Origin of the sequence: Alkalibacterium pelagium, assembly GCF_900109325.1 — a bacterium.
Lineage (GTDB): Bacteria > Bacillota > Bacilli > Lactobacillales > Carnobacteriaceae_A > Alkalibacterium > Alkalibacterium pelagium.
Window position 1 is genome coordinate 1 of the sequence record NZ_FNZU01000011.1, and the last position, 57671, is coordinate 57671.

Genomic DNA, 57671 nt, shown 5'->3' on the forward strand with positions numbered 1-57671 from the left:
AATACTTTAAACATCAAGCCAAAGCACACCTGGAAAGCGATTATGGAAAACGGATCTATGCACAGCGAAAAATTGACGTAGAAACTGTTTTCGGTCGGATGAAAGGTGTCTTTGGCATGCGACGGGTTCATGTCAGAGGGAATCAAGCCGTTCATAATGACATCGGCTTGATGCTTATGAGCATGAATTTAACGAAACTGATCCTCGAACTCCGAAGAAAAGGCGGACATCCTTCTACATCTTCAGAAAAAGGAAAAAAGAACAATGAAGGCCATCTAAAACCGACGGTTTTCATTGTTCTTTTTTTGTTAAGAACTGGTTTTTTCCCAGCCCCTTTTTGTACTGCAGTATTAAGTTTAAGCCGCAAGGGCTCCAACAATTAACGTTTTGAGAATTCTATGATTGGAAACGAAGAATACTCAATACCTATAAATCCTTTTATATCAATAATTACTAAACATAAAAATACTTACTCGATGATAAAAATCCATTGGTTTGGATAAAGTTAACACCAATTAACACCATAAAATAGACTAGTCATTCTTTAAAATATTACTCTTATGATAATATCGAAATATAAGTATCAAGTCTGTCTTCAATAATTTCAAATTGAGAAGATACTATATCTTCTTTTCGGATTAAATATCTAAAAGGAAACATAGATACATGATTGTTAATTTGTTCAATAGTTAATGAATCACCAACGTAATTTTGTATAACTACAAGTACCAAGAGATTTAGTTGAAACTCATTACTAATCTCTAATAAGTTCTCCTTAAAAACATAATGATTCTTACTACTTTCTTCTGATAATATCTCCCAACTCTTCAAACCATTTAAAACAGCATTGACTCCCTTATAAACTGACTCTGCACTTCCATATGAATTTCTCATTTCAGATAAAATTATGCTAGATTTAAAAGTATCAGACATTTTTAAGTACTTCCCAACAAAGGTGGTCGTTTCACTAAAGAATGGAAATGCTAAAGAAGTCATCAAATATTGATAGATAATCTTATCATTTTTATCTGATACATTATATTTGGCTAATACTTCTTTTTGAAAAGTAGATGGTTCTTTTTTACCACCTGACCATACTCTAGTTAAATTATTTATTATCTTTCGGCGACCTTCCTTACCTTTAAACTCTTTGGCTAAAACATCATCTAATATTTCAAATGTATCAGATATCGAATACTTAACTAAAAGCTTAGCTGTTAAATCTAAATGATCAAATCTCAATGGGCGAAATAAACCGACTGTTTTCCTCATTCTATTCATTCCTTATGTTGTTACTTTAACAAATGGTACATATACTTCTTCAATGCTTATCCCACCGTGCCCGACAATTTTATCATTTTTAGTGATAAATGCATAATTTTCTTTCGCAATTAAAGGATAATAATTCTGTGGTAAAAACTGGCTATCCCAATTCTCACTTACTTCAAAATAATCTTCTCTAGTTCTATTTCGTATACTTTTATCATCATATACTCTGACTCTTTCCCCTTTTGAATTTGCTAAGACACCTTGGTTAATCCTTCCAACACCTTGGGATTCGATATTTCCATGATCTGAAGTTATATATACTTCAAAATCATTCTCAATCAAATCTTTTAAAAATGATACTAAGAAGTCTTTATTCAACCAATAATTTAATTCAGAATGAACTGACCATAAGCCTTGTTGAGCAGCATGCATAAATTTGTCTATACTATCTATCACACAACCAACAATTTTTTTATTTCTTAGTATATGTTGTAAATCCATTTCCAAATAATTATCACTTCCTAGAGCCCTTTGATAAAAAATATCAGACTTGTCAAACCCTTTACCTATCCAGAAATCCTTCCATTGTTTTTCTTCATAATTTGTTGTATTAATAGTATCTCTAAAATTCAACGGTGGCTTTCCAGAAAAAATAGATTGTCTTGATACTGAAGTTATCGAAGGAATCCATGCTAGAGTTGGAGATACTTCTGTTTTAAATTGATTATTTGTAAGATAGGCGTTTATTATATTCCACTGAGTAAAACTCATTCCATCCATTACAATTAATGCCTTTTTCTGATTATAGTCACTATGATTCATAAAATCAGGAATTTGATGAACCATTTTTGGTTTCGGATATGGTGGTAAGGAAACTGTTTGATCAAAATTTTGAATTAACCACTTCTGAAATTTTGAATTAACATTATTAATACTTGAAATTTGCTTTTCATTTAAGGTATTATCCTCACTTCTCCATTGACCGATGATCATAGCTACTAACCCAAATGTTGAAATATCATTAGCTACAGGTAAAACGTATTTTTCACTATTCTCCTGTGATTGTCTTTTTGATAACACATTCTTAGTTTCCTCATAATTTAAAGTTTTATTTTGAAATGAATCAATGTGAACTAACTCAGGTATCCCGATACTATACTCTTTCATTGCTGAGTAATCCAAAAATGTTATTAAATCATTTAAATTAATTTGTACCTGAAAAGATTTAGCGTATACATCGTAAGGTATTTCAGAATAATTATCAGTTCGAATAATCAATGTATTAGTTCTCTTATATTTATATTTAGTTTCATAGGCATATCGAAAAATAATTGGATCAAGAAAATCAACATAGTCAATATTGTTCCGACTAAACATATCTATTACACTCGAATCATCTAAAATTTTATCTGGATCCTCCACAAGATATATTCCTTCTGTTCTAGGAAACATGTTTTTTATCTTCTCTTCCCAATCCACCATGAAACCTCCTAAATATCTAATCTCATTAATGCGTGAGTGTGGAACATTAATAATTTATCATCTTCTTGAATAATTTTTTCTGGTAAATATTCTGCTACATCTACAATTTTTTGATAATCTTTTTCGCTCCAAGCCTTTTTAAAACCTGCTCGAATAGCTTCAGAACGAAAGAGTTTTAATTTTTTCTTGGTCCCACTAACTTCTTCTACGTAATGATTAAATTCTCTTAACAAACTCTTTTCTCTTAATTTTTCTAAATCGGCTTGTTTATTTGGATCAGGAACATACCATCTATTTTTAGCCTTACTCTTCAGCTTATCATCTTGATTTTCTAAACCACGCATATCATGATAATTTTTTCGTAAATAGGTAGTAATTTGATCTGGCACAACATCTTCACTATCATATAACAAGAAATTTTCTGCCAAAAGGTTATCTAGTTCAGGTAGCTCCTCATGTTTTGCAATATATTGAATTTCTTTCATAAATTGAGGATGAATATCCTGTCTACTTTGTGGTTTTTTCATTAACTGTTGACGTAACCATTCAATTGCACTGCTCTCATCTGAAACAAATAATGACTGTTGCGAAAATTCTTTCGCTAAGATTCTTTTCTTATCATATTCAGCTACTTGAGACTCTAAAAAGACCATTCCATCTCTCATAACATATTTTTGAGCGACTTTTTCTTGAAAATCAGCTGAAGAAATTGGAACTGCCATACCCGATTGAACGTGATATGCAATCATTCTATCAAATAATATTCTAGGCGTTCTCTCAGTAATAATAGTTGCTTCTCCACGTTCCCCATCAAATACAGGTAGCTTTAAAAGATGTTGATCTATAAATAGCCAAGCCGAAATTTCACTTCCATTGGCTTCTTTAATTTTCGATATATTGGTTTCTAAAGGTTTATATGCTGAGATAACTAAATCTTGTTTAACAGCTGTTGTAGTCGTAACTGCTTTAAAACTCCCCTGTTGCTTATCCAAAGCTGAAACATTAGCTATAATAAATCCTGATTTCTGCATAGCATCTTGTATTGCATTCCAAACACTTGCTTTAGAATTACTAAATTCAACAGTAATCCATTTATTAGGTTTTAATATTCTATAATACTCTGAAAATGTAGCTGTTAATAGTCTTAAATATTCATCCACCGCTTTATTTTGTTTTTTACTAATTATCGTTTCTTTATCTGTATTAGTTTGTAATTTTATCCATGTTTCCCACATAAAACTAAGTTCTGAATACATTAAATTAGCTCCAAAGGGAGGATCTGTAAAGATATAATCAATACTATTATCATTTAGATTAATTTTTGTTGAGGACTGTGTTGAAATCATTGTATTTCTATTTTTTATAATAAAAGCTTTTTCAAATTTCTTTAGTTTATTTCTATAAGCATCAATTACATTAGACTCACTTACAAGAGATCCTATGTACATAGTCCCACTCATTGGATTATATGGAAATGATACTCCAGGTCTAAACCTATTCAATTTTGATATATTAATTAATTGACTAGTAAATAATAATAATAAAAAATCTTTATTATTGGAATTATTTATTTTTTCTCTCAAATCTGATAGTATGATTTGAGATTTTTTAAAATATAATTGATTCACATTAGTTATTCCTAGCCTTCTAACTCTGGGTATCTCGTCTCCATTAGGGATTTCATTTGTAGGTAACCAATTTATAATTTCTTCTGAATCAATTTTTTTGAATAGTTCAATATCCTGGTTTGTCGCTCTTTCCAGTATTTTTTCCCCATTATAATTTGTATAATTCACCAAGACTATTACCCTCTTAGCTTCATTAACAATTTTATCAAGAGTTGGCTCATATTTCTTTTCAAATGCACGATCTAATTTATTCTTAGTTAGTCTTGCTTTACAATTAGGACACGCAAATTCTTTCTGTACTTTTCCATCATCATCACTAGCTGCATCAAAAAACACGATTTCTTCACTACAACTTGAGCATACAAACACATCACTCCATACCCAATAATTTACTTTAAACTCCCCTTCTTCTCTGTGAGTTATAAAGAAATTTTTGTATTTTTCTTCCAAACTATTTAATATAGTATTGGCTTCTTTCAAAAAAGATTCAATATCAATAGGTTTATTCAAACAACTAGAAATAAATGTCGCTTGTGTCGATAAGTCTTGCAATAATACATTTCTTTCGCCCATATTTCCTACAACTGCTCCAGAACTATCGACCACTCGCTTATCTTTTAAATCATATCCGAGTTCTCTCACTTTAGATTCTATATTTAAATAACTAGACGCAACCCCAGTCATACCCGATCCAGAAAATCCATCAAATATAAAATCTTCTGGCATAGTATAATGCAGCAAATATCTCATTATTGCTTTTGGAGGAACTTTTGTATGATACGTATGAACGTTATAAATGGGTTCGTTTTTCCCTTCACTAACATCTGCAGTGTATGGTTTTAACTCAGTATAGGCTTCATCAATTTGTTTATTAGAAACAAATTCATTCATCCATGGATTTGGACAAGCTGTATAATACGGCGGATCGGATAATTCAATAATATCTTCATCTTCACCAATAGGAAATCCTTCAATATCTTTTAAGTCAGGTAATTTTTTACGCAACTCATTTCTAAAATACTCTCTTCTCTCATCATCATCCTTAAATGTCATTCCTAAACATTCAACAGGTTTATTCTCTTTTTCAAATAATGAACCTTGATCCATAAAATCATCATCCTTTATACATTATTCTTACTTTATCTTTATCTTTGCCATCAATAGCTGTCTCTATTAATTCACGAATTCTACCTTCTACTTCATCGACACTCATAGGACTACCGTTCCCAAGCATTTTTATAATATCTTCTTTAGCTATCTCTACTTTTTCAAACCCATCAAAAAGGTTCTTTATCATATCTATAAATTTCTGATCCAATGGTAATGGAAGTTCTTTGTTAGATATTAACAATTCAACGGATTTTTGCTCATCATTGGTTAAAAGAGATAATCCTTCTTGGATAGAATCCTGTTTTAAATTGTCTACTAAAATATTTAGCCAGTTATCATAAATATCAGTTAACTCATCCATTGCATTCTCAATGATATCTCTTGAATCACGTCTATCTGCACTTAATAAAAAATTACAATGTGGGCAAGTCGGACTCGTTTCTAAATCCGTTTTCTTTAATTGATAACATGTTTTTGTTTTTTCCAGATTTTCTTGCCAAATATTTAACTGCTCTCCTGGTAGTAAAGATATACTTGATTGTAGGCGTCGAAGCATATTTAACTGTGGGGAGCGTAATATTTCTTGTTTTTTATTATCTTCAGTCGCTGTTAGTCTTGATTGTTCATGAATTGTATAGTATTGCGTAATATACTCTTCCTTTAATTGACGTAATTCAGAAAGATTAGACATATATGATTGTCCATCAGAAATATTTGAACGTAATTTAGATACAGTATCATCAATAGTTTTAGACCAATCTGAATTTTGTCCATAACTATATTTTGCTTGATCAAGATAATTTACCAATCGGCTCACTTCATCTACGCTTTTTTTCAATGTAGTTAATGCTTCAATAAGCTCTTTATTTTGTTTTTGTTTTTCAATCTCAGAAATAGACACATTCAAATTTTTCATTTTAGGAATACTATTGTAGCGTAGTAGTTGTTCACAGAATAATTTAAACGACTCTAACTGATCTGCATATTCACTTCTTGTATTATTATCTAAAACATCTAAAGCCCCAACAAGATATCCTATTGATAGTTGGCGTTTCACTTTTAGTACTTCTTCAATAAAAATATTCAACTTAGAATTCATTCGGCGGATTGATCGTTCTAATATTTCTTCATTATTATTTGGAGCTGATTCACCAAATAAATTTAAAATTTCATTGATTTCTATTAAAGGCAGTCCTGATGGCTTTTTAATATATGAGAATTTAGTTAACTTCTCCATAGATAATACTGCAAATTCTGAAAAATTCATTGCTGTATATGTTGTTCCATCAATATTGACTTCAATTTTCCCTGTACTTAACAATGCACCTAGTAAAACAACAACTAATTCAGGTTCCAAATCAAAGGATTTTGATAAGCGACGATCCTCAACTCCACGGACAGCATTGATATTAAACAATTCATCATTGTTTAACACCTTACTATTCCCTTTAATTTCCAATGTTTCAACTATCCATCGTGCATAACCTGAATTCATAACAGAATCACTCGTTATCGTCTTTTGATTACTTAAAAGAACTAATCCTTCTAAAATTGATTCACCTTGAATACTGTTTCTACCATTTATTCTTTGTAATGCATCAGAAGCAACTACTGTAAGATTGTTACTTGAAATAAACCCTGGTTTATAATTTCTAAATCTAGGATATTCTGGATATTTTTCAGAAAAATGTTCTGCAAGAAATTCTTGTGCAGAAAAATTAACTAAAGACCTGACATTATCCTCTTGAGGTAAAAACATTCCAAAATCACTTAAGTATCCTGTTTTTCCTTTATAAGTTATTTTAAAAGCATCCACAAAGTGATCTGTTAACCATCTATTCAATTTTTTAAAGTAACTATCAATTTTGTCTTTATACAGTCTTTTTTGAGCTGAATTTGTTTCGTTATATAATTCATTGGCCGCAGCATAATTCAATAGAATTACTTTGAAATTTTTATCTTCTGAACTGAGTTCAAAAAAAACTTCATCTGGTTTCATTTCGTCCTTATAATACACTTTTTCAAAGGGTCTTAGCATATAGACATAAAAATCTCGTTCAGGTTGAGCTGTAGATCTTTCATTAGGCGATCCAAAGAAAAGATATCCTCTTCTCATTACTCTGCTTTGTTCCCATGGTATTTCATGCTGCCAAATACGATAGCCTGAAACGTAAGTGTTATCATCCAATGCAACAGCATTTTGTAGAATTTTATAATAATAACTATCTAAAGTAGCATTTTCTATGATTTCTGTTCGCTCACTAATTAAACTCTCAATATCAATATCTTTCTTTAAATCGAGATAGTATTGTCCATTCTCTTGGTTTACTGAAATATACTGATAACTTACAGTTTCCATAATCATTTTTATTGCAACAGATACACTTGTTTCTAAAAATGCCGATGGATCATCATCCTCTAATAAAAAATCTAATTGTCCTGGAATTACAAGAAATAGATCATCTTTCAAAGTTGATGCTGTTAATCCCACAGGACTGTATATATCATCCATTGTTAGTCTATTCAACGCCAACCCATTAATGACCTGAAGTGAAACATCTTTATACATCTGCCCTTTACGATCACTAGGAAATGATGAATTGACTTTATCTTTTAAAATGGCTGTTTTTTCTAAAACTTCTCGAACAGATGGTATGGTTTTATTAGATGGATCCTCTTCAATAAAAGACCAATAATTATCATATGCAACTACTCCTGTACTATCCACAGGTACATCGTGATCAATTATTTTCTGAATTTCCATAGTAATGGTTTTTAATGCTACTCGTTTTTCAATATTGTGAACTTTCTCAAAAGCAGTTAAGTAGCTAGGATGAATTGGATAAAGATCCACAAACTTATCCATATCTTCAGCTAGTCTACTATATAATTTAGTGAAACTAGTTAGATGCTCCCTAACAAGAGCTTTTTGCTTCTCATCTTTCTTTAGAAGTCTTTCAGATATGACATATGAAATATCTTCTTTTACAATTCTTACTTGATCAAAGCGTTCTTTTACACGTCTCAAAGAATCTGCTACAAAACTAAATCTTGGGTTATCAAAAAGCATTTCTTGAATACCCGCAATAAATCGAAACCTCGTATTATGTGCAATTTCGCCAACTTCTCGCAAAAATCCTAAATCTAAAGTTAACTCTTGCTCTTTTCTACCTCTTAAATAATCTAATAACTCATCAACTACTAGCAGTAATCCTTTATCAGGATATTTTTCATTAAAAATTGACATCATTTCTAGTAAAGAATTTTTATTACTAACAATTTGATCGGCATTAGGAAATTCGAAAGTAATTCCTAGCTCCAATAAACCAAGTTCTAACTGCTGTGTTATTATTTCACGTAATGACATTTCTGTACTGCCTATTTCAAATCGAATAACTTTAAATTTCCCTTCAATTTCCTGTGCTTTTTCAGCAACAGCTTCATTTTGAAGGTGCTGACTTGAATCACTATACTCAGCAATTGTAGAGATAACACTCATTAAATGAGATTTACCACTTCCGTAATTACCTACAATCATCAATCCTTTATTATCTGCGGGTTTGGAAAATTGCATCTGATTAATAATAGTATTATTAATTGTATCAGCCATTCTGTCGGATATAACAAAGGTATCTAATAAGTGAAGAGCTCTATTTTTATTGTTTGCATCTGTTAATTGGATGACTGAATCTATCGGTTCAAAATTAACTAAATCTCTATATTTCATTCTTCATTCTCCTAATTGATAATCATTTCATTTTTATTTATCTGTGATTCCTGATATTCAATATGTTCTGGGACTGCATAAACTAATCTATTATTTTCATAAGAATAACGCCAAATAACAATAATTGTTTTATAACGACTCAGCTCTCTAAATAATTCTATTGGTTTAACTTTTAATATTGGACTAAATAATATCTCAAAATTATCAATAACAATAAACTTTTGAGGATTATTTCTAATAACTTCAGTGATAATTCGTTGTGTTTTTATAGCTTGTAATTTAGAAGGTATATCCAATAGTTGTTCTGATACGATTCTATTGATATTAAGTATGGAGGAATCTATTTCTTCAAAAAGATGTTTAATCTCGGTATTATTATTCCATAACAAAACCATGAATCGATTATAATCTAAATTCTTTTCTTCTATTTTTTCTTCAAGCATCTTTACTAACCAATCAATATCTTCCATCCAGCCACCACCTATAAGATTTACTTTTTAAACCACATATAGCTATTATAGCATCTATACTTGACTATCAATATAGGTCAACTGAACATTTCAATCAATGTATTTGTTGATATCTAAAAAAATTTAGTTTACATATGTATCTCCGTCAAACACTACTTATCTTATCTTTTAAATATTTTATTAATAACAGCTGGTACTGATAAATCATCAAAAAGAATAAGCTACTTAAATTCATAGATAATCACTGTGTAAAATAATCCTATTATTGATAAACAACGATTCATATATTCTATTATTGACTAGTCTATTTTATCAATTTTTCTATAAGAAAGAAGGCTGGTAAAATGGCAACAATTACTAAAAGAAATAATTCATATCGAGCAACAGTTTCACTTTATAAGAAGGGAGAATACAAGCGAGAAACAAAAACATTTAAGAATAAGAAAGATGCTGAATTATGGACTCTTGAAATGGAATTGGAAAAAGGACGAGGAAAAAATATTGCAGAACGTTCTACCCTATTCACTGAATTTTATCGTACATGGGTAAATACTGTTAAGAAGAATGATGTTCGTGAAGCTACATTCATCAATTACATGCGAACTATCACAGTTATTGATACACTATTTGAAGGTATTAGGCTAAAACACCTTGATGATATTGTCATGCAAAAAAAATTAGATCACTACGCTGAAACACATTCCAAGAAAACAACTAGAGAACTGGTACTCAAAATCAGAGGTTCACTTAAATATGCTTATGCAAGAGGTTTAATTACAAATGACTTCGGATCACTTCTGAAATCAAAGGGACAAGAACAAGCCAAAAAGAATATTGCACTTTCTATCACCGAGTTCAAAAAATTAAGGCAATACTGTATTAATCATCAAGAAGATGAATTCAATGTCCTTGTGTTGTTAGCTTTAGAAACTGGGGCACGCAGAGGCGAATTATTAGGAATACGAAAAGAAGACATATTTGATTCTGGTATCTACATTAGACGTTCTATCAGTCCCACTAATAATGACACTCAATTGAAAACAAAGCATTCGAAACGTGATATTTCTATTAATAAAGACGTTTATAACTCTCTTATCACATTAGCCAAAAGTAAATCAGAATATATCTTCAACTGGAATAGTTTCAGGCAATCTCAACAACTTCAAAAATTACTTTAACAGTTAGATATTACAAAAACTACCTTTCATGGTCTAAGAGATACCCATGCATCTTTTCTGTTTTCAAAAGATATCAGTATTGATTATATCTCTAGAAGACTTGGTCATAACTCAATTTTAACTACTCAAAATTATTATCTTGAATTAATGCCAGAAAAAAAGCACCAGCAAGATGCTGATGCTTTAAGTCTATTAAACGATTTATCATAACAATTAACACCAAACGACACCAAAAATATGGTTGAATCGTTGATGTAACAATATTTTGATTAACGTTTTGAGAACTGTGGAGATTTACGCGCTTTTTTAAGACCTGGTTTTTTACGTTCTTTCATACGTGAATCACGTGTAAGCAGTCCAGCTGCTTTCAGTGGAGAACGGAAGTCAGGATCTACTTGTAGTAACGCACGAGAGATTCCGTGACGAGCAGCGCCTGCTTGTCCTGAGAACCCACCACCGTGAACGTTGATAGTGATGTCGTAGCTGTCTACTGTATCAGTGATAGCTAGTGGCTGTTTAACTACTAAGTGTAGGTGATCGAAGTTTAAATATTCAGAAATATCTTTACCGTTAAAAGTGATTTTACCAGAACCTGGAGTCATGATAACACGAGCTGTAGAGTTTTTACGACGACCAGTTCCGAAATATTGTACTTGTGCCAATGGATGTCCCTCCTTAAATCAAGTTTGTGATGTCTAGTACTTCTGGCTGTTGAGCTTGGTTCTTGTGCTCAGGACCAGCGTATACGTGAAGTTTTTTAATTTGTTTGCGTCCTAGTGGGTTGTGTGGAAGCATACCTTTGATTGACATTTCAATCAAACGTTCCGGTCTTTGAGCACGGATCGTTCCAGCTGACTGTTGAGTCAATCCACCTGGGTGTCCAGAGTGACGAGAATAAATCTTGTCGCTGGCTTTCTTCCCTGTTAGTTTAACTTCTCCTGCATTAATTACGATTACGTGGTCACCAGTATCAACGTGTGGTGTATACGTAGGTTTGTTTTTACCGCGTAGGATAGATGCAACGACAGTTGACAGACGTCCTAAAGGAATATCTGTAGCGTCGACTACATACCATTTGCGTTCGATGTTGCTTTCATTCGCCATAAATGTTGTACGCACGATCTTAACCTCCAAATTTTCTTTTCAAGAATCAATTTTAAATTAGCTGCTTTCCATCGCTTCTAAGTTCCGTTAAAAGTAATAAGAAAGACTCTCTGTTGTTTGTTCCAAAACAAGTTTCCGGGGCTTATCATGGTGGCAAACAATACCATCTGATATAGTACCGTGAATGGCGGGAAAAGTCAATTGATTTTGAAGAATTAATCATTTTATTTTCAATAGGTTTATAGACCATCCCTACAACTGGCCCTTCTCCTGCCATCCCTTGAAAGATCTATCGTTCACACTTTATCTATTATCTACCTTATTATAAAAGAATTAAGAAAAAGATGTCCACGAATGACTATTAAACCACTCATGAACATCTCTTCTATTGATTTGGCATGAAGCATTAAAAAACTACAAATCCCAGTAAAGCTATAGCTATAGGCAGCCCAACCATAAACACGATATCCATAGGCTTGACTGTCATCTTCAGCTGCATCACGCGGTCTTCATTGAAGCCTTTGGACTCCATGGCCAGTGACAGACGCTCGGACCAGCGGATCATACGGACCATCATCGTGAACAAGGGCTTTGAGTCAAAAGGTTTGACCGGGATATTTCTGACCTGCAGCGCGAGTTTTGAATTGTCGTATTCTCTTCTGATCAGTGAAGTCAGATTGACTGCAGTAAAGATCGCATAGCCCATTTTCATCGGCATGCGTGCCTGCTGGATAAAGCTGGCAATCAGTTCTTTAGAATCAGTCGTCAGGCTGTAGCTGATGCCCAGCATCGCAAAAGCTAGTACTCGCGACCCGAGGTTCAGGCCGTTGATCAGATCTCTCCCACTGGGAAGAATCAGATCAGTCTGACTTGAGCTGAACAAGGCCTGTTCGGAGCTGAAAATCCAGCCGGTAAAGAAATAGCTGATGGAGACGAACAGAATCGGCACCATGATTTTCAGCAGGCGTTCAGGCGCAGCCCGTTTAGAGGTTGTAACGAAAATCAGTCCCAATAAGGTGATGGTCAGGTTGACTTCCCACTGAAAGGTCAGTCCAAGAATCAGGGACCCTAGAAGGATGCCCACGGTCTTGGCAGTTGGATTGATAGAGTCGATCATAAAACCTGTTTCACCTTCTTTTCTCTGATTTCATAAATCGTATCAGCATAAGCATCAACGAGCTGTCTGTCGTGACTGGTGAACAGGCAGGTCATCCCCGCTTCACAGAGCTCGCTCAACTTGTCCATGATTTTTCTGGCGTTGGCTGCATCCTGGCCGTATGTCGGTTCATCGACGAGCAGAAGCTGCTGCTGACCCACTGTCATGCAGACAACAGCCAGTCGTCTCTGCTGGCCTTGGCTGAGGACCCAAGGGGATTCATCTGCCTTGTTGTCAAAGTGATGATGTTCAAGCAGCGCTTTTGCCTGCTCGGCTGCCACCTCTTCTTCTATATCATCCCATGCGGTCAGGCTGAGGACCATTTCATCCATCACCTTGGTTTTAACAAATTGTAGCGACGGGTCCTGAAAGACCAGTCCGATTCTGGAATAAAGGTCAGCTGACTTCATGTCACGGATCGACTTGCCTTGGATACGGATATCTCCTGAGTAAGGGGAGACATTTAAAATTGAACGGAATAAGGAAGACTTTCCGATTCCGCTTGGCCCGACTAAAGCAGTCAGTGCGCCTTTTTTCAGTTCAAAAGAAGCCTCTTCGATCAGTGTGTTAACGTGAGTGACTTTTCTGAAAAAGGACTGCCGGACAGTCTGCTCGTGATAGACGGAGACCTTATCCAGTTCAAGTACTGTTTCATCAGCGTTCGGTCTTTGACGGGAAATCATTGCAGGATCGATAACGACTCCGGCTTCGATTAGTTTGTCCCGCTTGAAGTCTGACGGCAGATGTGTCAGATCGATCAGCTGGCGGGTTGTATCCATCAGAAGCCAGCGGCCTACCCAGTTCCATCTATCAACATGGTGATCGATGATGATCACTGCTTTGCCTTGTTCGGACAGGACTTTGATGTAGCTGACGTAATCTTCTATTGTCTGCTCATCCATATTGGCAAACGGTTCATCCATAATATAAAGCGGCAAATCCGACAAATTTGCACAGACAAAAGCCGCTTTCTGAAGCTCCCCTCCCGACAAATCGTCAAATGACCGGTCCAGAAGATGGGTCAGGTTGAAATGAGTGGCTTTCTGTTCAATAATGTCATCAATACGCTCTGAAGGAGTCCGTGTATTCTCAAGACAGAAGCCCATTTCTTCTCTCAACGTCTTCATGCTGAAGGAGAGACGCGCATTCTGGAAAATAGTCCCGACTTTTTCTAAACGGTCGACGACAGACTGCAGCTGCACGTCTTCGCCGTCTATTCTGATGTGCGACACCGTCTGTTTCCCGCCATATTCTGGAAAGTAGCCATTGATCAGATTGGCTAGCGTACTTTTACCGCTCCCACTTCTGCCGGAGAGCAGAACGACTTCTCCTTTATCGATAGTTAAACTGGCAGATTCGATCAGCGGCTGTCCATTCAAGGTAAAGGTCAGATCTTTTATAGATAAAGCTGGATCAGTCAATGGCTTCACTGGCTTTCAGGTTATGATTCAAAACGCCGGCATCATCCAGCTTGTCACAGATCACCTTGGAAACATAGCCTGTAAAGAAGAGTGCACTCAAGAGTCTGATGACAAAAATCGCCAGGACGATACGCCAGTCCATTGCCAGATAGTTGCTTCTGAATCCTGTCCAGATGAATGACAGAATCGTCGCGGACAGAGCCGACAGCATGGTTACTTTATACGAATAGTTTTTATATTTAGTCAGAGCGAAAGGAATCTCGACACCTACCCCTTGAATGAAGGCAGAAATCAGGACCATGACGCCGAACATGTTGCCTAAAAGGACTTCAATCAGTGCCGCGATGACTTCAGTGACGATCCCAACGATGGGCTTTCTAATCAAGTACGTGGTGATGATCGCCGCCATATACCAGATTCCGTAAAACGGTTCGTATCCAAGCACTCCGAGTCCAAGAGGGGTTAAAACCGTCGTAAGGGCCGCTCCAGCATAGACAGCCAGTAAAAAGACGATTCCAAACACAACAGCGATTAGGGACATTAGTAAATAATCACGCAAAGTTAATGGTTTTCTGTTCATTATATGTCTCCCTCCGGTACGTTACAGTGCAAGGTGAATTGACTGATGTAATGACTGACTTCACTGCCGACTGTGTGCGACACATATTCCAGATAGTCGAAGACATCCTGTGCGCTTCCGCCCAGATTCGTTCCGTAATGACCAGAACCTGTGACCACACCTCTGTCGATCCCTTCGTTGACGACTTTGGCAATGGTGGCCATATAGTTGTCAGATCCCATTGGGTAAAGTGCAAACTTCCCGATCACCGGAAAATCAATTGCTTCTGTTTCGGCCTGATTGACTCTTGGATCGTCAAGTTCCAGTGTGTAGTCACTGTCCGTATCTCCGGGACACCCTTTTGAGATCGTCGATTCGAGAGTCATATGAACCCCTTCCTTGTAGGCATATAAAAAGGCAGCCTTCAGTGCATCGAATACCGCTTCTTCTTTCCCGCGGTAAACTGTTGAAATATGATCGGTCTCCGCCCAGACTTTCGATAGATCGACCTGCTTGATCGCACCTAAAATGATCGATTTGAAATCGTCACTCATCGGCGATAAATTGAAACGTGCGCCTGTTATTTCCAAAGTGGAACCAGGCTTTCCGACTGAACAATTTCCGTAGTTGACATAGTTTTTCTGCATGAAAAAAACTCCTCCTAACGAAAAAAATCCATAGGAAAGAGCCATAATATATAAGATACTTCCTACGCAGCCATTACGCTGATCAGGTTACTGGTCTGATATACATCACTCTCAGCCTTCTAAAAAAGACTCCCAGGATCTTCCGTATTTAATTTTGTTGTACCACAGTGACTATACCAATTTGCCGGACAGAATACAATACATTTTTAACGGCTTTCATCTGTTTTCTGAAAATCCCCTGCCTAACTGAGGCCTTTAAGCATGATCCAGTCCGTCTGCTCGTCGTCCCCCATGAAAAAGGAGTGAGCTCCGACTTTCTTGAATCCTTTGGCTTTATAGAATGCTTTCGCAGGTTCGTTATGTTCCCAGACACCCAGCCAGATGATCGTGCAGCCCTGTTCTTCAGCTGTCTCGACCGCCTTGTTCAAAAGACTCGTCCCCAACCCTCTGCGCTTGAATCCAGTACGGATATAGATCCGTTCGATTTCCAGTCCATCAGGATCGATGTCTTCCGTTCTCGCTTCTCCTGCATTCAGTTTCAGATAACCGGCCAGTTGATCGTCTGCATATAGAAAGTAAAATCGTGAACCTTCTGTAGCAAGCTCCTGACTCAGCTTCTCTTTTGTACAGGCATTGGACAGGTAATCGGCCATGTTTTCTTCTGTGTTGTCTTTTTCGAACGTATCTGTAAAGGTTTCGATACTGATAGCCTGAAGGGTATACAGATCCTCTATTCCGACTATTTTAAAATACGTGTCCATTCGGTTCTCCCCTTTTGCCCAAATTGTCTGTGTCTATTTTCTAAGCGCCGTAAAGTGTCTGGTCGACTGATCGACCGCATCTCTGACCCGGTACAGTCTGGCTTCTGCATTACCGATTTTTCCAATTGTAACATGACCATGCTTCTCAAGCTCGTTTCCAATGGCACTAAACTGGTCTTCATCCAGCTCGATGTCGTCATATGTCCGCCAGACTCTGATACCATTTTCCAGGAGGGCTGTCCCTTCAGTTTTGAGAGTCGGATTCGGTGCACGGTATTCTCCTAAGTGCATGGCCGTTGAGGTGTCATAATCCGTTCCAACTGCCAGAATCAGGGCATTCTCGTCATAAAGTGTTTTGAGCGGCGATCCTTCACCCAGTCCAAAGTTCAGACTGTGACCTGATGTCAGCAGATCAGCTTTCTTTCCCCAGGCCGTAAAAGAGACTGCCGGATGACTGCTTCTTCTGACATTCGGATAGGTCCGGAACAGATTGGCCACCACACCCATATACGGGCAAGGTGTCTTTTCGGGATCAAAGGCTGGCATCGTTTCGCGAATCGTGTCCCACCAGCTTTCAGGGACTGGCGGATACTGCCATTTTGACGGCTCGCTCCAGTCCCCAGTCTGAGACGGCATGACCACTGTCCCTTCTCTTTCATCGATTACCGTCATCAGCGCATCAACGAAGGCCTGGGCTCCCCCATTTACCCAACCGACTTTTGATAATGACGTATGAACAAGGACCATGGCATCTTTCTTCAGTCCTAAATTTGACATACCCTCAGCCAAAGATTGAACGGTATTTGGCCATGCCGTATTTTTAATCAGTTCTTGTCCCATAGGGATCACTTCCTTCATTTACTTATTAATGTAAAAAAACGCCCGACCACATCGACCGGGCCAGGCGCATGATTACTATTTAGTTTAATCTTCTGACGGCACGATTTCAATGGTTTCTGATGCGAGCTGCAGCTTATTATCAGATGCCTTGATCCGTTTTAAAATGGTCCGGAACAACTCATCCCTGATTTTTCTTCGTTCTCTCGTTCCGACGATGTACCTTAAGCTCACTTTTACCCAGTTGTCATCAAAGGAAACAAAGACCTGGGGCTTCAGTGACGCATTCTCAATTCGATACCGCCGTTTCATCTCTGTCCATTCGCGGTCGGACTGCTCATGATAGGTGCCGATCACATCATCAGATACTTCGAGAAGCATGGCCCGGGCATAATCGATGTCACTGCTGAAACGGAGCGGGATATGTATTTCATCCCATAAAAACTGAAAATCAGCTGTATAGTTGTAGACGGGAGCCGTGAAAATCGAACTGTTGGCTACCCGGACGATCCGTCCCGTATACTGATCACCATCGACCCATTCTTCCATTTCCATTAGAGTCGTCCGCAGCACACCTATATCGATGACGTCCCCTTTTGTACTCCCAAGCAGCACGCGGTCGCCTGTATTGAAAAAGTCACCGAAAAGGATAGCAAACCAGCCGGCAAAACTGACGATGACCTCTCTTAGAGCATAAGTCACACCGGCACCTGCCAGCCCGATAGCTGTGGTGAACCCTGTCAGATTACTTCCGAAAATGTAAAGAAACAGAATCGCCAGCATCAGATTGTTGATCCACTTCGCTACTTTGCGTGTCACATACCAGTTGCTCGTATTCTGCAGACGGCTATACATCCGGTTTAAAAGCAGGCGCCTAATAACCAGAAGAACACCAGCGACCAGTATGAAGATAATGATGTTGGCTGCCAGCGGATAGGTATCAGCGGCTGTCGCAAGCCAATCCAGCATCATGTTTGCCCCCTTTCATAATTGTTCAATCTAATTAGATTGATCCTAGATAGTCTCTATACTTTAAGTTTACCAGTTTTAATTCTTTTTAAAGAAAGGTATGCTTTGATGCTCTATTGATAAATCAGTAAAACGTCTCCTCACCTGGATCATTCATTCATAAACTGAAATCAGCAGATTTTTGAAAACGCTAATAAACAGTCTTGACATTGCAGTCTGGTCTGTGGTTCAATAATAAGGAACGCTCAGATTGTTACTGTTAAATCAGGCTATACTGAATGCATTCAATTATGTATTAGTCGACTGATTCGTCTCGAAGGAGAGGCGCCCTATTATGAAGATAAAGAAAATTATCAACAACAACATTGTCCAGTCAATGGACGAAAACGGACATGAAGTACTGGTCATGGGTAAAGGCATAGGCTTCAAAAAGTCTGCCGGTGATAAGATCAGTTCAGACGCTGTAGAGAAAGTGTATACGATTACACCGGACCTGCCGACGAACAAGCTCACTCAGCTGCTTTCGAAAGTAAAACTTGAACATCTGCAGGTGGCTAATGAAATTATTAGTTACGCCCGCGTATCTCTCGGCAAGAAATTAAGTGAGAACATTTACCTTACACTGACTGATCACATCGATTATGCTATCGAACGGCATCAGTCGGATCTTCCAATCAAGAATGCCCTGCTATGGGAGATCAAGCGTTTCTACAATCATGAATTTCTGATTGGGAAAGAAGCCTTAGCCATCATTGAGAAGAAACTGGGTATCCGTCTACCGGAAGATGAAGCCGGTTTTATCGCGCTTCATATTGTAAACGCTGAACTTGATATGTCCAAAGTCAGTCAGGTCACTGAAATGACGCATATCATCCAGCGGATCATCAATATCATCAAGTACCATTACAAAATGGATCTGGATGAGTACTCACTGAATTACGAACGCTTCATCACTCACTTGAAATTCTTCGTTCACCGCCTCTTCAGTGGGGTCGAACTTGAAGAAGACAAGGATGCCGGCTTTCTGTTCATGCTGAAAGACCGTTACAAGGAAGAATACGAATGTGCCCTTAAAGTCAGGGAATACATTATCAAAGAGTTCGGACGCGATCTGAAAGAGGATGAGATGATTTATCTCACGATTCACATCAGACGCATCACCAATTAAATACAAGAGGATTGTCACTATTCAATTAGGCTATACCTGAATTTATTCTTTATCCACATTGTGGAGGAGGGTTTATTTAGGTATTTTTTATTGCTCAAATTATAATTTTGGAGGAAAGCTATTATGGATTACAAGAAATTAGCCAGCACCATTCTTGGTGAAGTCGGCGGAGAAAAGAACATCAATGCACTTGGTCACTGCGCGACCCGTCTGCGTTTCAACTTGAAAGACAATAAGAAACCGAATACCGATACGCTGAAAAATACACCCGGAATTATGGGCGTCGTGTCAAAAGGTGGACAGTATCAGGTCATCATTGGAAGTGATGTCGGGAGCGTCTACCGTGAAATCACACATCAGGCTCCTGGACTGGACGATGAAGGAGAAGAAACTGGAGAAGATGACCGCTCAGCAGTCGCAAAAGTCATTGATACGATCACAGGAATCTTCACTCCTATCCTGCCAGCCATTACTGCTGCTGGTATGCTTCAAGCCGTCTTATCAGTTCTTGTCGTATTCAATTTAGTCAGCAATGAAAGTCAGACGTATCAAGTGGTTCAGTTCATGGCCGATTCAGCCTTTTATTTCTTACCTATTCTACTGGCCATGTCATCTGCTCAGAAATTCAAGACTAATGCCTATCTGGCAGCTATGATCGGTGGGATTCTGCTCCACCCCAACTTTATTGCCATGGTTGAAAATGCGGAAGCAACTGGTGGGATCAGTCTGTTTGGACTGCCAGTATCGCCGATTACTTATTCGTCATCTGTTATCCCGATCATCCTGTCAGTCTGGTTCATGTCCTACGTTGAACCGATTGCCGACCGGGTGTCTCCAAAAGCAATCAAGTTCTTCAGTAAACCATTAATTACAATTGCCGTTGTCGGTACTGTAGCTATCGTTGCGATTGGTCCACTGGGCCACTTTGTCAGTGACATTATTTCATCCGGCATTCAAGGTCTGGAAAATATTGCGCCTTGGCTCGTTCCAACTATTCTGGGTGCATTTACACCTCTGATGGTCGCAACAGGTACACACTATGGAATCGTTCCGATCGGTATCAACAACCGTATGGTCAACGGATTCGATACTGTGATCTATCCGGGTATGCTGACATCAAACGTTGGTCAAGGTGCAGCAGCCCTAGCTGTTGGGTTCAAATCTAAAGATTCAACAATCAAGCAATTAGCTTCCTCAGCCGGCTTAACTGGCTTGTTCGGGATTACAGAACCCGCTCTTTACGGGGTCAACTTACGCTACAAGACGCCTCTGATCGGTGCCATGATAGGTGGGGGTGTCGGTGGACTTTACACAGGCATCATGCGTGTCCGTAACTTTGCGGGCGGGTCTCCAGGCTTGCTGACATTACCAGGATACATCGGTGATGATACGTTGGAATTTTTCATCAACGCATCAATCGGAGCAGCCATCTCTATTGTGATAGCTTTTGCAGTCACTTATATGATTTTTAAAGACCCTCAATCTTCAGAAGACGAACTGGCAAAAGACAGTGAGGCCGTTACTGATCCACAAGCAAGCGAACTCGGATCGGCAGTAACAGAAAAAACAACAGAAACAATTGTTTCCCCGATGAAAGGCGAAGCCGTTGACCTGGTCGAAGTCAATGACGGCATGTTCTCTGAAGAAATCCTTGGAAAAGGACTGGCGATCCGCCCCGATGAAGGACTCGTCAAGGCTCCGGTTGAAGGAACAGTCACAGCCGTATTCGACTCAAAACACGCCATCGGCATCACAACAGATTCCGGTATGGAACTCCTTATCCATGTCGGTATCGATACTGTGCAGCTCAACGGAGAAGGTTACGAGTATGTTGTCGAAAAAGGTCAGCGTGTTGCTGCTGGAGATAATCTGATCACGTTCGACTTGAATTTCATTATCGACCAGGGATTCGATACGATCACACCGGTTGTCATCACTAATTCAGCTGATTATCAGGATATTTTGAACCTCACAAACCTTGATGTCGACTTTGGCGACAAGATCATTCGTGCCATGCCTTAATAAAAATTGATAGGCAAAAGCGGACCGCTTCCTTGATGGGAGAAGCGGTCCGCTTTTTTTAGTTATCTAAATTTGGTTGCATCGATGAGTTTAAAGGCACGCCTGACTGCTCGTTCCAGTAGCTCAGGTCCTTTGTCCATCGCTTCTTTCAAAGTCATCGGTGCGTCCACGATCGGCAGGACAGCTTGGATATGCTCTTCAGGAACATCTGCTAGACCTTCTTCGATTTTTCCGGCAAACAGAATCACTGGGACATCAGTTTCCCTGCACATGCGGCTGATCCCTACAGGAACCTTACCTTGAAGAGACTGGGTATCGAATTTTCCTTCTCCAGTAATTACCAGGTCTGCATCATTTAAAAGAGCCTTGAAGTTGCCTCTATCAGCCAATAGAGTCAGGCCGCTCTGGAAGGTGCATCCAAAAAAGGATAATGCCGCAAACCCAATTCCCCCGGCAGCTCCCGCTCCTTCTATTTCAGTCATCTTACTCTGTGTGCACTCTTCAACTAGGCGGGCATATTCAGCCATTGCCTCGTCATAGTCTGGCAGCTCATCTTTGGATAGCCCCTTCTGTTCCCCGAATACATAGACGGCTCCGTTCTGTCCCAAAAGAGGGTTGGACACATCCGAAGCCAGCTCCCATTTCACAGAAGTCGCCCGTTCATCCAGTTCAGAGGCATCTATGGCTTCGACTGCTTTCAAATTGACAGGCAATACTGGAAGAGACTTTCCTTCTACATCTTTAAATATTACCCCAAGCGCCTGAAGCATGCCCATTCCTCCATCGGTTGTCGCACTGCCGCCCAGACCAAGGATAATCGTTTCAGCCCCGTAATCAAGCGCCTGTATGATCTGTTCCCCCACACCGTAACTGGTATGATTTTCAGGATGAAAAGTTTCAGGATCTGCCTGAATGATTCCGGCTCCTTCTGCGACTTCAATGACCGCTGTCTTATTTTCTTCGATCCATCCCCATCGGCCCTCATAAGGCTGACCGTTGACGCCAGTAATAGGTTGGGTAATTACTTTTCCATTTTCCGCTTTAACAAAGGCCTCGACTGTGCCTTCTCCGCCGTCAGCGATAGGAAAGCTTACAACTTCATGATGTGGCAGTGCATCGATCACCGACTGATTTGCCTCTTCACTAGTCATTGACCCTTTGAAGGAATCGATTGCTGCAATGATTTTCAATCTATACGACCTCCTATATTTAACTGATAAATTTGTAAAGCATTTTTGTGCATGATACTATATCTTTTTTTGATAAAGGAATGATAGCAGTTAAATTGACAGTACTCATTTTTCGGTATCATATAATCAGCGTACGCTGAAATCGTAATTATCACTCTCCTTATATTACCATATGTGATGGTATCGGATGAGCGCGCTGAACTAACCCTTTTTAGGAAAGGTTTATCAAAAATAGCGTAAATACTTTATGATTGAAAAATAAAACGTGACGGATAATGTCCGTCACGTTTTACCCGATTTATTTTAACTCTGGCCAGTAGGCTGCGTTAGCTTCAATCAACGCATCCAGTACTTTTCGGGCTTTCTTCGCGTCTCCGACTGTACGATTTAATGTCAGTGCCTGAAGAGCCTTGCCATATGACTCTTCCATATAGGCTTCCACAGTAAGTTTTTCAAACGCATACTGGTTTTCAATAAGTCCTTTATAGAAGGTATCAATGTGTCCAACCGCATACGGTGCAGGACCATTTGCTCCCAGTGAAGCAGCTACTTCCACCATGCTATCCTCAGGGAGATTTGAGACGATACCGTCGTTCCTAACCATCACAACAAATGTTTTACGGAGGTTGTTTGCAATAGATGCAGCAACCTCTACCATCATATCCCCATGAGCATCATTATGAACAACTTTAGAATCTCTGGCTGTTCCGTTTTCTACAATACGACGACATTCCGCAAAGACTTTCTTCTCTCTTCCTTCTCTGACTTCATCTGTACGTGTACGCTCAGGATCAGAAGTAGAGAGCTTGTATTCAGGGTACAGGTAATATTGAAGATACGTGTTCGGCAGGTAGTCAGGAAAGTCTGTCAACATGTCTTCGACCATAGCATAAGTGTCTAGCCATGACTGATCTCGCTGTTCTGCATCAACAGGTCTGAAGCCGCCTTGCAAGATAATATCTTTAAGTTCTGGAGCTCGGTCTTTCCCTGTTTCATCGTATATGTTCGTGAACCATCCGAAATGATTAAGACCAAAGTAAACAGGTTCAAGTTTATTAACATCGTGATCAATCAGTTTGGAGTAAGACCGTAGTAAGTTAACCGGCTGATCACAAATGTTAAGGATTCTATCTTCCTCAGGGAAAATTTTATCAAGCGCTAAGGCAACGATTGCTGCCGGATTGGTGTAGTTTAAAATCCAAGCATCAGGACTTAGGCGGCGAACATCCTTGACCATTTCTACCATATCTCTTATTGAACGTAGACCATATGCAAACCCTCCTGGCCCACATGTCTCCTGACCTACAACCCCTAAACTTAAAGGGATTTTCTCGTCTTTTTCACGCATATCAAATCCGCCTGTACGCATCTGACAGAATACAAAATCTACGTCGGAGTATGCCACTTCTTTATCAGTAGTGTATACAACCTCAACCTCAGGCGCTTCTTCTTTAAATAGTATTTTAGCAAAATCACCTATAACTTCCTGACGCTCTTCATTGATATCGTAAAGTACCACTCGATTTAAAGCAAAGTCGTCCAAATGTGTCGTCATTGCTTTCAATATGCCTGGAGTCCATGTTGATCCTCCGCCGACTAGTACAATGTTATTCTTTCTCATTCTAACCTTCCCCTTTTCTCTTGATTTAAATACTACTGTGATCCTTTTGCCTCATACATATAATTATCAACTATATTTCGCATTTTTGAGATGCGTCCGCCATACACGACATGAACAGTGTTCGCATCAGGTCTGACTATTCCGTTAGGATTTGTCTTCTTAAGCAAATCTTCATGAACAAGCTTACCGTCTTTTACCTCGACTCTAAGCCGACTGATACAATTATCCACATCAACGATATTGTTAAGCCCACCTAGTCCATCTACTATATACTCAGCTGTTTGACGATCTGCTTCAGCGACTGTTACGCCTTCAACTTCTTCTGTATCATCAAAGTCATTCGCTCGTCTACCAATCGTCATGACATTGAATTTAGAAATTATGAAAGTATAGCTGTAATAGTAAAGTGCAAAGAAAATCGGTCCGGCTATCAGGAAAACGTACCATCTAGTAGCCATACCCTGAAATACTCCGAAGACAAGCCAGTCGATGATCCCACCTTGAATATTACCTATAGCAACTCCGAACATTGCCGGTATGAGGAATGCCAGTCCGGCAAAAATGGCATTGACGATCCATAATACAGGTGATATGAAAATGAATGTGAATTCAATAGGTTCAGTAATTCCTGTTAGAATGACCGCTGTCAATCCAGCTAGGAAGAATTTCAATACACGATCTCTTTTTTCTGGTAAAGCCATTCGATACATTGCTAAAACTGCAGCTGGCATACCAAACACCATGTGTAGAATTTTACCTTGAGCGAGATACTGTGTTGCTTCTCTAGAAAATGTCAGATTATTATCCAGCTGATACAGATAAATTTGAAGTGCTCCAACTAAGGTTTCCCCTTCGATATTTTCCACACCTCCCAATGCAGTGAATCGGAACGTCTGGTTCAGAATGTGATGTAAACCGGTCGGATTGATGATTTTCTCAGTAAAACCGTAGAGGAAAGTTCCGAAATAGCCACTTTCACTAATCAGTTCACCAGTCCAGATAATCGCCATGTTGACGAGTGGCCAGACAAATGTCAGGAGCAGTCCGACAACTACCATTACCAGAGCAGAGACGATTGGAACAAATCGCTTGCCACTGTAAAAGGTCAAAGATTGATGCAGCTCTGTTTCTCGGAATTTATTATGCAGAAAGACACCCATCAGTCCTGCAATGATTCCTCCAATTACATTTGTGTTGTAGACAAAAATACCTAGCGTCTGGGTAAAAAGTGAGTTCTGGAGAGTAGCTTCAACCTGACTCAACCCTTCTGTATTCATCAGATAGTCAACAGATGTTGTATCAGCAGTGAACCCTTGTACTTGAAGGAAATAGCTCATACCTAAAAGCATTGCGATATAGCCTACAGCACCTGCATATACAGCGACTTCTTTATCTCGTTTGACCATCCCTAAAGGAATAGACATCGCAAACAGTAGCGGTAGATGTCCGAATGGCAGCCCCGCAATACGTCTAATCAGTCCGAAAACATTCTGAAGGGTTTCGTTGGCCAGAAATGGTACCCCTTCAATAATATTAGGGTTCTGGAGCGCTGCTGCCAGTCCCAGGAAAATGGCCATAAAAGACAAGAGACTGATTGGGAAAAGCAGAGACTTCCCGAAGCTCTGGAAATTCTTTTTAAAATTTGACATAATAAAACCCCTTTTCTGTTATCGATTTATAATTAGATTACCGATCTGTTGCGGTGTTAAAGTTAGTGAGTTTGTGGTACTGATTTTTTCTTCCATAGGAGTAGCCAGATAAGAGTTTTCTGGCAAAACAACTGTCACATCTGTTTCTTGAGGGTTAAATAGTCTCAGGAATAAGTCACCTTCCTCTGTCAGTTTAACTGCAGAAACAGTCAATTCATTTAATTCAAGTGAGAGATGTTCATGAGTTGTTGTTACATTCTCTCTAGGATTGATATTGAAGCGGTTGAATTCTTTCTGCTGATAACCGATGAGTGGAGTCAGGTATTCTTTTGCTCGTTTGCTTTCCTGATCGGTCTGCTTGAAATCAATGGCGAAGCGGAAGGTAAATGTTTCATTCAACATCTGATTGTCTGGTGTTTCAATTTCAATTCCTGAGGGTCTTCCTGGTCGATTAACCAGATTTCGTTTGCCTAAGTGAGAAAATGTTCTGAACAGGGTCAGATGAATCCGATCATCCAGCACTTCATACTCTTTAAGTCCATCGGTGTAAACGGTACATTGACTTTCTTCGTTTTTTAATGTAATAAAACTTTGAGCAGTTTCTACACTGACTGGCTTTTCTACCCATTTGTCTTCTTTCCAAATATTTAAAGCCTGTTCATTATACATAGGCTTGTTCTGACTACTCAAGTACCCATCCACTTTAACCTGCTCAGACTGTATGCCTGTTTTTATTACTGCTCGGTATCGATTATCCTTTGTATGGTTAGTGTGAGTGAGGTTGACATAAAGTTTTGAGTCATCTGGGTAAAGCATAAGTGTCCCTGTGAAAGCTACTTCTTTGTTTGCCTTTTTATTTTCTCGATCCTGAGTAGTTTCAGGAACAGTCATAGTGAGTTTAATATTCATTTTCTGATAATGATCCGTCTTGATCACAGAAGAATTAATCTCTGCTGCCTCGGTACTATTCAGTATCCAGTCGTTAATAGGCGGTGAATAATCATAACTGTCCCCATCATCTCCACCGGTTTCAATGGAAAGAATATTCTCGTATACTCTATTATTATTCAAGTCTTTGTAATGTAGCTGATTATCTTTGATGATTACTCGACCGAAATTGTTTTCTATTGTACTCTCCTGTTTTTCTTCAGGGGAAGCGTCGTTGCTCTCTACTTCCTCATAGGTATAATACTCGATACTAAGACCTTCAATCGATTTAACTGGCACAGTAATATATGTTCTCCACACCTTAATATCCTGAAGACGCGCTGCTACTTGTCTGTCGATCAGACCTGCATCCTCTTGATTCTGGGATATTACACTATATGGCACTGTATTCCCTTCTTCATCATAGAGAATAAAAGATTTTGACCGCGTCAGCATGTCAAAAGTAACGATCTGATTTTCACGTTTTTCTGGTAGTGCATTGACCACTGCAATAGTATAGTCGTTGTCTACATCCCCCATTGTGAGCAGACGCAGGTGCAACTCGATCTGTGTATCTACCATTTCAAGTGCATTTAGAAGACGCTGTTTAATATCCTGATTGACTTTGTCTGAATTACATCCCCCAATACTGTCATGAGCATGAGTTCCGAAGAGGATCTTTGCCACCTTTTCTATCACACTATGAGGATATAGAACGCCTGCTTGTTCACCAATAACTGCGAGCGGTTCCAGAACATTGTACAACTTGTTTTCAATTTCTGAATTGAGCAATTTAATATCCATTCTGGTCGAACCTATCGTACGATGGATTCGTGCATGCTTACTATCTACTAATTCACCAGATACCACTTCCAGTTCACTTTTATCTAACGCATTCACATATGTCTCAAAATCACTGATTCTAACAGTATCATCGGGGTAAAGGCTTTGAATCTTTGTCATAACTTCTTTTATATTTTTCTGAATGGGCATCTGGTCATGTCCATTCATTATCAGACGAGCATTCGATGCAGAATATTTATCTAGGACTGACATTATTTTTTTCATGCGGTTTTTCAGCTCGTCTTCTTTATTTTCTAAATATTTTGCCCCTTGATAACCTGTCGCAAGATTCACTCCAACTATTTCGGATCCATCGATTCCTTTCCAGATGAAATCCGATTTTTCAGCTTTGAGTTCACTAAATCCTCTCCAGAAAAACGTAGAATCAATGCCAAACTGTCTGTAAATCTGCGGCATTTGGCTGGCGTGACCAAAGGTGTCAGGAGCGTAGCCTACCAGCATAGGATTACCGAATTCTCTTGCTCGTTTTATTCCATAATAAAGATTACGGTAAATAGACTCACCATGGACCAGTAACAAGTCTGTCTGTGTATACCATGGACCTACTCTTAGACTTCCACTTGTGATAAGTTTTCTCAATCTATCCTCTGCTTCAGGCTCAAGCTCCAGATAATCATCAATCATGACACTCTGACCATCCAATATATAAATGGTATCTGGATTGGTTTCCAGATATTCCATCACTTCCTGCATGTGGTTACGTAGAAGCACTTTAGTCTCGTCTTTCGTAAAGTACCATTCCCGGTCCCAGTGTGTATGCATTAAAATTTGAATATCTCTTTTCATAAAACTCTCCTTATACGTGCTCTATTTATTTGCATACTTAGTATACCGCTTTCATACGTAAGTGCTTTCCATAACCTCGGATAATTATCCACAATAGCACTAAAAAAAGAGATCATCCGATTCTAATGATCTCCAAAGTATATTAGTTCCAGCAGACGACTCAATGCTGATCAGAAAAGTGCTCCCCTTTGAGTTTATTGATGACTTCATTGATCATGAGTATCATATGCAGCTGCTGTTCACGGGATATACCTTCCATTTTATCGACCGCTACATCATGACAGAAAGCACAGTCACTTCCTTGCATGATTGAAGACTCTTTCTTTGTAATAGACAAAACCTTCATATTCACTTTTTTTGCATCATGCATAATTTGCAGACACCTTTGAGTTTCTCCCGAACTAGATAAAATTAATATAGTATAGTCTTCAAACCTCTTCAGCATCTGAAGTTCTGATACTACAATAGCAGGAATCCCTAGGTATAGAAGTTGTCTCGCCATATACTGTGCTGATACATTAGATGCCCCTAATCCGAATAAAAGAAGCTTATGTCTGCTTTTAAAAAGCTCTTTAACTAAACAGTCTGAACTGTCAAAGTCAATTTTTGATAATACGTATTCAGTATTACGTATGTGACTATCAGTACCTGAATTCATCAGTGCCACATCTTCTTTAATTGCATACTTTAAATCACTGAACCCTTTAAAGCCCAAAAGTTTAGCCGTCCGGTTTATGGTGGCCTGAGACGTATAACTCTCGTGAGCTATCTTCACTACAGTCTCACGAGGTATCTTACTAAAATTTTCTTTTAGGTAAGCTAATACGGCTGCTTCACTTTTGGTAATAGGCCGATCAAAATTCTGTTCGTTTAACTGGTGTATGACACGATACATATCATCTGCTCCTCTGATTCTTACTATTCAGCTATTACTGACTAATACAATCTCATATTACTAGAAATCTATGACAGGATATACCCCTATCTGACAAGAACATTGTTAAAACAGGATTTAAATTTGTCTTTATTTTATGTATACTATATAAGGGTTTTTGTGCCCTTTTTCTATTTTCTATCAAATACGATTTACAGGAGAGATTATTTTGCAAAGAACAGTTGGGACAGTCGTCCGCGGGCTGCGCAGTCCGATCATCAATGAAGGCGACAATATGGAATCGATTGTTGTAGATACGGTGCTTGACTCTGCTAAAGCAGAAGGCTATGAGATTATGGATCAGGATATCGTAACGATTACTGAATCCATCGTAGCCCGTGCTCAGGGAAATTATGCTACTTTGGATCACATCGCAACAGACGTCGGAAGAAAATTTGATGGTGAACCGGTCGGAGTTGTTTTCCCTATCCTCAGTCGTAACCGTTTCTCAAACATTTTAAGAGGTATCGCCCGAGGAACTGGCAAAGTCGTTCTTCTGCTGAGTTATCCTTCTGATGAAGTGGGTAATCACCTGGTCTCGCTGGATGAATTAGACGACCACGGTATCAATCCCTGGTCAGATGTCTTAAGCGAATCGGAATTCCGTAATTACTTTGGATACAAAGCTCATCCATTTACTGGTGTCGACTATATCGATTACTACAAATCACTGGTAGAAAATGAAGGCGCAGAATGTGAAGTCATTTTTTCTAATGATGCGAAAACTATTGTTAACTATACTAAAAATGTATTGGCCTGCGACATTCACAGCCGTTTCCGCACGAAGCGTCTGGTCAAGGCTGAAGGTGCTGAAAAAGTGTTCGGTCTGGATGATATCCTGTCTGAATCATTGGACGGCAGCGGCTACAATTCAGATTACGGTCTGTTAGGTTCCAACAAGGCAACTGAGGAAACCGTCAAGCTTTTCCCAAACAACGGTCAGCCTCTAGTGGAAGCGATCCAGGCTCGGCTGAAAAAAGAAACCGGGAAGACAGTTGAAGTCATGATTTATGGCGATGGCGCGTTTAAAGACCCGGTCGGACAAATCTGGGAACTGGCGGATCCTGTGGTATCTCCTGCTTATACAAGCGGTCTGGACGGTACACCTAACGAAGTGAAACTGAAATACCTTGCCGACAACAACTTTGCTCATTTAAGAGGAAACGAACTGAAAGCAGCTATCTCAGAACACATCGTAAATAAAGGGGCGGATCTAGTTGGACAGATGGAAGCTCAGGGAACGACACCAAGACGTCTGACTGATTTAATTGGATCATTGTCAGATTTGACATCCGGAAGCGGAGACAAAGGCACGCCTATTATTTTCATTCAGGGGTATTTTGACAATTATACACATTAAAAACTGTTGTGGTGTTATTGAATAGAGAATATTAAAAGAGACTGACTGGCGCTGATTCATATGCGTCAGTCAGTCTCTTTTTTATTATTCTACTTCTTCGAGCTCGTCTTCCGTCATCCACATATGATTCGTAATTCTTTCACCATCAATAGTAGAATCAAAATCAACTGCATAGACGGTTCCATGGATAGCTTCTTCAACAAAGGCGGTTGCTCCATGCATGCCGTCCATATGATCAGCTTCTAAGACAACTTCATCTCCCGCTTCAGCAACATCGGCTCCGTCTTCCAGGTCTTCATGAATGACCCACTTATGGTCCAGCACTCTTTCTCCGCCATCTGTAGGGGTATAACTCACTTCATAAATCACTGTATCAAAAGCTCCGGCAATAGTTGCTTCAGCTCCTTCCATGCCAGGCATATGGTCAGCAGTTATAATAACGTTGCTTCCGACTGGGTATCTCGGGTTTTCTGCTTCCTGCAGTCCTTCAGGAATATCACCATCATGGTCCATATCCATCATTTCATCATGTCCCGCTTCTTCTTCAACAGATTCGATATCTGTTTGCGTTTCTGTTTCCTGTTCTTCCGTATCCGCGCATCCAGCCAGAATAAAGGCCGCGCTTAATCCTAAAAATAGTAATTTTTTCATTTTAATCCCTTCTTTTTCATAGGTTCAATCTTTGGTAATGGGAAGAATGATAGTAAATGTTGTTCCTACATTTTCTTCACTTTCCACTTCAACGGTTCCTCCATGAGCTTCTACAAGGCTTTTTACGACAGCAAGACCAATCCCCTGCCCCTGCAATTCACTGTTCCGGGAAGGTTCTACCTGATAAAACCGTTCAAAAATATAAGCTGATTTATCTTGAGGAATACCTTGCCCATTATCTTTAATTTTGATGATGGCCTTATCCTTCACCCGTCTCGCCCAAAAAATAATCTCTCCCCCTTCAGGAGTATATTTTAAGGCATTCGATAGGAGGTTTGAAAAAACTTGCTCCAGCTTGTTTCGATCCGCAGAAACCCTTACTGACTCTGCTTTCAGCATCAAGGAAATGCCTTTCTCTTCTGCCTGATGTTCAAACGCCATGAGTACAGATAAAAGGAGTGCTTTAATGTCAACTTGTTCTCGTTCAATCCTCGATGTACTTGACTCTGCATCTTCCAGCTGATCAATCATTTGAATCAGGTTTGCTAGTCTTTTCACCTGTCTGTCAAGGCTTGTTAAACGTTCAGGTGTAACTTCCCAGACACCATCAATCATGGCTTCAATATTTCCCTGAAGGGTGGTCAGGGGTGTTCTCACTTCATGAGCTAAATCTGATACCATCTGATTACGAATCAGTTTCTGCTGGGCCAACTGAGCGGCTAACGTGTTGACACTTTCCTGCAGATTATAGAGTTCACTGATTTTTTCATCTACTTTGACGGCTCCTAGAGTTTCTCCCCGAGCAATCTTTTGAGTCATTATGCTTGTATCGGCAATCGGTTTGCTTAAGCGTTTAGAAATCAGGTAAGCTACTATCCCCGCTATGACTACAGATAATATTCCCATCAGAAAAATCAGTAAGGTTAAATCCTGCAGAAACTCTTCTTCTTCTGCTGTATAATCCTGTAAGCCTGGATACGTAATAACTGCCGTACCTATATTCGCACCGTCTGAAAACAACCCTATTTCTTCTTCAAGCCAGTTTTCATCGGGTATTAATTCTGTTGTCCGCATCCTCTGCATATGCTGCCTCATTGGAGAAGTCTGACTGATAATCTCATTTCCTTCAGCATCCTCTACACTTACCAGTATATGTGAATGCATCGCATTCTGAATCGTCGCAGAAAGAACTTCTTCATCCCATACTCCTTCTTCAATATATGCTGTTTCGATTGTTTCTACCACGGATTCTCTTTCCGCTATGAAACGCTGACTTAAATAATCATCAAACTGGTCTCCGGTAATTTGAAAAGTGAGAAAACTGAATAGAGCAATGACACTTATACTTCCGCCTAGTATATAGAAGAATAGATGGCTAAACAGTGTTTTTTTCATGTGTCACCCCAAACCGATAGCCGGCACCATGAACAGTCTCAATATAGAGCGGCTTTCTTGGGTTTTCTTCAATTTTGGCTCTTAAATTTTTGATATGAGAGTCTATAACTCTGTCCAAGGCGGTTGCTTCAAGACCTTTAACCTTTTCCAAAAGCTGCTCTCTTGAAAACACATGCTTGGGATTGCTAGCCATGATTAGCAACAGGTCAAATTCTGTATGAGTTAATACAATTTTGCTTCCGTAGGCGTTTACTTCCATCCTGTCCGGATAGATAATGAGGTTACCTTTATTAAAGACCCATTTCTCCTGTTTAATTTCATCATCTCTAGAAACTCGTCGATTGACGGTTGCGATTCTAGCCAGCAGTTCTTTTGGACTAAACGGCTTCTTGATATAGTCATCGGCCCCTAATTGTAGTCCTTTCAACACGTCCTTTTCATTCGATCGTGCGGTGAGCAGGATAATCGGCACAGATGATGTCCGACGAATATTTTCACATATTTCCCATCCTGATACGTCAGGCAGCATGATATCAAGCACAATAAAATCTACAGAATTATCATTAAATAATTGAAGTGCCTGTTTTCCGTTTGTTGCCAGGTATACCGTATGCCCCTGCGCAGTCAAGTAAGCGTGTATTATATCAAGAATGGACTGTTCATCATCGACAACTAATATATTCATTTCTCTTAAACTCCTTTACATACAGTGACTATCGGTTTAAATTTTTATGGATTAATACTACCATAAACCGAAAGCATAGACTTCACACATTGTCACTGCAGGCAACGTTAACTGAATGACCGGATAAATTCAAAAAACCGATGACCGAAATCATGCGGCTTTTCGGAAGGATGATTACTTTTGTAGCGTATTAATCCCTTTAGTGCATGCTTCCCATTCCTTCAAAATTATTGCTTCGAGAAGAGCCGCCAGTGCCATGCATTTCTTTATAATGCTCTCTCAGTTCTCTATTGTTAAGCTCAGGGTGACTTTCACGTATATGAGACTTCATCTGACCAAAGTTAATCACAGAGCCATCCATTTCCATATGCATGGATTCACTATTTCCCATATGATTCATATAAATACTTTCTACCTGATTGATTGACCCTTGCTCAGGCTGTTGACTATCGTCAAAACGTGTTAATCCTAGCCCACCCGTCAATGCCACTAAACCAGTTAAAACGCCATTAAATAAATTCATTTTATTCCAGCTCCTATTTAGTCTATTGAAACACTATAGTATGTTTCTAACTAAATACTACCTTTTGATTATGGATTAATTATGGATTTTTCATCGGAACTAACTTTAATTTTCTGACAATAGTGTGGAATAATTCTTCATTCTCTTCTATCGTCAAGCCTGCTTTTTCAATGTTTTCAAGAGTTTTACGGTTGATATTCGCTCCCCAAATGGATACCGGTACAGGATTAGCTATGTCCATTAATTTCCCTAATAGTTCATTTTCACTTCTCATATGTTCGAGCATAATAATTTTCCCATCTGGCCTGCAGACTCTTTTAAGTTCTTTCAATCCTTTTACCGGATCGGGAACTGAACAGAAAACACAGGTGGATATAACGTAATCGAAGGAGTCATTTGGAAAGTCCATTTGCTGTATGTCCATTTCGTTGAGGGTGACTGGAAAAGGCAGGTCAAGCGATTTAACTTTTTCAACCGCTTTTTCCAGCATCTTTGGACTGAAATCAATACCGGTCAGCTGGATACCTTCCGGGTAAAATGACAGATTTTTTCCAGTACCTATTCCCACTTCAAGAACAGTCCCTTTAACATCTTTGAGAAGATTCTTCCGCCATTTATCTTTCATCATCCGATCCATCGAATCATAAAAAAAAGATACTCTATTGTAACGCTTTTTTATCGTTTTATTAGTGTTCTCTGTCATTCCTGACCCTCCTGAACAATATGAATTTTTGCTCCTGTTTATAGTTATCCTCACTATGCTTGCGAGTGTTTTCATTTAATCTAAATACTAACTGATCTGAGGTCTACTTTTGGTGCTCTCTTGAGTAGTCGAACCTATATCACTCTTCTTTAATCTTAGGGAATTATACACCACATTTAAAGAGCTTAAAGCCATAGCTGCTGCGCCAATCATAGGATGGAGTAGCCCAAATACTGCCACCGGAATAAACAGAGCATTGTAGAACCAAGCCCAAAAATAATTTTGCTTGATTTTTTTAAAAATTGCCTTAGATAATTTTATTGCTGAGATTATTCCGCTGAGTTCCCCTTTTACTAACGTAACATCTGCTGCTTCAATTGCTATATCTGTTCCCGTTCCAATTGCAATACCTACGTTAGCTTGTTTTAAAGCTGGTGCATCATTAATACCATCCCCAACCATGGCAACAGTACCATATTTTTCTTGTAATTTTCTTATTTCATCAACTTTCCCATCTGGAAGTACTTCAGCAATTACATGGCTGATGCCTACTTTCTGTCCAATTGCCTTAGCGGTACGTTGGTTATCCCCTGTAATCATCGCTGTTCTAATCCCTAATTTTTCTAATGCAGCAATTGTTTTTGCTGAATCTTCTTTTATAGGATCAGCTACTGCAATGATACCTAGAAATTGATTATCTTTAGCAAGCAACATAGCTGTTTTTGCTTCCTCTTCTATCCTGATCATTTCATTTTCAAAAGGTTCAAAAGCAATGCCGTTTTCTTGCATCAACTTCCTGTTTCCCAGAAGTATTTTTTCATCATCAACATATCCTGTAACTCCTTTACCGGTTACAGCATTAAAGTTCACTACATCTCCTAGTCTCATCTTATCTATTTTGGCTTTTTCAATAATCGCATGCCCTAATGGATGTTCCGATCCTTTTTCAATCGTTCCGGCATAATACAAAAAGTCTGATTCCAGAATATTTTCTGCACATACAATATCTGTTACTTCCGGCTTGCCTTTTGTAATTGTTCCTGTTTTATCAAATGCAATTGTATTAACTTCTTTAAACGTCTGGATTGCTTCACCATTCCGTATTAGTATACCATTTTCTGCACCCATTCCACTACCGACCATCAAAGCTGTCGGGGTTCCTAATCCCAATGCACATGGACAGGAAATTACCATTACAGCTGTAGCTGTGATGAATGCAAGAGTCAGAGGAGTTAAATCTGGGTTAACCCACGGTAGAAAAGTTGCGCCCCACTGAATAATACTTAAGTGAAAATCTGGGAAAATGAGGAACGATGTAAAAGTAAGCAGCGTTATTAACAGGATAGCAGGAACAAAATATCCGGTAACGCGATCAGCAAATTCTTGAATGGGCACTTTAGATCCTTGACATTCTTCCATCATTTTTGCAACTTGTGATAGGAATGTATCTTTACCAACCTTAGTTACTTCTACCTTTAACATGCCTTGTTTGTTAATAGTGGCACCAATGACTTCTTCTCCATTTTGTCGTTTAACTGGCATTGACTCCCCTGTTGCCATTGACTCATCTAACAACCCATTCCCTGCAATTATTAAACCATCTGTAGGTACTTTTTCCCCTGGGCGAATAACCATTAAATCTCCGACTTGCAATTCTTTAACCGGTACCTCTCTTTCTTCACCATCAACCATTATATTAGCTGTTTTAGCACCCATCTGAAGTAATTTCTTTATCGCTTGTGATGCTTTTCCTTTAGCACGGATTTCAAGGTATTTACCTATTAAATGGAAAGTCATAATTGTCGTTGCCATCTCAATGAAACTTTGTAAGGGAAAGAACAATCCCATTAACCCAATAATATACGGAGGTAAAGAACCGAAGGATACCAATACATCCATGTTAGGGGTCTTATTTTTAAGAGCCTTCCAACTGCTTATGTGCACATGTCTACCTACACCAAATATGATTGGTGCTCCTAAGAGACTAATAATTAACAAGTATCCAGGAATTGGGAATATGAACATATGCAGCACCATAAGAATCATGATAATACTAGATAACGTTGCAGATAGCTTTACTCTCTTTTCGGCTTTTTTAATTTTCACTAAATCTTCGTCTATTTCGTTTTCCTGATCCTCTTCCAATATCAGTTTATACCCTAAATCACTTATCTTTTTCTGCATGTCTAGCACTCTTACTGATTTGGAGCTGTAGGCGACAGTTGCTTTCTCCGCGGCAAAATTTACAGTTGCTGAACTAACCCCATCCAGAGTGAGAAGACCCTTTTCTACCGTATTAGCACAGGTTGTACATGTCATCCCCTCAATTTTCAATGTTACCTTTTCTTCAGTTTCTTTATTTTGTTCAAGTACAGCTTTGTATCCTAGTTCACTAACTGCCTCAGTTAAAGAATCTATGCTAACACTATTAGAGTGTTCTACTTTTGCTTTCTCAGTAGCAAAATTTACATTTGCATTTTTTACTCCTTCAATGTCTTTCAGTTTTTTTTCAATATTAGATGCACAAGTAACACATGACATTCCGTCCAGCAATAAGATAGATTCTTTAACTGTAGTATTGTTTTTCATCTTGACCTCTCCTTTTAGTTATAGTGATTTTAAATCTCTGTTTAAACTGCAGTGACATTGCCCCTTAACACATTCACATACTACTTCAGCAGGTGCTGTTTTTTTCTTTTCTTCAATCACGGCTTCTACACTTTCTATATCAGTTAAGCTTAATGGAATATCTTCTAAAATCATTTTTAGTATGACTTTGTTTTCTGTACTACACACTTGATTAAACAATTCAGTGATTTTATTTCTTATGCATTCTTTTTCTGACAAAGTGGGATAATATACATACATGCGACCTTTCAGTTCATAGTCAATCATTCCTTTATTAACTAATCGCCCAATTAAAGTTTTAGTCGTTGATATTTCCCACGTTGTTTTTTCTTTTAACATTTCATTTATTTCTTTACTTGTTATGGGATGGTTAGTCCAAATCACTCTCATTATTTCCCATTCAGATGGAGATATCTGGTTTTTCTTCATCTGATAACTCTCCTCCCTTCATTGGTGATTCAAATAACGTGCTATTTGTAACTACATTTGTAATCATTAATTCTAAAAAAAATTATTCTATAGAATGTAAGCATCCATCGAAATGATTGATGCTCACTTTATGATTTACTTGATTTTATTAACTAGACGGCTTCTGATCTCCCATGACTCAACTCATCTGAATACAGTAAGATTGAGCTTGTTTTCCTGAGAATATGATGTTGTTACTTTTCAATCTTAGTGTTTCTAGTGCTGAAATTATTGACAAGGGGTACTTCTTTTATTTTTTTATACTTAGTTACAATTAATCCAATAGTTAAAAAACTAAAACTTAGGCCAAACACCAGTAGGAAGTTATGCATAAAAAACTCAGCAGGCAGAGCCTCAATTATCGGGTCAGTGGCCGGGTTAAACAGCCATGCATCATTATTGAAAAATGTCTGATGGAATAGTAAAAAAATTGCATCAAAACTAATTAGTACTGCAACTATTATAGACAGTAAGACTAAAATACCTGTTTTAAAAAATAATAAAAAACTTTTTTGAAGTTTTTTACTTCTTGAATATAATAGAAAACCGAGCGATCCCATTCCTGAAATTAATAGAATAGAATAATTGATTAGAAATAACCTCTTCACTTCATAAAAGTGAAATAGTCCACTTTCAGAACTAGAAAAATCCGGCATAGTCAGTTCTGAAATCCAAGGATAATTTAAGTAAGCAATCAGAATCCGATAATTAACTAATATTTGTTCTTTTGACATATTTATGTTCTCTGAAATATTCAAGTAATTGATATCAAACGAATACAATGGGGTAAAATTAATTGTAATCGCTATTGATAGTGACAAAATAAATAATGAAATTAAGATGAATCCTAACACTTTAACAAGTCGCTGTTTCAAATTGACACTCCTCACCGTTTGTTACGCTTTAATTTTGATTGTAATGCATAAACTTCTTCTTTTAATTTCTTGTTTTCTTTTTGACATTCTAATTTTTCCTTATCATGGTTAGTTGTATCACCCTGTTTCTCTGAAGATTTACTGCTGTGCATGCCCGGCATGAAAAACATAAACACTAGATGGCCAAGCATCATTAGAATGAAATATATAAAGATGTCCATTCGCTTTACTCCTTTTTTCATTATTACTATAATTAATCACTACATAAATTTGTTTAGGACTGATTATAGTACACATAATTTAATTAGCCCTCCCTGTATAGAAACATGTAAATATTACCTTATTCATTTATAGTTTTTACAGTCACTACTGAAGATTTTTGGAATCATATTTTAAAAATCATCTAGCTCATCAAGCGTAATGATATACATCGAGGTTATAAAAAGTAATATACTCTGTTTTGCCAACTCGTTCCTTCTTATTTAAAGTACTATCGACTGTATATAAAATGTATTCCATAGTAAAAGACAACCGATATAATGAACCCAGTGACTACTAGCCCATAAACTAACGAATTACTTAAACTGATTCCTTCGTTAACGGAAACTGAAGTTCCGTAGCTTCTATTTTTCATAAATATAAGTACCATTATTCCCAAAGCTATAATCACTAAACTGAGGACATGTGCAATACTCAAGGGTCCTAAACCTTGGGGGTTCGTTCTAAAGAATTCAACAATAAAACGGTTAAGAGCAAATCCTATAATATATATGAAGAATAATTCTCCATCAAATTTCGCTGTTTTTCTTTTTCTCCATATAAGCAGGAATAAGATATAATTCAAGGCAACCTCATAAAGCTGAGCCGGGTGAAGTAGTTCTCCATTCACCATAACACCCCATGGCCAATTTCGGCTCATCGGTACACCAAACACGTCGCAGCCTACTCGTCCAATGGCCTGACCTAAAATAACCCCTGGTACAATCGCATCTGCTGTTTTCCAGACCGGTAGATTTTTCCTTCTCATAATTAAGAATGCAGCTGCGCCCCCAGCTAGTATTGCTCCTTGGATAGAGAGTCCTCCCTGAGAAAATCTGAGGATCTCAGAAGGGTTGTTCAAGTAATAATCAAAATTGAAAAAAAGTATATAGCCAAGTCGGGCACCGATTATGCCAAATAAGACAGTAAAAATCCCTAAATCCATCAGCTTATCTTTATCTAGCAGTTTGCGTTCGCCCTCTTTTTGAATCAGTAATAAGCCAATAATCATACCGATTGCGCTAGTTACACTCAGCAGGTGAATACTAAAATGTCCGATACTAAATAGTTCTACCATTTTTTTAACTCCTTTATTTTATTTTTTGTGTTATAAACCTATATACGGTCCTGGATCAACATTTGTATCATTTTTCAGTATTTGAAAATCGAGATGAACACCTGTTGATGTGCCTGTAGTTCCCATAATACCTAACTGTTGTCCCTGTGAAACATTCTGACCTACTGAAACAGTCAAATTCGGTTGCATATGTGAGTATATTGACTTATACCCATCTTTATGATCAATCTCCACAAAATATCCTAATGAGGGATGATACTCCGATTTTATTATTCTTCCTGATTTAGCTGCTATAATGGGGCCACTACCAGCAATATCAATCCCATAATGAAACCGTCTGTCCCCATAGACTGGATGGATTCTCCAGCCATAAGGAGAGGTCACTCTTCCTTGAGCTGGTCTAATCCATTCATTTCTTTTTTCTACTAAATTACTCTCACTGCCACTAAAATCGTCTGTGTTTTCAGCTGATGAAGTGGCGATTTCAACACTACCGTCATTTAGTTGGTTGGTATCTTTTATTGTTTTTAATTCTACTTTATTTAATTCTTCCTGCTGTTGAGCGTTTTTTCTATTTTCTTCAACAATCAATTCTTTTGTGAGTGCATCAGTTTTTTCAGATAGTTTTGTGTATTCAAATAAATAGTCTTCCTTTTCTTCTGTTTTTATTTGATATTGATTTGCGATGGTAATAATAGTTTCCTCTAATTTCTGTCTTTCAATAGCCAATTGATTACTATCTTCCTCTAACTTCTCTTTCTCTTTTACTTTATTTATTTGCTCTTCTTCTAGTGCTATTTCTAACTCACTTAATAAATCCATATCGGTTTCTTGTATAATCAAGTTGTTCTGGTGGGTACTAATTAGTTGAGAAATTACGCTCACTTTTCCAATCAAATCTGACAACGATTCAGACGATAATAACATCGATACAATCTCTTGAGGGTTTGTCTTTTTCTGAACCATTCGAGCTTGAGATTCTAACTGTCCGATTCTCTGCTTAATTATTTTCTCTTTAGTCTTAATTTCTGATTGAATGTCACCTATCTCATTATTAATCTCCAAAAGTTGTGATTTTTGTTTATCCATCGACTGATTTAATTCTTCAATAGATTTATGTATAGTTTTAACTTTTTCTTCTAAACTTTCTTTATTTTCACCCAGTTCTTCTAACTTTTTTTCTTCTTCCTCTATAACTATTTTTAATTTCTCTTTGTCTTGTTCTAATTCGTCCCTTTCTTTTTCTATTAAGTCTACCCTACTACTATTTGCATGTCCTAATACAGGAAATGTACTATTTAAAAAGCTTAATAAAATGATACTTAACAAAATGTATTTTTTATTCTGGGTCATTTCTGATTCTCCTTATTCATTTAATCAATAAAATTAAAAAAAGATGAATATAAAAAGAGTGAAGTTTTGTCTAGTTATATTCATCTTTTAATCAGTTACTGTTTAAATATCTAATTTGAATTAAAAAAGTTAAAGCGATTCATAAATTCTCTGTTATTTCGATTTCCCGGTTGCTCGTAGTCAGCATCATCCTGATTCCAGTTCATCATGCCTCTTCTGGAATTAAAGGTACCATGCATCTCTTCCATCCATTCGAACATGAAATCAAGAGACTCATTATCAAATCCTCGCATATGGTTTCTCATATTCCCGAAAAATGATTCGGACTCTTCCAGCTGATCTCTTTCCGTTTCGGATAGATTCTCTTCTCGGAAATTCCACATTTGATTGTGTCGTTCTTCCATGCTTTCAATGAATTCCTCTTCATCCAGTTCATAGCTTTCGTTTCTTTCTTCAAAAGCCCGAGAGTCGCTTCTTTCACTGTTTTCAGTGCGTCGTCTATTCTGAGAGCTCATATGGCTTCTCATCATGTCACTATGATTGTCCCTATTCCAAAAAGGTGACTGGTCTTCTGTTTCTTCTGTTTCTTCTGCAGACACAGAGTTGAACTGACCGTAAACAAGAGTCGATCCCGCTAATCCTCCAATAACTAAAGAACTGATTAGTAATTTTTTCATTTCTTTCATCCTCCTACTTCTTTGTACCTTTAGTATATAAACCACTTATGGAGAAAAAATGGATTTAATAATAAATTTAAAAAAACCTAGTCAGTAAATAATTGGACAGTCTTTTCACAGACTATCCGATACTTACTGACTAGGGGTTTTGAGGAGTAATTTTTTCATATTTCCCATGGTTTAAAATCAGGTTATAATCAGCCGGCTGGGAATGCTCAAGGACTAATTCTGTGTTTGGTTTATCCGTTCGCTTGACATGTTTCTTCGCTTCTGCCAGAGTAGCGCCGCCTTTTTGCTTTCGATCAATTAACCGTTTTTCGAGTTCAGACAGGGGTGTTTTTATAGCTATTGTATAGTCACTCAACCCCTTTAATTTATTCCAGACCGGTTTATCCAGAAGGAGATAATTTCCTTCAATCAATATTATATCAGCTTCAACTTTCAGCTTTTTATCTGACACGTCATGAAGCAGGCGATCATAAGTCGGCCAGTATACATGTTTTTGATTTTGAAGTTTCTGAATCGTTTCTTTCAAGAGGTTCACATCAAATGATTCGGGGATCCCCTTAAATCGTCTCAAGAGTTCGGTCTGATTATTCCTATTTACCATATGACTATCTAAATAGTGATTGTAATGGTGAAAACCGTCCATAGAAACAGACTGAAATGTATAGGGCGTATCAATTTCTTTATACAAGTCTTCCAGAAACAGCGATAAGGTGGTTTTTCCGGCTCCCGGTGGCGCTGCGAGGTAGACAAGGACTCGGTCACCTTTTTCAGCACGCATGTTCACCAGTTTCTGAAGCAATGGTTGAAAGATGTCCGTTACTTCTTCAGACGTGTAGCTAGCTTCAACTGAGAGACCTGTCACTGTATATCTCTTCTTATGCATCAGGACGGTCATCTCCTTCATCTGTAAATCCCGGTATATCCTTTTCATCATAATAAACCTGTTCCATACATAAACCTTCCGGTGCTAACGTTTTTCCTGCTGCCTCGCGGTCTCTGGATTGAATGATCAGCGGAATATCTGAAGCCAGTCGCTTACCGGAAGCCACTTCCACCAGAATACCCATCAGGATCCGAATCATGTTATATAAAAATCCGTTGCCTACAAAGGTGAATACCCACGTATTCGAGCTGGTGTCCCGTTCGACCGAGGCTTGATAGATCGTGCGGACTTTATCTTCCACCTCCGACTTAGTCGACGCAAAACTGGTAAAGTCATGGGTGCCTATGAGATAAGTCATTGCTTCTTCAACCGGCTCCAACGTCATCGGGTAACGATGGTGATAAGCATAATGCCTGATGAACGGATCCCTGAACTGATTATTGTCTATTGTATACTTGTACATCTTCCCTTTAGCCTGGAAGCGTGAATGAAAGTCCGCATCTGTCAATTCTACATTTGTCACGGTTATGTCTTCCGGCGTCATGCTGTTCAGACCAATATGCAACCCCTTTGGCTCAATATAGAAGGGAAAGTCAAAGTGAACAACCTGTCCTCTTGCATGGACTCCTGCATCAGTCCGTCCAGCTCCGTGGACTTTGACTGTGTGACCTTTGGACATCTTATTCAATGTCTTTTCCAGCTCACCCTGAATTGTCCGCTTGTTCGGCTGCACCTGAAACCCTGAAAACTCTGTGCCGTCATAACTCAGAACAATTTTATACCTGTACGTTGTCATTTTACTTACTTCCTTTAACTTTTCATTTTGCTTGAGAAGTCTACGTCTCTGTAAATACTTCTTTATTAAAAAAATATAGCGGGGATTGAACTTCACACCACTTTTTAAAGCGTATCACTTCTTAGTCAATTAACTACACAGCCAAACCCTATTAATGGTTGATCAGTTAGTCGTCTCTTCAAGGATGTCGTCCTCAACCTCAAGCTGATCTATCTCATTAAAGTCAGCATATTGCGTATCTACTGTAAGTATCACTGAAGCTAATTCATTTTCTGCTTCTACTAAGAGGTCCAGCTGTTCTATCAACTGGGTTTCTGCATCAACGATGACCTCAAGAATCAATTCAATATCCTCTTCCTCGAATCCGTCAATTGTGAGACTGAATGGTACCTCAAAAGCATCCCACACGTCCTGATCATAGCCAGTGTAGCTTAGAATAAGATTGTCTTCTTCCACCTCAGCTGTAATGTATTCTTCGGAGTTTATTATTGCTTCAAGGACCGTTCTATAGCTAGTTTCTTCCGTGTCGCTGGCTTGCCCGTCTACTTCCTGCCAGCCACTTCCATCATGAATATAATACGTCGATCCATCAAAGTATATCTCGTTGGATACTTCAACACCATCCTGTTCATTGGTTATAATAACGTGACCCGAATCAAAGTCACCGATGATACGTGCATCAAGTCTGGCTCTGTTTACTGTCGATTGACCCATAGCATCGGTCTCAGCCGATAAATTGATATCTGTGCTGTAACTGTCAAGATTACTTTCAGCCTCCTGCATGTAAGATACCCAATTATCATCTAAATCGTTGGGGATTCCACCGCCCATCATGCCGCATCCTGTGAGTAGAGTCCCACCTAAAACTGTCCAGACAATTTTTCTTTTAATCGTCATCTTTTTTCACCTCGTCAGATTAATGTAAGTAACAGATGCTCCTTATCCTATCGCTATATTAACACATATGGTTAGTCATTATATCAAAAAAACAGGGATAAAGATAAGCATCTTCATCCCTGTTGATTAAGTTCTCAGTACAAATAGTGCGGCCGACAGAAGGCCAAATGCCACCATTATCATGGTATCTCTGCTGACCCATTCCAGCTGGCGGTACTTGGTACGCCCTTCTCCACCTTTATAACCACGTGCTTCCATAGCCGTAGCCAGTTCTTCAGCCCGGTTGAATGAGCTAACAAACAGAGGAATCAGAAGTGGGACGATAGCTTTCATCTGCTGGTAAATGTTTCCTTCACCAAAATCGATGCCTCGTGCACGCTGGGCATTCATGATTTTCTCCGTTTCATCCATCAATGTCGGAACAAAACGTAAGGCGATCGACAGCATCAGAGCAATTTCGTGAACGGGAACTTTTACTGCTGCAAGCGGACGCAGCAGGTACTCGATAGCATCCGTCAGAGACAGTGGCATCGTCGTCAATGTCAGGATCGTCGACATGAAAATGATCAGGACGAATCGCATGAAGATGAATACCCCATTCAGGAGCCCTTCCTGTGAAATAACGACTGGCCCGAATCTGAACCAAATCGTCGATCCGCTCGTAAACAGAATCTGCAGAATTACTGTAAAGAGAATCAGCCAGATCAGGGGCTTCACACCATTGATAAAGAATTTCGGGCTAATCTCAGACAGTTTGACAGCCGTCAGAACAAAAACGGTCAGGAGAACATAGGTCAGCCAGTTATTAGCAAGAAAGATGATGATAATGAACCAGATGGCTCCCATCAGCTTCGCACGAGGATCCAAGCGGTGAATAAATGAGTTACCCGGGATATAGCGTCCGAATATCAGTTTTTCCATCATAATCCTTCACCTGCTTTGCTCGCTAACTTATCTTTCATCTGCTGGGCCAGCTCATCTGTTGTCAAAGGCAGCGGATCAAATATCCACTCAAACTTCTCTTCCAGCTCATGAGCAAAGCGCACAGTTGACGGCACACCCAGCTGCATGCTGGATAACCACCCGGCTTCCTTAAACAGTTCTCTCGGGTGCCCTTCTTTCATGACCGTCCCTTTTTCAAGAACGATCATGTGGTCAGCGTATGTCGCCACATCATCCATCTGGTGCGTCACCAGCACAACAGTCAGTCCCTGTTCCTTGTAGAGAGTATAGAACATATCCATAATCTCCTTGCGTCCCTGAGGATCCAGACCTGCTGTCGGCTCATCCAGAACCAGAACTTCCGGTTCTAGAGCCAGCACTCCAGCTATAGCAACACGGCGCATCTGTCCTCCAGACAAGTCAAAAGGTGACCGTTCCATAAAGGTTTCGTCCAGTCCGACGAGCGGCAGTAGCTCCCTGGCTTTCTCGAGACCTTCTTCTTCAGACAGGCCGAAGTTCTTGGGTCCGAATGCAATATCTTTTCCAACCGTCTCTTCAAACAGCTGAGCTTCCGGGAACTGGAAAACGATTCCCACTTTTTTACGTAGAGACTTGAGTCCTTTATTCTCAGAAAAATTTGTGATGACACGGTCGCCGATAGTAACCTGACCACTCGTCGGCTTTTTCAGCGCATTCAGATGCTGAAGTACAGTCGACTTTCCACTTCCGGTATGACCGACGATGGCAGTAAATGAACTGTCTTTGATCGTCAGATTGATATCATGAAGCGCTCTACTCTGGAAGGGTGTACCCGGCTGATAGGTGTAGCCTACTTCTTCGAAACGTATGTCCATAGCCAGTCAACCATCCCTTCTTCAGTCAGATAATCCTTGGGCACATCAATGCCCTCTTTCTTAAGTGATGCCTTCAGTCTTTCAGGGAAGGGCAGATCCAGTCCCATTTCGACAAGTTTTTCACCATATGAAAAGATCGTTTCCGGAGTCCCTTCCTGGATCAACTGGCCGTCTCTCATGACCAGTACCCGGTTGGCAGCTGCCGCTTCGTCAATATCATGTGTGATGGACAGGACAGATAAGTTCTCCTGCTCCTTGACTTCCTTGACCGTGCGCAGAACTTCTTCTCTTCCCTGAGGATCCAGCATACTGGTTGCTTCATCAAGGATCATGATGTCCGGTCTAAGTGCAACGATTCCTGCAATAGCTACACGCTGCTTCTGACCTCCGGATAGACGGGCTGGTTCACGTTCAGCAAACTCGAGCATGTTCACTTTTTCCAGAGCTGTTCGGACCCGTTCAAGCATCTCTTCTCTGGGAATTCCCAGATTCTCGAGTCCAAAGGCTACATCGTCCTGCACAGTCGATCCGACAAACTGATTATCAGGATTCTGAAAGACCATACCGACCATCTCACGAATGGACCAGACATTCTTTTCATTCAGCTCAAGACCGCCGACAGCAACTTCTCCACTATCGGGTTCGATCAGTCCGTTGACCGTCTTGGCCAATGTAGACTTACCAGAGCCGTTAGGTCCGATGATCGCAACCCATTCGCCTTTATTGATTGAAAAAGAAACACCCTTCAGAGCAGGACGCTGATCTTCATCATCATATGTGTAAGTGACGTTTTTAACGTTTATAATTTCAGACATGATTTACCTCAACTTTTTGATTCAGTCTTTAAGTGCAGCGTCTTAGGTGTCAAGACAGCAACTCAACATTACAAGATTACCAAAAACAGTCTGAGATAACAATAGCTAAAGCCTCATGTATCCCTTTACATTAAAGGCTTTTAAGGTTATCTCCCTGCCGTTCTCTCTATGTTGCACTGTAACTAAGCAGACGTTCCTGCTATGGGTATGGTTAAGCAGGTGTAACTGATTGATCCATTCACTATGTAAACATATAAAAAAACACTTTACGATATATGGTGCTCCCCCCGAAGGAATCCTTCGAGGGAAACTGAGCTAGACACTTGGAAACTAGTCCATCATCGTAACGCTCATCATACATCCAAAAGTGATTTGGTTAAATCATTATATCGATTACTGATTACTCAGTATCTTCGTCAGCAGAAGCTGCAGGTCCTTCAACAAGCTCAAGAACAGCCATTGGTGCACCGTCTCCGCGACGAGGTTCTGTTTTCAGTACGCGAGTGTATCCACCGTTACGCTCAGCGAAACGAGGTGCGATATCATCAAACAGTTTTTGAAGTACAGTTTGTACTACGATTTCGTCTTCAGTTTCTGATACAGTTGCCAGTTCGTTACGAACAAATGCAGCAGCTTGACGACGAGCGTGCAAGTCTCCACGCTTACCTAATGTGATCATTTTATCGGCAAGTTTAGATACTTCTTTCGCACGAGTCACAGTAGTTACAATACGCTCGTTGATGAAAAGATCTGATGTCAGATCACGAAGCATTGCTTTACGCTGTGAACTAGTACGTCCTAATTTACGATAACCCATTCGTCGAAATCCTCCCTTAACTACAAGATTACAATTCCGTCATGTCAGACATGCCGGTCAGTTTTTTATAACATACCTGTTTAGGTACATCAGTTAGTATTAGTCTTTACTCTTCATCACGCAGGCCCAGATCGAGCTCGCCTAATTTAAGTTTAACTTCTTCCAGTGATTTACGTCCTAAGTTACGGACTTTCATCATTTCTGGTTCAGTTTTATTTGTCAGTTCCTGAACAGTGTTGATTCCAGCGCGCTTCAGACAGTTGTAAGAACGTACAGACAGATCAAGCTCTTCGATAGTCATCTCAAGCATTTTTTCCATTTGTGTTTCTTCTTTTTCAACCATGATTTCAGCTTCGCGGGCTTCTTCTGTCAAGTTGACAAATATATTCAGGTGTTCGGTCATGATTTTAGCTGCTAAACTTACACCGTCTTCAGGAGAGATCGAACCATCTGTCCATACATCAAGCGTCAGCTTGTCGTACTGTTCTTTTTCTCCAACACGTGTATTTTCGACATGGTAGTTCACTCGGCTGATTGGGGTATAAATCGAATCAACCGGCAATACACCAATCGGCATATCATCGTGTTTGTTGTGTTCAGCGCGTACATACCCTCTGCCTTTTTGTGCTTCCATTCGGGCGTGTAAGTGTCCACCCTCAGAGACTGTACAAATATATAGATCCGGGTTCATTATTTCAACATCACTGTCAAAAATAATATCAGCAGCTGTTACAGTTGCCGGTCCCTCGACATCTATTTCAATTGTTTTAGTTTCATCAGAATACAACTTAAGCGCGAGTTTTTTTAAGTTTAAAATGATGGCAGTAACATCTTCTACTACTCCATCGATCGCAGTGAATTCATGCAAAACGCCATCAATTTGAATATTTGTGACGGCAGCACCTGGCAAAGATGATAGTAAGATTCGACGCAGGGAGTTACCCAGTGTAGTTCCGTATCCTCGCTCAAGCGGTTCTACGACAAACTTGCCGAATTTTCCATCTTCACTGATCTCAACTGTATCTATTACCGGTTTCTCAATTTCGATCATATAGTCCGTTTACCCCTTTCAAAACGTTTAGTCCACGCTATCCTAAAACGACATCTATTATTAAACGCGACGACGTTTTGGAGGACGGCATCCGTTATGTGGTACCGGTGTTACGTCACGAATTGCAGTTACTTCCAAACCAGTTGCTTGTAGAGAACGGATTGCAGCTTCACGGCCTGAACCAGGTCCTTTAACAGTAACCTCGACAGACTTCATGCCATTTTCCATTCCGCCTTTTGCAGCAGCTTCAGCAGCCATTTGAGCAGCGAAAGGTGTTGATTTACGAGAACCTCTGAATCCTAATGATCCAGCAGATGACCATGAAATCGCGTTTCCATGTACATCAGTTATCATTACAATAGTGTTATTGAATGTTGAACGAATATGTGCTATTCCGTGTTCAATATTCTTTTTCACTCGACGTTTACGATTACGAGCGGGTCTTTTTGCTTTAGCCATTCGTAGATTGACCTCCTAACTTATGGTGATTATTTTTTCTTGCCGGCAATAGCGACTGCTCTGCCTTTACGCGTACGCGCATTGTTTTTAGTGTTCTGTCCACGTACTGGAAGACCACGACGGTGACGAATGCCACGGTATGATCCGATTTCGATTAAACGTTTGATGTTCTGGTTCACTTCACGACGAAGATCTCCTTCAACTTTCATTTTATCGACTTCAGCACGGATTGCATCTAATTGATCGTTTGTCAGTTCACGTACACGAGTTTCCTCTGGTACGCCTGCAGCTTCAAGAATCTTCTGAGCTGTTGTCTTACCGATACCATAGATATACGTTAATGAAATTACCACATGTTTGTCACGTGGAATATCTACACCTGCTACACGAGCCATGTATGAGCACCTCCTGTTATTTTATTATCCTTGACGTTGTTTGTGCTTAGGATTTTCGCAAATAACCATTACACGGCCGTTACGACGAATCACTTTACACTTGTCACACATTTTTTTGACTGATGGTCTTACTTTCATGAACTTTCCCTCCTTGAGTCTTCGGAGTCCTAAGTTTATTTAAATCGATACGTAATGCGTCCACGAGTTAAATCATATGGAGACATTTCTACCGTTACCTTATCCCCAGGCAGAATCCGGATGTAATTCATACGAATTTTGCCAGAAACGTGTGCTAGAATTTCGTGCCCGTTCTCCAATTCAACTTTGAACATTGCATTAGGCAAAGTTTCTAGGACGGTTCCTTCAATCTCTATAACATCATCTTTTGCCACGCCTGGTTTCCTCCTTTGATATCTCACTTCTGTACACATGAAATAGCGAGAATAAAGTATTCTCACTTGATTATCTACTATAATAATGTAAAACGCCAACTTTTTGACGCTCGTACTATTATATCATGTGCACACAATCATTGCAAGGATTCATTATAAAACATCGGACTTCTTAGTTTAACTGGTCCACAATGTCCTGAAATACTTTTTTCGGATCCTGTTCGCCGTCAATTTCACGAACCAGATCGTAGTCAGCATAATGTCTGACAAGTACTTCTGTCTGTTCTTCATTCACATCAATACGATTTTTAACAGTTTCAGGCTTGTCATCTTCACGCTGGTAAAAATCGTGTGCGCCGCATTTGTCACAAGTGCCTTCCACTTTAGGTGGATTCATTGTCTTGTGATAAGTGGCACCACAGTTTGAACACATGAATCGTCCAGTCAGACGTTCCATCAAAATTTCCTTAGGTACTTTGATATACAGAACATGCTGAAGTCTTCTGTTACTTGAAGCCAGAGCCTGCTGTAAAGCCTGTGCCTGATTCAATGTGCGAGGGTATCCATCTAGTAAAAACCCTCTTTTGGCATCGTCCTGCTGCAAACGCTCTTTGACGATTCCATTTGTTACTTCATCCGGTACGAGATCTCCCGCATCCATATATTTCTTTGCTTCCAAACCCAGTGGAGTCTTGTTCTTCATAGCTGCTCTGAACATATCTCCAGTGGAAATATGCGGGATATTGAATTTATCAGATATCCGAGCGGCCTGAGTCCCTTTCCCAGCTCCGGGAAGACCTAACAGGATCACATTCATCTTGCTTCCTCCTTAAGTTGTTAAGGGTTTCTTCAGCACTAACGGAAAAAAGACCGATTCACCCTCTACTGACCAGCAGTAAAGACTAAGGGGCAAATCGTCTATTTTCAATGGGTTACCATTATGTGCGCTGGATGAAACCTTGGTAACTCTTCTTGCTCAGCAATCCTTCGAGCTGACGCATGGAGTCAAGTGCCACACCGACAACGATGAGCAGGCTTGTTCCTCCTAAAGCAATCGAACTTGGCAGATTGAACAAAGCAGAAGCCACAATCGGAAGCAATGAGATCGTTCCTAGATAAATCGCTCCAACTGTGCTTAAACGAATAAGCATGTAGCCAATGTATTCTTCTGTTGCTCGTCCAGGTCTGACACTAGGAATATATCCATTCTGTTTCTGCAGGTTTTCTGCGGCTTTTTCTGGGTTAACCTGAATGAAGGCGTAGAAGTATGTGAACAGAACAATAAGGATCGTGTACAGAGCTGCTCCAAGCGGTTCCTGAAGATTAAATATGTTATTCAGTGTCTGGAACCATCCAGCATCCTGATTACCTTGAGCAAAGTAACCTAAGATGATCTGAGGAGTCATAAGAAACGAACTGGCGAAGATAACTGGAATAACTCCAGCTGAGTTAACTTTAAGTGGCAATACTGCACTGTCCTTAGACGTGCTGGCACGTTTTGAATAACGGACAGGTATATTACGTTTTGCATTTTCCATAAACGTTACGAGAATAACGAGCAGGATGAATACGACGATGATTCCTGCAGCTAAAGCCCAGGCACTGACGATTTCATCTCCTGCATTACGGATCTGCGTGTTGTAGAACTGCTGTACATCTTGTGGAATACGAGCAATGATCCCTGAGAAGATGATGAATGATGTTCCGTTACCGAAACCGTGGACGGTGATCATTTCACCTAACCACATGACAAGCATCGTTCCTGCTGTAAGGATAATTGCGATCGTCACATACGTGGCTGGTCCAGGGTTTCTTACGAGTCCCAGTCCAGTCAGCGCATTAAATCCATAAGAGATACCAATCGCCTGGAAGAATGCCAGAACGATTGTTAAATAGCGCGTAGCCTGATTCAGCTTTTTACGTCCCACCTCACCCTGCTCGGACCATTCCTTGAATTTAGGAAGAACGTCCATCTGCAGGAGCTGTACGACGATCGATGCCGTGATGTATGGAGATACACCTAGAGCGAAAACAGAGTAACTCCCCAGGGCTCCACCACCAAAGGTATCGAGCAAGTTGAACAAGCCGGTATCTGATAATTCTGTTAATGCCTGTGCATTTACACCCGGTACCGTAATATGCGTTCCGAGACGGAACACGATCAGGATACCTAAGGTGAATAATACACGAGTACGAACATCTTTTTCTTTAATAGCGCCTTTTATCAGTTCGATCATTAGATCACCTCTACTGATCCACCGGCAGCTTCGATCGCTTCTTTAGCAGAAGCAGAAAACTTGTGTGCTTTCACAGTTAGTTTGTGATCGACGTTTCCTTTCGCCAAAACTTTCACACCGGATTTTTCGTTTTTGATTACTCCTGTTTCTACAAGTAGTTCTGGAGTAACTTCTGTACCTTCTTCGAATCGGTTAAGTGTGTCTAAGTTAACAATAGCAAATTCTTTACGGTTGTAGTTAGTAAATCCGCGTTTTGGTAGAGTCTGGAACAATGGTGTCTGTCCACCCTCAAAACCTAAACGTGTTCCTCCGCCTGAACGAGCTTTCTGCCCTTTTTGTCCACGGCCGGATGTTTTTCCGTTACCAGAAGATGATCCGCGACCTACACGGTTACGTGTTTTACGAGATCCTTCTGCAGGTTTTAATTCATGAAGTTTCATAAATTCTGGCACCTCCTTTAGTTAGTCTCTGTACTCATTAGGCTTCTTTAACATCGACTAAATGAGCGATATGTTTGATTGCTCCTCGAACATATTCATTGTCAGGTCTTACCACTGTGTGGTTTGGTTTTCTTAGACCTAAAGTCTGAACTGCCTGGATCTGTTTTTGAGAACGACCAATCAAACTGCGTTTTAAAGTAATTTCCAAGTTTGCCATTGAGTCATCTCTCCTTATCCAAGTAATTCTTCTACGGATTTTCCGCGTAGTTTAGCTACATCTTCAGCACGTTTCAAGTTGCTGATTCCGTCGATTGTTGCACGGATCATGTTGATTGGTGAGCTGGATCCAACTGATTTAGAAGATACGTCTTGTACCCCAGCTAATTCCAGTACCGCACGTACAGGTCCACCAGCAGATACTCCAGAACCGGCAACAGCTGGTTTAAGAATAATCTTACCGCCACCATGGCGTCCGATAATCTGGTGTGGAAGAGTAGTTCCAACCATAGGTACTTCCACAAGATTGTTTTTAGCGTCATCGATCGCTTTACGGATCGCTTCAGGTACTTCCTGAGCTTTACCGGTACCAAAACCGACATGTCCGTTTCTGTCTCCAACAACCACTAAAGCAGCAAAACGCATACGGCGTCCACCTTTAACAACTTTAGTAACACGGTTGATTTCTACTACGCGATCTTCAATATCTAATTTAGATGCATCAATATGAGTTGTCATGTACTGTAACTCCTCCTTTTCTTTAGAATTTAAGTCCGTTTTCACGTGCTGCGTCAGCTAATGCTTGAACGCGTCCGTGGTATTGATATCCTCCACGATCAAAGACTACTTCAGTAATGTCTTTGTCTACTGCGCGTTTAGCTACTAGTGCGCCTACTGCAGCAGCTTCTTCAACTTTTGAATCACCTGAAACATCAGTATCCAAGGAAGATGCACTTGCGAGCGTTACACCCTCTACATCATCAATTACTTGAGCGTAGATGTTTTTATTCGAACGGAAAATGTTCAGACGTGGGCGCTCAGCAGTACCAGAAAGATTTCTGCGAATACGTTTTTGTCTTTTCTTGCGTAATTTGTTTTTATCTGGTTTTGAAATCACAATTGTCACCTCTTTATATAGAATTCTCCTGTTACAGAGATCAACGGGTCAACTGGCAAATAGAGAAGCAGAACACGATACGCTGATGGATCAGGTTCCACTTATACTCATTATTTACCTGTTTTACCTTCTTTACGACGTACGTGTTCGCCTCTGTAGCGAATTCCTTTACCTTTGTATGGCTCAGGTGGACGTACAGCGCGGATGTTAGCAGCTAATGCGCCAACTTTTTCTTTGCTTGCACCTTTAACAGATATAACAGTGTTAGATGGTACTTCGACTGTCAATCCTTCAACTTGTTCAAATTCAACTTGGTGTGAAAGACCAACGCTCAATACAAGTTTAGTACCTTGTAATTGTGCACGGTAACCAACACCATTTAGTTCAAGAACTTTTTCAAATCCAACAGATACACCTTCAACCATGTTGTTCACGATCGCGCGAGTCGTTCCGTGGATCGTACGGCTAGCTTTAGAATCATTTGGACGTGAAAAGATCATTTCGTTGTCTTCGATTTTAATATCAATAACAGGGCTCACTTCACGGGATAATTCTCCGTTTTTCCCTTTAACTGTTACCACGTTTCCGTCGATGTTTACATCAACACCTTCAGGAATAGTGATAGGCTTATTTCCGATACGGCTCAAAGTCCGGCACCTCCTTCATCTTTCTTAATGATTACCAAACGTATGCGAGGACTTCTCCCCCGATATTTTTAGCACGTGCTACTTTATCTGTTACAACGCCTTCTGATGTCGATACTAGGGCGATTCCTAGACCGTTCAGTACTTTAGGCATTTCTTCTGCGTTAACGTATACACGTAAACCTGGTTTAGAGATACGTCTGACACCAGTGATTACACGTTCGTTGTTCTGACCATATTTTAAGAAAATGCGGACGATTCCTTGTTTGTCATCTTCCACGAATTCAACATCCTTGACGAAACCTTCAGATTTCAGGATATCGGCCATAGCTCTTTTTAAGTTAGAAGCAGGAATTTCCACTTTCGTATGACGCGCGTTGTTGGCGTTACGAATACGAGTTAAAAAGTCTGCGATTGGATCTGTCATGACCATTCGTTGTAGCCTCCTTTACGGCAAGTTTTCTAATTCAGTCCCGCTCGGCAGGCTTCATCATTTCTCGTGTTCATGCAGTACTGATACCGAATGATCTGTTCAAAATGTGAAGTCCATTAACCGTGCTGTCCCATGTTGTTTACCAGCTTGCTTTTTTCAAGCCAGGAATTTGACCTTTATATGCTAGCTCACGCAAGCAGATACGGCATAATTTGAATTTTTTGTACACGGAGTGTGGGCGTCCGCAACGTTCACAGCGGGTATACTCACGAGTCGAAAACTTGGCTGGTTTTTTGTTTTTTTCGATCATTGCTTTTTTAGCCATTTCTAATATTACCCTCCTAATAGGTAGTTTAGGTTATTTCTGGAACGGCATTCCCAATTGTCCGAGTAACTCACGAGCTTCTTCGTCTGTGTCAGCTGTTGTGACGATAACGATATCCATTCCGCGAACCTTATCTACATCATCGTAGTCGATTTCAGGGAAAATTAGTTGCTCTTTGATTCCCAGCGTGTAGTTACCACGGCCGTCAAATGCATTTTTGCTCACTCCACGGAAATCACGTACACGAGGTAATGAAACAGAAACTAATTTATCCAGGAAATCATACATGCGTGTTCCACGCAGGGTAACTTTCGTACCGATCGGCATACCTTCACGTAGACGGAAACCGGCGATAGATTTTTTCGCACGAGTGACAACTGGTTTTTGTCCAGAAATTTTAGTTAGTTCTTCTACTGCTTTGTCTAAGTTTTTAGTGTTTGATACAGCGTCGCCTACACCCATGTTGATAACGATCTTGTCAACTTGTGGTGCCTGCATGATAGAGCTGTATTCAAATTTTTCAACTAATGATGGACGTACATCATTGTTATATTTTTCTTTAAGGCGTGTCATTTATGAATGCCCTCCTTTCCTACTTTATATTAAAGTGCTTCGCCAGATTTTTTAGCGTAGCGTACTTTCTTGCCATCTTCGATCTTGTAACCTACACGTGTAGATTCTCCTGATTTAGGATCGATCAATTGAACATTAGAAACGTGAATTGGTGCTTCTGTTTCAACAATTCCGCCTTCTTGTCCCATACCAGTAGGACGGGTATGTTTTTTCATGATGTTGATCCCTTCAACGATCACTTTGCTTTGTTTAGGCATAGCAGAAAGGACTGTTCCTTCTTTACCTTTGTCCTTACCAGCTAAAACTCTAACTTTATCTCCTGATTTTACAAACATTCTCTAGCGCACCTCCTTATGACGTTTATCGGAATTATAGAACTTCCGGAGCTAACGAAACAATTCTCATAAAGTCATTCTCACGTAATTCACGAGCAACTGGTCCGAAGATACGTGTTCCACGTGGTGCTTTGTCTTCACGAATAATTACACATGCATTTTCGTCAAATTTGATATATGAACCGTCTGGGCGTCTCGCACCAGATTTAGAGCGGACGATTACTGCACGAGCAACGTCTCCCTTTTTAACAACGCCGCCTGGTGTTGCCTGTTTAACAGTAACAACTACTTCATCACCGATGTTAGCCGTTTTAGCGCCTGAGCCACCTAGAACTTTAATGACCAGCACTTCACGTGCACCAGAGTTGTCAGCGACTTTCATTCGACTTTCTGTTTGAATCACGTTAGGATCCTCCTTTCAAACTCACGATAAAGCTTTATAGCTTTTCGTTGTGTACCTACCGCTGAGCGGTATTGTGTTCTAATTAAAGAACGATAGCCTCTTCTACCACTTCTAATAGACGGAATCTTTTGTCTTTAGACAATGGACGAGTTTCCATGATTGTAACAACGTCGCCAGTTTTGGCAGTATTGTTTTCATCATGAGCTTTGAATTTAGTTGAGTATTTCATTTGTTTTTTGTATTTAGGGTGTGACTTACGAGTAGCAATTTCAACTACGATGGTTTTATCCATCTTGTCTGAAACGACTCTTCCCTGATACACTTTACGATCATTACGTTCAGCCATTGTTTAGCCTCCTTTGATTAAGCTATTACACTCAGTGTTACTTATACTGCTTCAGTCTGACGCAGAACAGTTTTTACACGAGCGATACTTTTACGGACCTCTTTAATGCGAGCGGTGTTTTCCAATTGTCCAGTAGCTAATTGAAAGCGTAAGTTGAATAGCTCTTCTTTAAATTCTGCTTCTTTTTCAATTAATTCAGTAGTGGATAAGCCTTTTAATTCATTAGCCTTCATTTGAGTCACCACTTTCTTCACGAGTTACTATCCTAGTTTTCACAGGTAGTTTGTGTGAAGCTAAACGCAATGCTTCTCGAGCGACTTCGTCAGATACGCCACCGATTTCAAACATGATTTTCCCACGTTTAACAGGTGCTACCCA

General features: G+C 39.5%; 61 protein-coding genes, 2 pseudogenes and 1 riboswitch (1 of these 64 running past the window's edge). Of the genes and pseudogenes, 5 read left to right on the top strand and 58 right to left on the bottom strand.

The window, feature by feature from the left end:
• Positions 1–221, top strand: a pseudogene (locus tag BMX79_RS09020) (transposase); the annotation flags it as partial.
• A 337-nt stretch (positions 222–558) separates the two neighbouring features.
• On the opposite strand, the gene BMX79_RS09025 reads toward BMX79_RS09020, so the two are convergent.
• Genes BMX79_RS09025 through brxF form a run of 5 tightly spaced genes read right to left on the bottom strand, consistent with a single transcriptional unit; the run spans position 559 to position 9686 of the window.
• Positions 559–1272, bottom strand: coding sequence for a hypothetical protein (locus BMX79_RS09025; RefSeq protein WP_091481838.1), 714 nt, complete (start codon positions 1270–1272; stop codon positions 559–561).
• A gap of 12 nt (positions 1273–1284) precedes the next feature.
• Entirely contained in the window at positions 1285–2748 is a 1464-nt protein-coding gene (gene pglZ / locus BMX79_RS09030) for a BREX-3 system phosphatase PglZ (RefSeq protein ID WP_170231020.1), read from the bottom strand.
• A gap of 11 nt (positions 2749–2759) precedes the next feature.
• Positions 2760–5486, bottom strand: coding sequence for a DNA methyltransferase (locus tag BMX79_RS09035; protein ID WP_091481842.1), 2727 nt, complete (start codon positions 5484–5486; stop codon positions 2760–2762).
• Between the two features lie 7 nt (positions 5487–5493).
• Positions 5494–9216 carry a DUF6079 family protein gene (locus BMX79_RS09040; RefSeq protein ID WP_091481844.1) on the bottom strand — a complete coding sequence of 1241 codons (3723 nt, stop codon included), beginning with the start codon at positions 9214–9216 and terminating at the stop codon, positions 5494–5496.
• 11 nt (positions 9217–9227) lie between these two features.
• Entirely contained in the window at positions 9228–9686 is a 459-nt protein-coding gene (gene brxF, locus BMX79_RS09045; RefSeq protein WP_091481847.1) for a BREX-3 system P-loop-containing protein BrxF, read from the bottom strand.
• A gap of 344 nt (positions 9687–10030) precedes the next feature.
• Here brxF and BMX79_RS09050 point away from each other — a divergent pair.
• Positions 10031–11074: pseudogene (locus BMX79_RS09050) on the top strand (site-specific integrase).
• Between the two features lie 59 nt (positions 11075–11133).
• Here BMX79_RS09050 and rpsI read toward each other — a convergent pair.
• The 9 genes from rpsI to BMX79_RS09095 form a co-directional block, all read right to left on the bottom strand.
• Positions 11134–11526 (bottom strand): 30S ribosomal protein S9, encoded by a 393-nt coding sequence (gene rpsI, locus BMX79_RS09055; RefSeq protein ID WP_091266415.1) that lies wholly within the window; start codon positions 11524–11526, stop codon positions 11134–11136.
• A gap of 13 nt (positions 11527–11539) precedes the next feature.
• Complete coding sequence (rplM, locus tag BMX79_RS09060; RefSeq protein ID WP_091481849.1) at positions 11540–11983, bottom strand: 50S ribosomal protein L13; 444 nt, start codon at positions 11981–11983, stop codon at positions 11540–11542.
• Between the two features lie 391 nt (positions 11984–12374).
• Positions 12375–13085, bottom strand: coding sequence for an energy-coupling factor transporter transmembrane component T family protein (locus tag BMX79_RS09065; protein ID WP_091481852.1), 711 nt, complete (start codon positions 13083–13085; stop codon positions 12375–12377).
• Positions 13082–14545 carry an ABC transporter ATP-binding protein gene (locus tag BMX79_RS09070; RefSeq protein ID WP_177165393.1) on the bottom strand — a complete coding sequence of 488 codons (1464 nt, stop codon included), beginning with the start codon at positions 14543–14545 and terminating at the stop codon, positions 13082–13084. The genes BMX79_RS09065 and BMX79_RS09070 overlap by 4 nt, the downstream gene beginning before the upstream one ends.
• The gene (locus BMX79_RS09075) at positions 14538–15125 is read right to left on the bottom strand and encodes an ECF transporter S component (protein WP_091481857.1); all 588 of its coding nucleotides are present in this window, start codon (positions 15123–15125) and stop codon (positions 14538–14540) included. Before BMX79_RS09075 ends, BMX79_RS09070 begins: the two co-directional genes overlap by 8 nt.
• Entirely contained in the window at positions 15125–15751 is a 627-nt protein-coding gene (locus BMX79_RS09080; RefSeq protein WP_091481860.1) for a YkoF family thiamine/hydroxymethylpyrimidine-binding protein, read from the bottom strand. The genes BMX79_RS09075 and BMX79_RS09080 overlap by 1 nt, the downstream gene beginning before the upstream one ends.
• Before the next feature lie 41 nt (positions 15752–15792).
• Positions 15793–15897, bottom strand: a riboswitch (TPP riboswitch).
• Between the two features lie 96 nt (positions 15898–15993).
• Positions 15994–16512, bottom strand: a complete 519-nt coding sequence (locus tag BMX79_RS09085) for a GNAT family N-acetyltransferase (RefSeq protein WP_091481862.1) — start codon at positions 16510–16512, stop codon at positions 15994–15996.
• A 33-nt stretch (positions 16513–16545) separates the two neighbouring features.
• Positions 16546–17352 carry an AAC(3) family N-acetyltransferase gene (locus BMX79_RS09090; protein WP_091481867.1) on the bottom strand — a complete coding sequence of 269 codons (807 nt, stop codon included), beginning with the start codon at positions 17350–17352 and terminating at the stop codon, positions 16546–16548.
• Between the two features lie 84 nt (positions 17353–17436).
• Positions 17437–18321 carry a mechanosensitive ion channel family protein gene (locus BMX79_RS09095; protein WP_246117676.1) on the bottom strand — a complete coding sequence of 295 codons (885 nt, stop codon included), beginning with the start codon at positions 18319–18321 and terminating at the stop codon, positions 17437–17439.
• Between the two features lie 331 nt (positions 18322–18652).
• On the opposite strand from BMX79_RS09095, the gene licT reads away from it, so the two are divergent.
• On the top strand, positions 18653–19486 hold the full coding sequence (licT, locus tag BMX79_RS09100; RefSeq protein WP_091481869.1) for a BglG family transcription antiterminator LicT: 834 nt from the start codon (positions 18653–18655) through the stop codon (positions 19484–19486).
• 123 nt (positions 19487–19609) lie between these two features.
• Positions 19610–21508, top strand: a complete 1899-nt coding sequence (locus BMX79_RS09105; protein WP_091481872.1) for a beta-glucoside-specific PTS transporter subunit IIABC — start codon at positions 19610–19612, stop codon at positions 21506–21508.
• A gap of 62 nt (positions 21509–21570) precedes the next feature.
• On the opposite strand, the gene BMX79_RS09110 is transcribed toward BMX79_RS09105, so the two are convergent.
• From BMX79_RS09110 to BMX79_RS09130, 5 genes are all read right to left on the bottom strand, one after another.
• Entirely contained in the window at positions 21571–22698 is a 1128-nt protein-coding gene (locus BMX79_RS09110; RefSeq protein WP_091481875.1) for a glycerate kinase family protein, read from the bottom strand.
• Between the two features lie 298 nt (positions 22699–22996).
• A complete protein-coding gene (locus BMX79_RS09115; RefSeq protein WP_091481877.1) occupies positions 22997–24319 on the bottom strand; it encodes a 6-phospho-alpha-glucosidase in 1323 nt (440 codons plus the stop codon).
• A 32-nt stretch (positions 24320–24351) separates the two neighbouring features.
• Positions 24352–25968 (bottom strand): PTS transporter subunit EIIC, encoded by a 1617-nt coding sequence (locus tag BMX79_RS09120; protein ID WP_091481880.1) that lies wholly within the window; start codon positions 25966–25968, stop codon positions 24352–24354.
• An 18-nt stretch (positions 25969–25986) separates the two neighbouring features.
• Positions 25987–28545 carry a glycoside hydrolase family 38 N-terminal domain-containing protein gene (locus BMX79_RS09125; protein WP_091481883.1) on the bottom strand — a complete coding sequence of 853 codons (2559 nt, stop codon included), beginning with the start codon at positions 28543–28545 and terminating at the stop codon, positions 25987–25989.
• A 160-nt stretch (positions 28546–28705) separates the two neighbouring features.
• Positions 28706–29440 carry a MurR/RpiR family transcriptional regulator gene (locus BMX79_RS09130; RefSeq protein WP_091481886.1) on the bottom strand — a complete coding sequence of 245 codons (735 nt, stop codon included), beginning with the start codon at positions 29438–29440 and terminating at the stop codon, positions 28706–28708.
• A gap of 208 nt (positions 29441–29648) precedes the next feature.
• Between BMX79_RS09130 and BMX79_RS09135 the strand changes: the two genes are divergently transcribed.
• Positions 29649–30839 (top strand): coenzyme F420-0:L-glutamate ligase, encoded by a 1191-nt coding sequence (locus BMX79_RS09135; protein ID WP_091481888.1) that lies wholly within the window; start codon positions 29649–29651, stop codon positions 30837–30839.
• A gap of 84 nt (positions 30840–30923) precedes the next feature.
• On the opposite strand, the gene BMX79_RS09140 is transcribed toward BMX79_RS09135, so the two are convergent.
• The 39 genes from BMX79_RS09140 to rplP form a co-directional block, all read right to left on the bottom strand.
• Entirely contained in the window at positions 30924–31490 is a 567-nt protein-coding gene (locus BMX79_RS09140) for a YdhK family protein (RefSeq protein ID WP_091481891.1), read from the bottom strand.
• Between the two features lie 24 nt (positions 31491–31514).
• Positions 31515–32885 carry a sensor histidine kinase gene (locus BMX79_RS09145; RefSeq protein WP_091481894.1) on the bottom strand — a complete coding sequence of 457 codons (1371 nt, stop codon included), beginning with the start codon at positions 32883–32885 and terminating at the stop codon, positions 31515–31517.
• Positions 32866–33570 carry a response regulator transcription factor gene (locus BMX79_RS09150; protein ID WP_091481896.1) on the bottom strand — a complete coding sequence of 235 codons (705 nt, stop codon included), beginning with the start codon at positions 33568–33570 and terminating at the stop codon, positions 32866–32868. Before BMX79_RS09150 ends, BMX79_RS09145 begins: the two co-directional genes overlap by 20 nt.
• 199 nt (positions 33571–33769) lie before the next feature.
• The gene (locus tag BMX79_RS09155; RefSeq protein ID WP_091481899.1) at positions 33770–34093 is read right to left on the bottom strand and encodes a hypothetical protein; all 324 of its coding nucleotides are present in this window, start codon (positions 34091–34093) and stop codon (positions 33770–33772) included.
• A gap of 79 nt (positions 34094–34172) precedes the next feature.
• The gene (locus BMX79_RS09160; protein ID WP_091481901.1) at positions 34173–34796 is read right to left on the bottom strand and encodes a class I SAM-dependent methyltransferase; all 624 of its coding nucleotides are present in this window, start codon (positions 34794–34796) and stop codon (positions 34173–34175) included.
• Positions 34797–34883: 87 nt separating this feature from the next.
• Positions 34884–37385 carry a heavy metal translocating P-type ATPase gene (locus tag BMX79_RS09165; protein WP_091481904.1) on the bottom strand — a complete coding sequence of 834 codons (2502 nt, stop codon included), beginning with the start codon at positions 37383–37385 and terminating at the stop codon, positions 34884–34886.
• An 18-nt stretch (positions 37386–37403) separates the two neighbouring features.
• Positions 37404–37853 (bottom strand): CopY/TcrY family copper transport repressor, encoded by a 450-nt coding sequence (locus BMX79_RS09170; protein WP_091481906.1) that lies wholly within the window; start codon positions 37851–37853, stop codon positions 37404–37406.
• Between the two features lie 233 nt (positions 37854–38086).
• Positions 38087–38767, bottom strand: coding sequence for a TIGR01906 family membrane protein (locus BMX79_RS09175; protein ID WP_091481909.1), 681 nt, complete (start codon positions 38765–38767; stop codon positions 38087–38089).
• Between the two features lie 11 nt (positions 38768–38778).
• Positions 38779–38988, bottom strand: a complete 210-nt coding sequence (locus BMX79_RS09180) for a hypothetical protein (protein WP_091481912.1) — start codon at positions 38986–38988, stop codon at positions 38779–38781.
• Positions 38989–39257: 269 nt separating this feature from the next.
• Positions 39258–40103, bottom strand: a complete 846-nt coding sequence (lgt, locus tag BMX79_RS09185) for a prolipoprotein diacylglyceryl transferase (protein WP_091481914.1) — start codon at positions 40101–40103, stop codon at positions 39258–39260.
• Positions 40104–40133: 30 nt separating this feature from the next.
• Positions 40134–41456: a peptidoglycan DD-metalloendopeptidase family protein gene (locus BMX79_RS09190; RefSeq protein WP_091481917.1), complete on the bottom strand. Its 1323-nt coding sequence runs from the start codon at positions 41454–41456 to the stop codon at positions 40134–40136.
• 110 nt (positions 41457–41566) lie between these two features.
• Positions 41567–42133 carry a hypothetical protein gene (locus tag BMX79_RS09195; RefSeq protein ID WP_091481920.1) on the bottom strand — a complete coding sequence of 189 codons (567 nt, stop codon included), beginning with the start codon at positions 42131–42133 and terminating at the stop codon, positions 41567–41569.
• 139 nt (positions 42134–42272) lie between these two features.
• Positions 42273–43025 (bottom strand): nucleoside/nucleotide kinase family protein, encoded by a 753-nt coding sequence (locus tag BMX79_RS09200; protein WP_170231019.1) that lies wholly within the window; start codon positions 43023–43025, stop codon positions 42273–42275.
• Entirely contained in the window at positions 43018–43821 is an 804-nt protein-coding gene (gene truA, locus BMX79_RS09205) for a tRNA pseudouridine(38-40) synthase TruA (RefSeq protein ID WP_091481925.1), read from the bottom strand. The genes BMX79_RS09200 and truA overlap by 8 nt, the downstream gene beginning before the upstream one ends.
• Before the next feature lie 162 nt (positions 43822–43983).
• Positions 43984–44718: a DUF6612 family protein gene (locus BMX79_RS09210; RefSeq protein ID WP_091481927.1), complete on the bottom strand. Its 735-nt coding sequence runs from the start codon at positions 44716–44718 to the stop codon at positions 43984–43986.
• Positions 44719–44844: 126 nt separating this feature from the next.
• Complete coding sequence (locus BMX79_RS09215) at positions 44845–45642, bottom strand: energy-coupling factor transporter transmembrane component T family protein (protein ID WP_091481930.1); 798 nt, start codon at positions 45640–45642, stop codon at positions 44845–44847.
• Positions 45639–46514 carry an energy-coupling factor ABC transporter ATP-binding protein gene (locus tag BMX79_RS09220; RefSeq protein WP_091481933.1) on the bottom strand — a complete coding sequence of 292 codons (876 nt, stop codon included), beginning with the start codon at positions 46512–46514 and terminating at the stop codon, positions 45639–45641. The genes BMX79_RS09215 and BMX79_RS09220 overlap by 4 nt, the downstream gene beginning before the upstream one ends.
• A complete protein-coding gene (locus BMX79_RS09225) occupies positions 46490–47329 on the bottom strand; it encodes an energy-coupling factor ABC transporter ATP-binding protein (RefSeq protein ID WP_091481935.1) in 840 nt (279 codons plus the stop codon). The genes BMX79_RS09220 and BMX79_RS09225 overlap by 25 nt, the downstream gene beginning before the upstream one ends.
• Before the next feature lie 400 nt (positions 47330–47729).
• A complete protein-coding gene (gene rplQ, locus BMX79_RS09230) occupies positions 47730–48146 on the bottom strand; it encodes a 50S ribosomal protein L17 (protein WP_091481938.1) in 417 nt (138 codons plus the stop codon).
• A 106-nt stretch (positions 48147–48252) separates the two neighbouring features.
• Entirely contained in the window at positions 48253–49197 is a 945-nt protein-coding gene (locus tag BMX79_RS09235; protein WP_091265250.1) for a DNA-directed RNA polymerase subunit alpha, read from the bottom strand.
• Positions 49198–49257: 60 nt separating this feature from the next.
• Positions 49258–49656 carry a 30S ribosomal protein S11 gene (gene rpsK, locus BMX79_RS09240; protein WP_091481939.1) on the bottom strand — a complete coding sequence of 133 codons (399 nt, stop codon included), beginning with the start codon at positions 49654–49656 and terminating at the stop codon, positions 49258–49260.
• A 29-nt stretch (positions 49657–49685) separates the two neighbouring features.
• Positions 49686–50051 (bottom strand): 30S ribosomal protein S13, encoded by a 366-nt coding sequence (gene rpsM, locus BMX79_RS09245; protein ID WP_091481941.1) that lies wholly within the window; start codon positions 50049–50051, stop codon positions 49686–49688.
• Positions 50052–50075: 24 nt separating this feature from the next.
• Positions 50076–50189, bottom strand: a complete 114-nt coding sequence (gene rpmJ / locus BMX79_RS09250) for a 50S ribosomal protein L36 (protein WP_034299928.1) — start codon at positions 50187–50189, stop codon at positions 50076–50078.
• A gap of 35 nt (positions 50190–50224) precedes the next feature.
• Positions 50225–50443, bottom strand: coding sequence for a translation initiation factor IF-1 (gene infA, locus BMX79_RS09255; protein WP_034299926.1), 219 nt, complete (start codon positions 50441–50443; stop codon positions 50225–50227).
• Between the two features lie 172 nt (positions 50444–50615).
• Positions 50616–51260: an adenylate kinase gene (locus tag BMX79_RS09260; protein ID WP_091481943.1), complete on the bottom strand. Its 645-nt coding sequence runs from the start codon at positions 51258–51260 to the stop codon at positions 50616–50618.
• Positions 51261–51381: 121 nt separating this feature from the next.
• Positions 51382–52680, bottom strand: a complete 1299-nt coding sequence (secY, locus tag BMX79_RS09265; RefSeq protein ID WP_091481946.1) for a preprotein translocase subunit SecY — start codon at positions 52678–52680, stop codon at positions 51382–51384.
• On the bottom strand, positions 52680–53120 hold the full coding sequence (gene rplO, locus BMX79_RS09270) for a 50S ribosomal protein L15 (RefSeq protein ID WP_091265260.1): 441 nt from the start codon (positions 53118–53120) through the stop codon (positions 52680–52682). Before rplO ends, secY begins: the two co-directional genes overlap by 1 nt.
• A gap of 37 nt (positions 53121–53157) precedes the next feature.
• Complete coding sequence (gene rpmD, locus BMX79_RS09275; RefSeq protein ID WP_091265262.1) at positions 53158–53337, bottom strand: 50S ribosomal protein L30; 180 nt, start codon at positions 53335–53337, stop codon at positions 53158–53160.
• Between the two features lie 14 nt (positions 53338–53351).
• The gene (gene rpsE / locus BMX79_RS09280; RefSeq protein ID WP_091265264.1) at positions 53352–53855 is read right to left on the bottom strand and encodes a 30S ribosomal protein S5; all 504 of its coding nucleotides are present in this window, start codon (positions 53853–53855) and stop codon (positions 53352–53354) included.
• Between the two features lie 22 nt (positions 53856–53877).
• Entirely contained in the window at positions 53878–54243 is a 366-nt protein-coding gene (rplR, locus tag BMX79_RS09285) for a 50S ribosomal protein L18 (RefSeq protein WP_091265266.1), read from the bottom strand.
• Between the two features lie 101 nt (positions 54244–54344).
• On the bottom strand, positions 54345–54881 hold the full coding sequence (gene rplF, locus BMX79_RS09290) for a 50S ribosomal protein L6 (protein WP_091481949.1): 537 nt from the start codon (positions 54879–54881) through the stop codon (positions 54345–54347).
• Positions 54882–54912: 31 nt separating this feature from the next.
• Positions 54913–55311, bottom strand: a complete 399-nt coding sequence (gene rpsH / locus BMX79_RS09295; RefSeq protein WP_091481952.1) for a 30S ribosomal protein S8 — start codon at positions 55309–55311, stop codon at positions 54913–54915.
• A gap of 139 nt (positions 55312–55450) precedes the next feature.
• A complete protein-coding gene (locus BMX79_RS09300; RefSeq protein WP_091265274.1) occupies positions 55451–55636 on the bottom strand; it encodes a type Z 30S ribosomal protein S14 in 186 nt (61 codons plus the stop codon).
• A gap of 33 nt (positions 55637–55669) precedes the next feature.
• Positions 55670–56209, bottom strand: coding sequence for a 50S ribosomal protein L5 (gene rplE / locus BMX79_RS09305; protein WP_091481954.1), 540 nt, complete (start codon positions 56207–56209; stop codon positions 55670–55672).
• A 29-nt stretch (positions 56210–56238) separates the two neighbouring features.
• Positions 56239–56544, bottom strand: coding sequence for a 50S ribosomal protein L24 (rplX, locus tag BMX79_RS09310; protein WP_091481957.1), 306 nt, complete (start codon positions 56542–56544; stop codon positions 56239–56241).
• Between the two features lie 34 nt (positions 56545–56578).
• Positions 56579–56947: a 50S ribosomal protein L14 gene (gene rplN / locus BMX79_RS09315; RefSeq protein ID WP_091265283.1), complete on the bottom strand. Its 369-nt coding sequence runs from the start codon at positions 56945–56947 to the stop codon at positions 56579–56581.
• Positions 56948–57029: 82 nt separating this feature from the next.
• Positions 57030–57293, bottom strand: a complete 264-nt coding sequence (gene rpsQ / locus BMX79_RS09320; protein ID WP_091481960.1) for a 30S ribosomal protein S17 — start codon at positions 57291–57293, stop codon at positions 57030–57032.
• Positions 57294–57334: 41 nt separating this feature from the next.
• On the bottom strand, positions 57335–57526 hold the full coding sequence (gene rpmC, locus BMX79_RS09325) for a 50S ribosomal protein L29 (protein ID WP_091481963.1): 192 nt from the start codon (positions 57524–57526) through the stop codon (positions 57335–57337).
• Positions 57516–57671, bottom strand: the end of a protein-coding gene (rplP, locus tag BMX79_RS09330) for a 50S ribosomal protein L16 (RefSeq protein WP_091265288.1). It continues 276 nt past the right edge of the window; 156 of the gene's 432 nt are visible here — the last part of the coding sequence; its start codon lies off the right edge, out of view; its stop codon occupies positions 57516–57518. Before rplP ends, rpmC begins: the two co-directional genes overlap by 11 nt.

Bases quoted from the DNA above. Each gene is read 5' to 3' on its own strand.
- BMX79_RS09025 (WP_091481838.1), bottom strand. From the start codon at position 1,272: ATGAGGAAAACAGTCGGTTTATTTCGCCCATTGAGATTTGATCATTTA.
- BMX79_RS09035 (WP_091481842.1), bottom strand. From the start codon at position 5,486: ATGGATCAAGGTTCATTATTTGAAAAAGAGAATAAACCTGTTGAATGT.
- BMX79_RS09040 (WP_091481844.1), bottom strand. From the start codon at position 9,216: ATGAAATATAGAGATTTAGTTAATTTTGAACCGATAGATTCAGTCATC.
- brxF (WP_091481847.1), bottom strand. From the start codon at position 9,686: ATGGAAGATATTGATTGGTTAGTAAAGATGCTTGAAGAAAAAATAGAA.
- BMX79_RS09065 (WP_091481852.1), bottom strand. From the start codon at position 13,085: ATGATCGACTCTATCAATCCAACTGCCAAGACCGTGGGCATCCTTCTA.
- BMX79_RS09075 (WP_091481857.1), bottom strand. From the start codon at position 15,125: ATGAACAGAAAACCATTAACTTTGCGTGATTATTTACTAATGTCCCTA.
- BMX79_RS09080 (WP_091481860.1), bottom strand. From the start codon at position 15,751: ATGCAGAAAAACTATGTCAACTACGGAAATTGTTCAGTCGGAAAGCCT.
- BMX79_RS09085 (WP_091481862.1), bottom strand. From the start codon at position 16,512: ATGGACACGTATTTTAAAATAGTCGGAATAGAGGATCTGTATACCCTT.
- BMX79_RS09090 (WP_091481867.1), bottom strand. From the start codon at position 17,352: ATGGGACAAGAACTGATTAAAAATACGGCATGGCCAAATACCGTTCAA.
- BMX79_RS09095 (WP_246117676.1), bottom strand. From the start codon at position 18,321: ATGATGCTGGATTGGCTTGCGACAGCCGCTGATACCTATCCGCTGGCA.
- licT (WP_091481869.1), top strand. From the start codon at position 18,653: ATGAAGATAAAGAAAATTATCAACAACAACATTGTCCAGTCAATGGAC.
- BMX79_RS09105 (WP_091481872.1), top strand. From the start codon at position 19,610: ATGGATTACAAGAAATTAGCCAGCACCATTCTTGGTGAAGTCGGCGGA.
- BMX79_RS09115 (WP_091481877.1), bottom strand. From the start codon at position 24,319: ATGAGAAAGAATAACATTGTACTAGTCGGCGGAGGATCAACATGGACT.
- BMX79_RS09120 (WP_091481880.1), bottom strand. From the start codon at position 25,968: ATGTCAAATTTTAAAAAGAATTTCCAGAGCTTCGGGAAGTCTCTGCTT.
- BMX79_RS09125 (WP_091481883.1), bottom strand. From the start codon at position 28,545: ATGAAAAGAGATATTCAAATTTTAATGCATACACACTGGGACCGGGAA.
- BMX79_RS09130 (WP_091481886.1), bottom strand. From the start codon at position 29,440: ATGTATCGTGTCATACACCAGTTAAACGAACAGAATTTTGATCGGCCT.
- BMX79_RS09140 (WP_091481891.1), bottom strand. From the start codon at position 31,490: ATGAAAAAATTACTATTTTTAGGATTAAGCGCGGCCTTTATTCTGGCT.
- BMX79_RS09145 (WP_091481894.1), bottom strand. From the start codon at position 32,885: ATGAAAAAAACACTGTTTAGCCATCTATTCTTCTATATACTAGGCGGA.
- BMX79_RS09150 (WP_091481896.1), bottom strand. From the start codon at position 33,570: ATGAATATATTAGTTGTCGATGATGAACAGTCCATTCTTGATATAATA.
- BMX79_RS09155 (WP_091481899.1), bottom strand. From the start codon at position 34,093: ATGAATTTATTTAATGGCGTTTTAACTGGTTTAGTGGCATTGACGGGT.
- BMX79_RS09160 (WP_091481901.1), bottom strand. From the start codon at position 34,796: ATGACAGAGAACACTAATAAAACGATAAAAAAGCGTTACAATAGAGTA.
- BMX79_RS09165 (WP_091481904.1), bottom strand. From the start codon at position 37,385: ATGAAAAACAATACTACAGTTAAAGAATCTATCTTATTGCTGGACGGA.
- BMX79_RS09170 (WP_091481906.1), bottom strand. From the start codon at position 37,853: ATGAAGAAAAACCAGATATCTCCATCTGAATGGGAAATAATGAGAGTG.
- BMX79_RS09180 (WP_091481912.1), bottom strand. From the start codon at position 38,988: ATGGACATCTTTATATATTTCATTCTAATGATGCTTGGCCATCTAGTG.
- lgt (WP_091481914.1), bottom strand. From the start codon at position 40,103: ATGGTAGAACTATTTAGTATCGGACATTTTAGTATTCACCTGCTGAGT.
- BMX79_RS09190 (WP_091481917.1), bottom strand. From the start codon at position 41,456: ATGACCCAGAATAAAAAATACATTTTGTTAAGTATCATTTTATTAAGC.
- BMX79_RS09195 (WP_091481920.1), bottom strand. From the start codon at position 42,133: ATGAAAAAATTACTAATCAGTTCTTTAGTTATTGGAGGATTAGCGGGA.
- BMX79_RS09200 (WP_170231019.1), bottom strand. From the start codon at position 43,025: ATGCATAAGAAGAGATATACAGTGACAGGTCTCTCAGTTGAAGCTAGC.
- truA (WP_091481925.1), bottom strand. From the start codon at position 43,821: ATGACAACGTACAGGTATAAAATTGTTCTGAGTTATGACGGCACAGAG.
- BMX79_RS09210 (WP_091481927.1), bottom strand. From the start codon at position 44,718: ATGACGATTAAAAGAAAAATTGTCTGGACAGTTTTAGGTGGGACTCTA.
- BMX79_RS09215 (WP_091481930.1), bottom strand. From the start codon at position 45,642: ATGATGGAAAAACTGATATTCGGACGCTATATCCCGGGTAACTCATTT.
- BMX79_RS09220 (WP_091481933.1), bottom strand. From the start codon at position 46,514: ATGGACATACGTTTCGAAGAAGTAGGCTACACCTATCAGCCGGGTACA.
- BMX79_RS09225 (WP_091481935.1), bottom strand. From the start codon at position 47,329: ATGTCTGAAATTATAAACGTTAAAAACGTCACTTACACATATGATGAT.
- rplQ (WP_091481938.1), bottom strand. From the start codon at position 48,146: ATGGGTTATCGTAAATTAGGACGTACTAGTTCACAGCGTAAAGCAATG.
- BMX79_RS09235 (WP_091265250.1), bottom strand. From the start codon at position 49,197: ATGATCGAAATTGAGAAACCGGTAATAGATACAGTTGAGATCAGTGAA.
- rpsK (WP_091481939.1), bottom strand. From the start codon at position 49,656: ATGGCTAAAGCAAAAAGACCCGCTCGTAATCGTAAACGTCGAGTGAAA.
- rpsM (WP_091481941.1), bottom strand. From the start codon at position 50,051: ATGGCTCGTGTAGCAGGTGTAGATATTCCACGTGACAAACATGTGGTA.
- rpmJ (WP_034299928.1), bottom strand. From the start codon at position 50,189: ATGAAAGTAAGACCATCAGTCAAAAAAATGTGTGACAAGTGTAAAGTG.
- BMX79_RS09260 (WP_091481943.1), bottom strand. From the start codon at position 51,260: ATGAATGTGATCCTGTTAGGTCTTCCCGGAGCTGGGAAAGGGACTCAG.
- secY (WP_091481946.1), bottom strand. From the start codon at position 52,680: ATGATCGAACTGATAAAAGGCGCTATTAAAGAAAAAGATGTTCGTACT.
- rplO (WP_091265260.1), bottom strand. From the start codon at position 53,120: ATGAAACTTCATGAATTAAAACCTGCAGAAGGATCTCGTAAAACACGT.
- rpmD (WP_091265262.1), bottom strand. From the start codon at position 53,337: ATGGCAAACTTGGAAATTACTTTAAAACGCAGTTTGATTGGTCGTTCT.
- rpsE (WP_091265264.1), bottom strand. From the start codon at position 53,855: ATGACAACTCATATTGATGCATCTAAATTAGATATTGAAGATCGCGTA.
- rpsH (WP_091481952.1), bottom strand. From the start codon at position 55,311: ATGGTCATGACAGATCCAATCGCAGACTTTTTAACTCGTATTCGTAAC.
- BMX79_RS09300 (WP_091265274.1), bottom strand. From the start codon at position 55,636: ATGGCTAAAAAAGCAATGATCGAAAAAAACAAAAAACCAGCCAAGTTT.
- rplE (WP_091481954.1), bottom strand. From the start codon at position 56,209: ATGACACGCCTTAAAGAAAAATATAACAATGATGTACGTCCATCATTA.
- rplX (WP_091481957.1), bottom strand. From the start codon at position 56,544: ATGTTTGTAAAATCAGGAGATAAAGTTAGAGTTTTAGCTGGTAAGGAC.
- rpsQ (WP_091481960.1), bottom strand. From the start codon at position 57,293: ATGGCTGAACGTAATGATCGTAAAGTGTATCAGGGAAGAGTCGTTTCA.
- rpmC (WP_091481963.1), bottom strand. From the start codon at position 57,526: ATGAAGGCTAATGAATTAAAAGGCTTATCCACTACTGAATTAATTGAA.